This window comes from Vibrio anguillarum (genome assembly GCF_003390515.1).
Taxonomy (GTDB): domain Bacteria; phylum Pseudomonadota; class Gammaproteobacteria; order Enterobacterales; family Vibrionaceae; genus Vibrio; species Vibrio anguillarum.
Map to the genome: position 1 here is coordinate 1,219,970 of NZ_CP031479.1, position 57,671 is coordinate 1,277,640.

51 protein-coding genes (1 of these 51 cut by a window edge) are annotated in these 57,671 nt (G+C 44.4%); 29 read left to right on the forward strand and 22 right to left on the reverse strand.

Annotation, left to right across the window (positions count from 1 at the left end):
- The 14 genes from DD616_RS09755 to DD616_RS09820 form a co-directional block, all read right to left on the reverse strand.
- A protein-coding gene (locus DD616_RS09755; RefSeq protein WP_208872226.1) for a beta-ketoacyl-[acyl-carrier-protein] synthase family protein crosses the window boundary here: on the reverse strand, positions 1–560 show its start. 676 nt of this gene lie to the left of the window's left edge; only the first 560 of its 1,236 coding nucleotides appear in the window; the start codon lies at positions 558–560; the stop codon falls past the left edge of the window.
- A gap of 9 nt (positions 561–569) precedes the next feature.
- Positions 570–1,190, reverse strand: a complete 621-nt coding sequence (locus tag DD616_RS09760) for a DUF3261 domain-containing protein (protein WP_017045139.1) — start codon at positions 1,188–1,190, stop codon at positions 570–572.
- The gene (locus DD616_RS09765) at positions 1,187–3,535 is read right to left on the reverse strand and encodes an MMPL family transporter (RefSeq protein WP_208872227.1); all 2,349 of its coding nucleotides are present in this window, start codon (positions 3,533–3,535) and stop codon (positions 1,187–1,189) included. The genes DD616_RS09760 and DD616_RS09765 overlap by 4 nt, the downstream gene beginning before the upstream one ends.
- A complete protein-coding gene (locus DD616_RS09770; protein WP_208872229.1) occupies positions 3,507–4,118 on the reverse strand; it encodes a LolA family protein in 612 nt (203 codons plus the stop codon). The genes DD616_RS09765 and DD616_RS09770 overlap by 29 nt, the downstream gene beginning before the upstream one ends.
- Positions 4,115–4,555, reverse strand: a complete 441-nt coding sequence (locus tag DD616_RS09775; protein WP_017045142.1) for an acyl-CoA thioesterase — start codon at positions 4,553–4,555, stop codon at positions 4,115–4,117. Before DD616_RS09775 ends, DD616_RS09770 begins: the two co-directional genes overlap by 4 nt.
- Before the next feature lie 8 nt (positions 4,556–4,563).
- Positions 4,564–6,108: an HAL/PAL/TAL family ammonia-lyase gene (locus tag DD616_RS09780; RefSeq protein WP_208872231.1), complete on the reverse strand. Its 1,545-nt coding sequence runs from the start codon at positions 6,106–6,108 to the stop codon at positions 4,564–4,566.
- Positions 6,089–7,819: a glycosyltransferase family 2 protein gene (locus DD616_RS09785; RefSeq protein WP_208872232.1), complete on the reverse strand. Its 1,731-nt coding sequence runs from the start codon at positions 7,817–7,819 to the stop codon at positions 6,089–6,091. Before DD616_RS09785 ends, DD616_RS09780 begins: the two co-directional genes overlap by 20 nt.
- Positions 7,803–8,171, reverse strand: a complete 369-nt coding sequence (locus DD616_RS09790) for an ApeI family dehydratase (RefSeq protein WP_208872233.1) — start codon at positions 8,169–8,171, stop codon at positions 7,803–7,805. Before DD616_RS09790 ends, DD616_RS09785 begins: the two co-directional genes overlap by 17 nt.
- A gap of 22 nt (positions 8,172–8,193) precedes the next feature.
- Positions 8,194–9,579, reverse strand: a complete 1,386-nt coding sequence (locus DD616_RS09795) for an AMP-binding protein (protein ID WP_208872234.1) — start codon at positions 9,577–9,579, stop codon at positions 8,194–8,196.
- Positions 9,580–9,586: 7 nt separating this feature from the next.
- Complete coding sequence (locus tag DD616_RS09800; protein ID WP_017050412.1) at positions 9,587–10,144, reverse strand: COG4648 family protein; 558 nt, start codon at positions 10,142–10,144, stop codon at positions 9,587–9,589.
- Positions 10,144–10,401 carry an acyl carrier protein gene (locus tag DD616_RS09805; protein ID WP_013856486.1) on the reverse strand — a complete coding sequence of 86 codons (258 nt, stop codon included), beginning with the start codon at positions 10,399–10,401 and terminating at the stop codon, positions 10,144–10,146. Before DD616_RS09805 ends, DD616_RS09800 begins: the two co-directional genes overlap by 1 nt.
- Before the next feature lie 15 nt (positions 10,402–10,416).
- A complete protein-coding gene (locus DD616_RS09810) occupies positions 10,417–10,677 on the reverse strand; it encodes a phosphopantetheine-binding protein (protein ID WP_019282451.1) in 261 nt (86 codons plus the stop codon).
- A 190-nt stretch (positions 10,678–10,867) separates the two neighbouring features.
- A complete protein-coding gene (locus DD616_RS09815) occupies positions 10,868–11,641 on the reverse strand; it encodes a lysophospholipid acyltransferase family protein (RefSeq protein WP_064626136.1) in 774 nt (257 codons plus the stop codon).
- Entirely contained in the window at positions 11,635–12,372 is a 738-nt protein-coding gene (locus DD616_RS09820; protein WP_064625603.1) for a beta-ketoacyl synthase chain length factor, read from the reverse strand. Before DD616_RS09820 ends, DD616_RS09815 begins: the two co-directional genes overlap by 7 nt.
- Positions 12,373–12,523: 151 nt before the next feature.
- Between DD616_RS09820 and DD616_RS09825 the strand changes: the two genes are divergently transcribed.
- The 10 genes from DD616_RS09825 to DD616_RS09870 all read left to right on the forward strand — a co-directional run bounded on the left by DD616_RS09825 (position 12,524) and on the right by DD616_RS09870 (position 27,636).
- Positions 12,524–13,594, forward strand: coding sequence for a class I SAM-dependent methyltransferase (locus DD616_RS09825; protein WP_026028688.1), 1,071 nt, complete (start codon positions 12,524–12,526; stop codon positions 13,592–13,594).
- Positions 13,595–13,617: 23 nt separating this feature from the next.
- The gene (locus DD616_RS09830) at positions 13,618–14,862 is read left to right on the forward strand and encodes an NAD(P)/FAD-dependent oxidoreductase (protein ID WP_170895396.1); all 1,245 of its coding nucleotides are present in this window, start codon (positions 13,618–13,620) and stop codon (positions 14,860–14,862) included.
- A 179-nt stretch (positions 14,863–15,041) separates the two neighbouring features.
- Positions 15,042–18,635, forward strand: coding sequence for an ATP-binding protein (locus tag DD616_RS09835; RefSeq protein ID WP_231140413.1), 3,594 nt, complete (start codon positions 15,042–15,044; stop codon positions 18,633–18,635).
- Complete coding sequence (locus DD616_RS09840) at positions 18,632–20,410, forward strand: EAL domain-containing protein (protein WP_017048098.1); 1,779 nt, start codon at positions 18,632–18,634, stop codon at positions 20,408–20,410. The genes DD616_RS09835 and DD616_RS09840 overlap by 4 nt, the downstream gene beginning before the upstream one ends.
- Before the next feature lie 522 nt (positions 20,411–20,932).
- Entirely contained in the window at positions 20,933–22,564 is a 1,632-nt protein-coding gene (locus DD616_RS09845; protein WP_141138027.1) for an ABC transporter substrate-binding protein, read from the forward strand.
- 118 nt (positions 22,565–22,682) lie between these two features.
- Positions 22,683–23,603 (forward strand): oligopeptide ABC transporter permease OppB, encoded by a 921-nt coding sequence (gene oppB, locus DD616_RS09850; protein ID WP_013856495.1) that lies wholly within the window; start codon positions 22,683–22,685, stop codon positions 23,601–23,603.
- 15 nt (positions 23,604–23,618) lie between these two features.
- The gene (gene oppC / locus DD616_RS09855; RefSeq protein WP_026028150.1) at positions 23,619–24,521 is read left to right on the forward strand and encodes an oligopeptide ABC transporter permease OppC; all 903 of its coding nucleotides are present in this window, start codon (positions 23,619–23,621) and stop codon (positions 24,519–24,521) included.
- A 22-nt stretch (positions 24,522–24,543) separates the two neighbouring features.
- On the forward strand, positions 24,544–25,515 hold the full coding sequence (locus DD616_RS09860) for an ABC transporter ATP-binding protein (protein WP_010319733.1): 972 nt from the start codon (positions 24,544–24,546) through the stop codon (positions 25,513–25,515).
- The gene (oppF, locus tag DD616_RS09865; protein WP_010319732.1) at positions 25,512–26,504 is read left to right on the forward strand and encodes a murein tripeptide/oligopeptide ABC transporter ATP binding protein OppF; all 993 of its coding nucleotides are present in this window, start codon (positions 25,512–25,514) and stop codon (positions 26,502–26,504) included. Before DD616_RS09860 ends, oppF begins: the two co-directional genes overlap by 4 nt.
- A 181-nt stretch (positions 26,505–26,685) precedes the next feature.
- Entirely contained in the window at positions 26,686–27,636 is a 951-nt protein-coding gene (locus DD616_RS09870) for a glutathione S-transferase family protein (RefSeq protein WP_029388200.1), read from the forward strand.
- Between the two features lie 79 nt (positions 27,637–27,715).
- On the opposite strand, the gene pta is transcribed toward DD616_RS09870, so the two are convergent.
- Positions 27,716–29,860 (reverse strand): phosphate acetyltransferase, encoded by a 2,145-nt coding sequence (gene pta / locus DD616_RS09875; RefSeq protein WP_013856498.1) that lies wholly within the window; start codon positions 29,858–29,860, stop codon positions 27,716–27,718.
- A 172-nt stretch (positions 29,861–30,032) separates the two neighbouring features.
- Complete coding sequence (locus tag DD616_RS09880; RefSeq protein ID WP_013856499.1) at positions 30,033–31,229, reverse strand: acetate kinase; 1,197 nt, start codon at positions 31,227–31,229, stop codon at positions 30,033–30,035.
- 348 nt (positions 31,230–31,577) lie between these two features.
- Here DD616_RS09880 and yfbV point away from each other — a divergent pair, with 348 nt between their 5' ends.
- From yfbV to DD616_RS09900, 4 genes are all read left to right on the forward strand, one after another.
- Positions 31,578–32,030: a terminus macrodomain insulation protein YfbV gene (yfbV, locus tag DD616_RS09885; RefSeq protein ID WP_013856500.1), complete on the forward strand. Its 453-nt coding sequence runs from the start codon at positions 31,578–31,580 to the stop codon at positions 32,028–32,030.
- Between the two features lie 358 nt (positions 32,031–32,388).
- Positions 32,389–33,354, forward strand: coding sequence for an ABC transporter substrate-binding protein (locus DD616_RS09890; protein WP_017048094.1), 966 nt, complete (start codon positions 32,389–32,391; stop codon positions 33,352–33,354).
- Between the two features lie 59 nt (positions 33,355–33,413).
- Positions 33,414–34,358 carry an ABC transporter permease gene (locus DD616_RS09895; RefSeq protein ID WP_208872236.1) on the forward strand — a complete coding sequence of 315 codons (945 nt, stop codon included), beginning with the start codon at positions 33,414–33,416 and terminating at the stop codon, positions 34,356–34,358.
- On the forward strand, positions 34,355–35,149 hold the full coding sequence (locus tag DD616_RS09900) for an ABC transporter ATP-binding protein (protein WP_010319725.1): 795 nt from the start codon (positions 34,355–34,357) through the stop codon (positions 35,147–35,149). The genes DD616_RS09895 and DD616_RS09900 overlap by 4 nt, the downstream gene beginning before the upstream one ends.
- A 101-nt stretch (positions 35,150–35,250) precedes the next feature.
- On the opposite strand, the gene dusC is transcribed toward DD616_RS09900, so the two are convergent.
- Entirely contained in the window at positions 35,251–36,207 is a 957-nt protein-coding gene (gene dusC / locus DD616_RS09905) for a tRNA dihydrouridine(16) synthase DusC (protein WP_208872319.1), read from the reverse strand.
- 62 nt (positions 36,208–36,269) lie between these two features.
- Here dusC and DD616_RS09910 point away from each other — a divergent pair, with 62 nt between their 5' ends.
- The 4 genes from DD616_RS09910 to serS all read left to right on the forward strand — a co-directional run bounded on the left by DD616_RS09910 (position 36,270) and on the right by serS (position 40,509).
- Positions 36,270–36,926 (forward strand): YecA family protein, encoded by a 657-nt coding sequence (locus DD616_RS09910; protein ID WP_170895398.1) that lies wholly within the window; start codon positions 36,270–36,272, stop codon positions 36,924–36,926.
- Positions 36,927–37,116: 190 nt separating this feature from the next.
- Positions 37,117–37,719: an outer membrane lipoprotein periplasmic chaperone LolA gene (gene lolA / locus DD616_RS09915; protein ID WP_208872238.1), complete on the forward strand. Its 603-nt coding sequence runs from the start codon at positions 37,117–37,119 to the stop codon at positions 37,717–37,719.
- A gap of 30 nt (positions 37,720–37,749) precedes the next feature.
- Positions 37,750–39,099: a replication-associated recombination protein A gene (locus DD616_RS09920; RefSeq protein ID WP_026028684.1), complete on the forward strand. Its 1,350-nt coding sequence runs from the start codon at positions 37,750–37,752 to the stop codon at positions 39,097–39,099.
- Between the two features lie 102 nt (positions 39,100–39,201).
- Positions 39,202–40,509 (forward strand): serine--tRNA ligase, encoded by a 1,308-nt coding sequence (serS, locus tag DD616_RS09925; protein ID WP_013856507.1) that lies wholly within the window; start codon positions 39,202–39,204, stop codon positions 40,507–40,509.
- Positions 40,510–40,588: 79 nt separating this feature from the next.
- On the opposite strand, the gene bioA is transcribed toward serS, so the two are convergent.
- Positions 40,589–41,878 carry an adenosylmethionine--8-amino-7-oxononanoate transaminase gene (bioA, locus tag DD616_RS09930; protein WP_208872239.1) on the reverse strand — a complete coding sequence of 430 codons (1,290 nt, stop codon included), beginning with the start codon at positions 41,876–41,878 and terminating at the stop codon, positions 40,589–40,591.
- Between the two features lie 134 nt (positions 41,879–42,012).
- Between bioA and bioB the strand changes: the two genes are divergently transcribed.
- From bioB to bioD, 4 genes are read left to right on the forward strand one after another with little or no spacing between them, the layout of a single operon-like run.
- Positions 42,013–43,065, forward strand: coding sequence for a biotin synthase BioB (gene bioB, locus DD616_RS09935; protein ID WP_017048088.1), 1,053 nt, complete (start codon positions 42,013–42,015; stop codon positions 43,063–43,065).
- A complete protein-coding gene (gene bioF / locus DD616_RS09940; protein ID WP_208872240.1) occupies positions 43,037–44,200 on the forward strand; it encodes an 8-amino-7-oxononanoate synthase in 1,164 nt (387 codons plus the stop codon). The genes bioB and bioF overlap by 29 nt, the downstream gene beginning before the upstream one ends.
- A gap of 2 nt (positions 44,201–44,202) precedes the next feature.
- Entirely contained in the window at positions 44,203–45,006 is an 804-nt protein-coding gene (bioC, locus tag DD616_RS09945; protein ID WP_199871519.1) for a malonyl-ACP O-methyltransferase BioC, read from the forward strand.
- Complete coding sequence (bioD, locus tag DD616_RS09950) at positions 45,003–45,689, forward strand: dethiobiotin synthase (RefSeq protein WP_038148451.1); 687 nt, start codon at positions 45,003–45,005, stop codon at positions 45,687–45,689. The genes bioC and bioD overlap by 4 nt, the downstream gene beginning before the upstream one ends.
- A gap of 61 nt (positions 45,690–45,750) precedes the next feature.
- Here bioD and dsbB read toward each other — a convergent pair whose 3' ends face one another.
- A complete protein-coding gene (dsbB, locus tag DD616_RS09955) occupies positions 45,751–46,290 on the reverse strand; it encodes a disulfide bond formation protein DsbB (RefSeq protein ID WP_237292957.1) in 540 nt (179 codons plus the stop codon).
- A gap of 75 nt (positions 46,291–46,365) precedes the next feature.
- On the reverse strand, positions 46,366–47,955 hold the full coding sequence (gene nhaB, locus DD616_RS09960; protein ID WP_013856514.1) for a Na(+)/H(+) antiporter NhaB: 1,590 nt from the start codon (positions 47,953–47,955) through the stop codon (positions 46,366–46,368).
- A gap of 655 nt (positions 47,956–48,610) precedes the next feature.
- Between nhaB and fadR the strand changes: the two genes are divergently transcribed.
- Positions 48,611–49,450 (forward strand): fatty acid metabolism transcriptional regulator FadR, encoded by an 840-nt coding sequence (fadR, locus tag DD616_RS09965; RefSeq protein WP_010319711.1) that lies wholly within the window; start codon positions 48,611–48,613, stop codon positions 49,448–49,450.
- A 52-nt stretch (positions 49,451–49,502) separates the two neighbouring features.
- Here fadR and DD616_RS09970 read toward each other — a convergent pair whose 3' ends face one another.
- Positions 49,503–50,663 (reverse strand): DUF1887 family protein, encoded by a 1,161-nt coding sequence (locus tag DD616_RS09970; protein WP_013856516.1) that lies wholly within the window; start codon positions 50,661–50,663, stop codon positions 49,503–49,505.
- A 176-nt stretch (positions 50,664–50,839) separates the two neighbouring features.
- Positions 50,840–52,831 (reverse strand): methyl-accepting chemotaxis protein, encoded by a 1,992-nt coding sequence (locus tag DD616_RS09975; RefSeq protein ID WP_026027184.1) that lies wholly within the window; start codon positions 52,829–52,831, stop codon positions 50,840–50,842.
- A 357-nt stretch (positions 52,832–53,188) separates the two neighbouring features.
- Here DD616_RS09975 and hinT point away from each other — a divergent pair, with 357 nt between their 5' ends.
- The 6 genes from hinT to ycfP all read left to right on the forward strand — a co-directional run bounded on the left by hinT (position 53,189) and on the right by ycfP (position 57,528).
- A complete protein-coding gene (gene hinT / locus DD616_RS09980) occupies positions 53,189–53,539 on the forward strand; it encodes a purine nucleoside phosphoramidase (protein ID WP_026027183.1) in 351 nt (116 codons plus the stop codon).
- A 67-nt stretch (positions 53,540–53,606) separates the two neighbouring features.
- Positions 53,607–54,998, forward strand: coding sequence for a COG3014 family protein (locus DD616_RS09985; RefSeq protein ID WP_017042311.1), 1,392 nt, complete (start codon positions 53,607–53,609; stop codon positions 54,996–54,998).
- Positions 54,998–55,387 (forward strand): YcfL family putative periplasmic lipoprotein, encoded by a 390-nt coding sequence (locus DD616_RS09990; RefSeq protein ID WP_013856520.1) that lies wholly within the window; start codon positions 54,998–55,000, stop codon positions 55,385–55,387. The genes DD616_RS09985 and DD616_RS09990 overlap by 1 nt, the downstream gene beginning before the upstream one ends.
- 22 nt (positions 55,388–55,409) lie before the next feature.
- Positions 55,410–56,000, forward strand: coding sequence for a penicillin-binding protein activator LpoB (gene lpoB / locus DD616_RS09995; protein ID WP_013856521.1), 591 nt, complete (start codon positions 55,410–55,412; stop codon positions 55,998–56,000).
- Positions 56,001–56,034: 34 nt separating this feature from the next.
- A complete protein-coding gene (locus DD616_RS10000) occupies positions 56,035–56,886 on the forward strand; it encodes a phosphotransferase (protein ID WP_231140414.1) in 852 nt (283 codons plus the stop codon).
- Between the two features lie 99 nt (positions 56,887–56,985).
- A complete protein-coding gene (gene ycfP, locus DD616_RS10005; RefSeq protein WP_013856523.1) occupies positions 56,986–57,528 on the forward strand; it encodes an alpha/beta hydrolase YcfP in 543 nt (180 codons plus the stop codon).
- The last annotated feature ends 143 nt before the right edge of the window (positions 57,529–57,671 follow it).

Sequence of the window (57,671 nt, forward strand, 5' to 3'; positions counted from 1 at the left end):
CCAGCATTAAGCATTCTTTTGGCGGTGATAAAGATGCGGCCACTGGACGAACAGGCGGTCGAAATGGCGTAGCAGGGGCCGCTTATTGCAAAATAGCGAGCGATAAAATCACTGCAATTGCCTAATTCCTGTTTGTAGTAGTGGTAGTCGCTTGGGAATTCGCCCTGCTCTAACTTGTGGGCGAGTGCGATTTCGCCATCAGCAATGCCGGACGTGCTCGTGCCAACCACCACTGCGATGCGATCTGCACCATAGGTGGCAATCGCGTGGCGGACACTTGGTTCGATTTGTTGCAGTGCCGATAAAGCCAGTTGGTTGTTACGCGTATTGAACGCACTTAGATGTGCTGGGATTTCTGGTAGTGGCTCACTCACTCGGCCTACGATGGTTGCGGTGCCAGTATTGAGCGACGTGCCGTCAGCCACCATGTTGTCACAATAGCCCTGCGCTAAACTTTGGTGAATGTGCGACGAGTCACTCCCCATCGCGCAGTGAAAACCGCAGTCTTGGACATAAATAGGTGAGCGAGAATCAATAGGAGAAGTCGTGGATGAGTTCATGATAGCTATCTACGGTTGTGTGGGCGGCAAAGGGTGCTGGGCACTGAGCGTTGTAATCGTAATGGTGTAATTCAATAATTGATTGTGGAAGCGAATATCGCCCTTCATCGAGAAGGGATGTTGATAATCAATAACAATCACTGTTTCACCCAGTTCATTGATGAGTGTTCGTCTATTCTCATCATCAATGATTTGCCACTTTACCTTATTTAACGAGGCTTCCCAAGCATTTCGCGGCCAGAGCGTGATCATCAGGTTAAAGAGTATCTGTTCGGGCTTCGGCAAGGTGTTTTCCAAGCCATTGAGCACGCTGGTCTCAATAGTATCTTGCTGATAATTGAGCGATAAAATCCTCGTTCCCCAAGATGAAAACCCTGCCAGCACAATCTTGTCATCGGTCACCTGCAACTGGACCGGAAGCTGTTGGTTGTGCTGGCCGTTATCATCTTGCCAATGGGCGCTGATCAACTGACTTGCCGTGACTTGGTACCCAAGTTGCGCAGGTTTGGGCAGAGTAACGAATGTGTTGGGGCTAATTTCTACCTGTGTGGAGGCTTGGTTTGGCACTAAAGAGCAGCCAGACAACATCAGTAACAGCAAGGGCAGCGCACGGCGTATTCTCATCATCATAGTTTTTCCTCATGCGCTTTCATGGCGGCAGGTTGTGATTTGATCGCCATTGGTGAAAGCAACCAAGCAACGAAAATGCCGCTCAGTACCGTCAAACCAAAACTGTGGATGGCGTGAGTTTGGCTAAGAGCAAGCAGACCAAACGAGAGCAAAGTCGTTAGTGCCGAAAGGGTTATGGCAAGCAAGGTACTGTGACTGCGGGCTTGTTCGGCAAAAAAGAGCGTGTAATCAATACCGATACCTATCACTAATACCAGCGCTAATAGATTGAATAAATTGAGCGTAGAGCCTGTTGCGACGGTGACGGCTAACCCAGCGATGCAAGCAATCAGGGAAGGTAACATAATGCGAATGCTGTGTTTCACGCCGTAGCGCCAAATAGTGAGAGCGCTGATCAAGGTCAGAGCCAGCGCAATTAACTCCATCACTTTAAGGCGATACTGCCCAAACAGGGTCGAGATCTCTTCGGTTTTATTCAAATAGGCGTAGTCGCTATTTTGCGCCGCAAACTGCTTAATTACTGCTGCTTGGTGAACCTCTTTCAACAGCACTACCGCCGCCACTTTTTGCTCAACTTCACCTAAATAAAGAAAGCGCAGCGGCTGGGAAACATCATGGGCTAAATAATGCGCCAGTGTCATGGGTAAAAATGACGCTTCCAGTTTAGGAGCCGAAGATAGTTTCAGCGTGTGAGCCAGTACTGCGCCTTGGTTTGCGTACAGTGCTTCAACCAGTGCGTAGTTTTCTTGCTGACGCTTAAGCGAGCTGATGTTTTGGCTTAAACTTTGGTAGCCAGAAAGTACGCCTTGTTGTTGCCATTGTGAAAATTGCGTATCTAATTTTTCTAACTGCTGCATTAATGCTTCATCATCGTTGGCACTGACGACCAACATTTGCTGTGATGATTGAATACCAGTCAAGGCGCTGATTTGCAGCTCTTGCTGTTTCAAGTCGCTAGGCATGGCTTGCAATTGTCGAATGTCATCGTTGTAGTGCACTTGCGTCAGGGCAAGACTGCTGATGATCAATAACGCCGTGGGTAGGCCCCATTTAACCCATGGCTTTTGCCAAAGCGCAAACCATAAGGACCAATAAGTGATGCCGGGAAGCGTTCTCGATGGACTTGGTTTTTTGGCCAAAATCGGATACCAAGCCACGACCGTCGCGTAAGCGGCAACGAGACCTAAGGCGGAAAATAGCGCTAGCTGTTGTAAGCCGGGGAAAGGGGCGACCAGTAGACCGAGATAGCCAATTAAACTGGTGATTAACCCTAAGGTAATGGCCGTCAGAATATGCTTTAGTCCTTGCACGCTGTCCCATTGTTCATTTGCGGCAAGGCGATCGGTCAGGTAGTGAAAGGCGTAGTCGATTGAAACGCCAATCAGGCTGGCCCCAAACACTAAGCTAAACAGATGGAGCTGACCAAAAAACGCGGTGGTGATCACCATGGCAACCACTAACCCAACGGATACCGAGAGCAGTGCCAACAGTAAAGGCATGGCACTGCGAAAAACCAGCATCACCAACAGCACAATGCCGAGTAATGAGAAAAGGCCAATAGTGCTGATTTCTGACTTGGCACTTTGAGTACCAAAATCGGCGTAAAATAAAACACCAGTGTGATAAATGTCCGTACTAAATTGTTGCTTGATGCGTTGTTGCCATTGAGCAATATCGGGCACCACTTGTTGCGCTTTGAAACTGTATGGTGAGTCGTTGAGCTGCGCGGTGATCAGCACGTATTTTTGGCCTTGATACTCGCGGGTTAAGTATCCATCTTGCAAACGAAAATGAGACGATAGCTGGCTAAGTTGTGCTAAGTAGTCGCGAAATAGCAGAAAAGGGTCGTGACTGAGCTCTTGCCCTGTTACCCCAGAAAAAGGGTTATATAGGGCTTGCACCACCGCTTGCACTTGTTGTTCGGGATGTTGACTGAGCTGACTGCGTTGCTCGTTGGTGAGCAGTTGTGCTCGATGTTGAAAGTAGTAACTGGCCCAAGCGCTCTGTTGAATGGCATCGATTTTCCCAACCACATCCTTGAAATAGCCACTCTGCTTGAGCTCGCTTTCTAGCGCTGTAACGGATTTGAGCCGGTCAGCCTCATTGGGCGCAGTGACAATAAAGACCACCTTATCGCTCATACTGGCAGTGACTTTTTCAAACGCTTGCTCGGCGAGCACACTTTGCTGGTTGACCGGCAGTAGCTTAAGGATATCTGTCTCGATCGGTGAGGCTGCTGAAAAGACCCACTGCTTGAGTAGTAAGCCAAGACAAAGGGTCACAAAAGCCAACCAGAACAATGCCAGCCGGTTCGATTTAGAAGTTAAACTGTGCTTGCTCAGCATGGGTTAAACGCTCTGGCTGGTGGTTTTGGTTAGTAAACTGAATCTCGGTTTTGTCGCCTCGCACTTCTTGCAGGATCAAACCATCAATGTCATCTCGCCCCGTTAATGTTATCGAGGTAAACACCGAGCTCAGTGGCGCATTTCTCGGCGTTAAATTTAGCTGCCACTGGCCATCTTCGCTGTGCAGCGTCATCGTAAATTGTTCATTCAATTGCTGCGTGTCACCATAAAATACCGACAAAAAGAGATGGCTGAAATAAAACGCCATTGGGTTCTCTTTTTCGGTAATCACCTGTGGTGGTTGGTTAGCAAAAGTTTGGCGAAGCTTGTCTTGAGTTAGCACCAAATTAACTGGAAATGGTGAGTATTGTTGCCAAAGTAAGCCATTTTGTTTATCAAGCAAGAATTTCCCGGCTGACGACAGTGGTTGTTCGAACATCTCAATATGGCGGAGTTGAGTAAACTCTCCGCGTACGATCTGGTGTTTCGCCAACTGCGCTTGCAGTGAGGCAAGGTCGGTCACTTGTGCCCAGAGTAGGGGCGAGAATAGAGCTAAAGTTAGCCAGAGAAAACGGCGCATCATAATTTCCCATAGGTATGCCAGTGCTGCACTTTGTCGGTAAATAGCGTTGGGGAAGCGAAACACATCTCTTGCGTGTCGATGCGAACCGCTACTTGAGTGGTGTGCGCTTTACACATTCGTTGCCCGGTCTGGCTATCAAAAATCATGTAGTCAACACGCAAGCGATTTTCCCATTCTGTCAAGGTCGCTTTGATACGAATCGTATGGTTGAACGGGATCGCTTTCACGTACTTCACGTGGGTATCAATCACTGGCCATAGGTAGCCCGACTGAGTCATCGCGTGATAGCTATAATCAATTTTTTCCATCAGCACGCGGCGTGCTTCTTCAAAAAAACGAAAATAATTGCCGTGGTAGATAACGCCCATTGGGTCGGCATCTTGAAACGAGGTGACTAAAGTCACCTCACTTTCCAATGGATGAAGTACATCGCTCATCGCGCTTCCTAGTAAAGTGTCCAGTGGCGTTGTTGAATGCGGCTAATAAAGTGGCGCAAATCATGTTCTAGCGGACGATCTTCCACCACAAAGTCAAACTCTTGTAACACGGCTAAGCGCATCTGCTTGATATTGTGACTCATGTGTTGCTCATCCAGCTCATGATGACGTTTGCGCAATTCTATTGCTTGGGTCGCTGCCAACAGCGAGGCGGCCGCCACTTGTTCTGTCAGTTCAAGCACACGTAGACAATCACGCGCGGCAATGGTTCCCATGCTGACTTTGTCTTGATTGTGACACTCAGTCGAACGTGAAAAAACGCTGGCAGGCATGGTATGTTTCAAGGCTTCGGCCGTCCACGCTGAAATGCCAATCTGCACGGCTTTAAAGCCGTGGTTGATCGGTTTTCTTTCACCTTCTGCGCCAGTTAAGTTAAAAGGCAAACCGTTGTTGAATTTGTAATCCATCAATTGCGCCATTTGGCGATCGAGCAAATCGGCTAGGTTAGCAACCTGTGTTTTTAAGGTATCCATTGCCATGGCAATGTGGCCGCCGTAAAAATGACCGCCGTGCAGTACGCGTTCATTATCGCCATCGATGATGGGGTTGTCGTTGGCACTGTTGAGCTCATTTTCAATCAGTTGACGTAGCCACGGCAGTGCATCTTGTACGGTGCCAATCACATGGGGTGCGCAGCGCAATGAATAGCGATCTTGCAGGCGATCACTGTTGCGAGGTGGGCGCTCTGCTTGTAAGTCATCGCGTAGCCATGCTGCGATTTGTTGCTGACCAGGATGCGGCTTGACGGCAAATAGTGCGGCATCAAAATGGAAGTCGTTACCCTGAATACCGACAGACACCATGGCGGTAATTTTGGTGCAGAGTTGAGTTAAATACTCGGCGCGTTTATAGGCTAAACAGGCCAAAGCAGTCATGACTGATGTGCCGTTCATCAGCGCTAATCCCTCTTTTGGTTTTAGCTTGATCGGGCGAATACCTAGTTCGTTAAACACATCTTGAGTTGGGCGCATCTCACCTTTATAAAGCACGTCGCGCTCACCAATCAGTGTGGCCGCGAGGTAGGAGAGTGGCGTTAAATCGCCGCTTGCCCCGACCGAACCTTCTTGTGGAATACGAGGGGCGATATCGTGGTTGATCAAGGTGATGATTTGGTTAAGCAGTTCATGGCTCACACCAGAGACACCTTGCGCTAGTGAACACAAGCGTGTTGCTAATACTGCGCGAGATTGCTGATGGCTTAATACCTCGCCTAAGCCACAGCCGTGAAAGCGAGTCAAATGCAGTGGTAATTGGTCTACTAGATTCGGCGGAATGGCAACGGTACATGAATCACCATAGCCGGTGGTTACGCCGTAAATCACGCCTTCTTCTTTTAAAAGTCGTTCTAGAAAAGCGACGCCGCGATCAATTTTAGCGGTGAATTCCGCTGAAGAATTGAGGCTGGCCTGCGCGCCTTGCGAAATCGCGACAACATCTTCAATGGTGAGGCGATCGACGCCAAAAGTTATGCGGTTATCTGTCTGAATCATCATGCTGCTGTTTACTTAGAGTCCAAAAGTTGAAAAAGTTATACCACTGCAGTGGAGCTTGCAGTGTGTAATGTTCCAGCCGATCAGCGTAGCGTTGTACTACCTGCGCTAGCGCCGCTTGTCGCTCTTTTCTCGGTAAATCTATGTTGTCGCTAAAGTGCTCGAAATAGACGTTAAAATGTGGAGTTTTAGAACGTTCATCTCTTAAGCCAAACAAAAGGTAGACGGGAGCTTTCAACACCGAGGCCAACATAAAAGGGCCTTGTGGAAACGGTGCGGGTTGGCCTAAAAAATCGGCCCATACGGCTCGGGTCTCTTTGCTGGTGGACGTTCTATCTCCGACGATCACCACCCATTCTCCTTGCTCTATTTTCTGTTGAAGCAAAATAGCGGTATCAGGGCCCAAACGGCTCACTTGAATGAGGTTCAGTTCTGAGTTGGGATTGATCGCTTTCATTACCGCATTGAAGCGTTCGGCGTGCTCGGTGAAGACTAACGCATTGATCTTAATATGAGAATGCCGACGTCCCAGAGCGCGGCACAGTTCAATATTTCCAAGATGAGATCCTAAAAGAAGCACTCCTTGTTTACGTTCTACTAGGGCTTGGAACGATTCTTGACCATGGATGGTCAAGTTTTTTACCGAAAAATCGCCTTTCCATGCCGCCAATTTATCCAGCATAGTGTGGCCAAAAGAGAGCAGATGGTTATAGCTAGAGAGATGATTTGGCAGCGTGATTTGGCGACGGTTTGCGTAACTTTGTAAGTGCTGTAAATATTGTTCAGAGGCTTGGCGAGCTTGTTTTCCAGTAAGGTAGTAATAGCCCATTACAAGTTTCAGCATCAGGTTAAAAATTGGCCGCCCGAGTAGGCTATATACCGCCAGTAACGCTTTAATACCCAGAACCGTTCCTCGTTCTTGACGCTTTGACCAGTGCGGGTTTGGCTCTGCACCACTTTTGTTGTGCCTGCTTTGGTTGCGTTTCAGCAGTTGAGGGATACGCGGTAACATGCCAAAAAATAATTTGCTGTGCATCCAACTGATTTTGACGTTATCCCACAGAGCATCAAAATGAGAGACGCCTCCTTCAGGATAAATGACGCGAGTTTCCACAAAATCGATATCGACCCCGTGCCAATACATGCGAACTAAGATTTCGATATCGAAATCCATGCGCGTGCCGATCTTATGGTTATTGAGCACCTCAACGGTGAGGTCTACAGGATACGCGCGAAAACCACACATACTGTCTTTGATCGTAAAGGATAGCGTTTCAATCCAAACCCAAATATGCGTTGCGTAACGGCCATATAAACGCGCTTTGGGTACGCTGTCATCGTAAATCGGCTGACCAGAAATTAGGTGGTTTGGATGTTGCTTTGACGCGGCCAGTAATTTAGGCAGCGCTTGTAAATCATGTTGGCCATCGGCATCAATTTGGATGACGTGGCTAAACCCCAACTGCTGCGCTTGGCGAATGCCAGCCATTACCGCGCCACCTTTTCCTTGGTTTTGTTCTAGGGTAATGAGGTGAACATGTGTTTGCTGGACGACGTTGCTCAACGCCTGTTTTGTTTGCTGATTGCTGCCATCATCAACCAGTAAAATGGGAAGTTCAAATGCGCTGAGTGATGAGACAACTTCTGCTACTGTGCTGCCGTGGTTGTAGCACGGAATTAAAAAACAAGCTTGATAATCAGCCACAGATTTCACCCAACTTCATTTTTCCTGATGAGTGAATGATGTTTAAACCCTCACGCTGTGAACTATAACTAAACGCGAGTTTCTGTTTTTCCTCATCCCAACTTAATGCCAGTTGAACGGTCATGTCTGGCAAGATAGGTTCTTGGAATTTGATCACTTCCATACCTTGAAAGCTTGTGGGTACAGATAAGTATTCTCGTGCATAGCGCAGTGTCCAATCGATTTGGGTAACGCCTGGCAGCAATGGGAAATGCTCAAAGTGTCCTGAAAAATCAATAATGTCGGCGTCAACGCGCAGCGTCAAATTCACCGTGTGAGGCTGAGTTTCAGCACATAATAATGTGGGTGTTCTTTTGGCCATAATCTATTGGGCTTCGTTATTTTTATGGTTGGAATAGTGTTTCTAGTTCAGCAACAAGGCGCTTACCTTGGCTGTTGAGAGGGATCTCTTTTACCACTCTAAAGCGTCGAGGTACAGCAATAGGTTCTAACCATTGGCGCAGTTCAGAGCGCAGCAACAGCCAGAACTTCCCCTTTCCAAGCTGAGCTAATTTTTCAGTGCCGCTGGCTGACAGTACAATCGCTGAGATTAAGATCAAACGTTCACCGTCTTGTTGTGGTAACACGGCTGTTTCACTGATCCACGGCAGTTGTTCAATACGCTGTTCCACTTCAACCAGTGAGATCCGTTTTTCTTCGATTTTGATGATGCGATCGGTGCGACCTTTCAAGGTAAAGTGCCGTTGGTCGGAAAACTCACATTCATCGGCTGTTTGATACCAATGATTCGGATCAATGTGTGCAGAGCGCAAGGCTAAGCAGTTCTCGCTGTTAAGTCTTGCTTCAACGGAGGGGAAAAGCTGCCATTGCTGCGTTGCACTGTGCTGTTGCCGAAAAGCGATGCCGCCAGTTTCCGTACTGCCATACACTTCGATAGGTCGTTGCCCAAACAGGGTTTTTGCGTGACAAGAAGCAGAGTAGGGAAGCGGGCCACCGGAAGAAAACAGTGTGCGCAGTGGGCTTGGCTGGTGCTCTTGTGACAAGCGTTTCAATAGCGCAGGGCTACTGATCAGCACAGTGTCCGGATGCGCATGTGCGGTCACTTGTTCTGGAAATTCCAAGTTATGGCGGGCAAATGCTCGCCCTGCACACAGTGGCCATAACACACGAAATAGCAGCCCATAAATATGTTGATGAGAAACCGTACTTTCCACTTTTGCACCAATGAGCTGTTCGCCCCAAAGCTGCTCTAAAATGGCGATTTCAGCTTCAAGCTGCCGCAGTGTTTTGATGATAGCCTTAGGCTGACCGCTGGAGCCTGACGTAAACAGCGTCACGGTTTGTGTCTCTAATGAAAGTGGTGCAAAACAAACGGCTTCATCGCGCATGTCGTTGGGTAGCGCTAAATGGTTAAGAGAGAGAGTTGGCGTAGAATTGGGTATTGTTATTGCCTCATCACACAGCAACAACTCAAAGTTTTGGCTCAGTTCTGCCAGTACCGCAGGTTGATAATTACCGGGCAGAATTAATGATTTTTGCGTGTAGCAGACGGCGAAAAAACCGACTGAGAACCGATAGCTATCGCCAGCACACAGTGCAATATGATGTTCATTTCGCGATGCTAATTGCCGGCTTAGTTGGCTGACATCGGCGACAAAGTTTGCCCAGTTAATGGTGTTATTGAGGTCAAAAGCAACACAATGCGAATCGTTTCTTGGTGAGGAGAGTAACGTTGCAAGCGAGCAAAAATCGGGGTTGCCGAAAGTCATAGCGTACCTAGCCTTTGCGAATCCTTTGTCTTACTAGCCATTCCGTTACAAAGAGGCTGCCAGCAAGGAGATAACTGATCAATCCGTTATACAACGTCCAGATCTCGATAGATTGGAAGCAGGTATAAAGTGCGATGGCTCCATTCATGATGAAGTAGAGGCACCACACTTTAGTGACCGTGCGTGTGTACTCAATGCCACTTTGAGGAAGTTCAGGCTCTTGCAGTCTCGCCAGCCGTTCAATCACTGTTTGCGGTTGCGTTAGGCTCAAGGCAAAAAGAGCCAAAAGACATACATTAACCACAACAGGGTAAAACAGTAGCCAACCATGCTGCTGAAAGAGCATCCCCAAAGTCACCAAAGTGATACCAACGAACCCACTAATCCAAGCCAGTTGCTTCAGTTCTTGAAGTTTGGCTTGCCAACCAGAAAGAATTCTTAAAGCAAAAATAGCGGCTAAGAAACCCCCTATAGCTTGCAAACCAAACTGATTAATCCCGAAGTAGACCGCGAGTGGGTAGGTAAGCAGGACGATTGCAGACAAAATCGTCAGCAATCGTCGCATTAGCTTTCCTTAACAAGTTCAATAACCGATTCCACCACATCATTGACGGTGCGAACGGTTTTAAACTCTTCAGGCTTGATTTTTTTGCCAGTCACTTTTTGTAAGTGAACGACAAGATCTACAGCATCAATACTGTCGAGATCGAGATCTTGATAAAGGTGAGCATCTGGTTGAATATCGGCTTCATCAATTTCAAATAGTTCAACGAGAGCTTCTTTAACTTGATCAAATACTTGTTGTTGGTTTACTTCTGTCATAACGCTATCTATTTATTAGTGGCTAGTTTGAGATGAAATATAATTTGCTAAGTTTGCCACTGATGCAAAGTGTTGGCGAGTATTGGAGTCATCAGCGTCAATGACGATATTATACTTCTTTTTAATGGCCAAACCGAGCTCTAAAGCATCGATAGAATCTAAACCTAACCCATCACCAAAAAGTGGTGCGTCAGTTTCAATATCGTTAACTGAGATATCTTCAAGATTTAGTGCGTCGATAATGAGCTGTTTTATTTCTGTGTGTAGTATTTCCACTTCAACCTACTTATATAATGTTCTAGCCGTTTTGAACAAAACCTTGATATATACTTCCCCACTTAAAGTTGCAGCGGTGTTGGCTACGTTCGCTCACCCCAATCATATCGTTATCTATACGGATGGGGACTTACTCACTTTCCGCTTCGCTGCAACTTGACGTTATGGGTCGATAACTTCAATAGTTTTGTCATTTCTGGTTATTGTTTTGGGGGAAAATCACCTCTGCAAGGTGGCGATTTAAACGTCGTGCTGCAGTGGTGGGGTTATCAGCACCTTCAATAAAAGGTGTGACGACAACTTTACCCTTTATCTCCACATGGAAAAAGGGTTTGGTTTTAGGAACTTGGTACCACTTTTGCTCTTTTGTGAGAAAACTCGGAGAAACGGTAATATGTACGATGCGTAAGTCTCTTTGAGTTCGGATTGCGATTTGCGCCGCACCGCGCTGCAATTTGGGTTTAACACCGGGTGTGGTTCGCGTGCCTTCAGGGAAAATCAATAATACGTTTCCGCGGCTCATGCGTTCCTCGCACACATTTAACAAATCATCAGGTGTTTCATTGGGGATATAACCTGCGGCTTGAACAATCCGTTTCATAAAAGGATTGGCCCAGATAGCTGATTTAACCAAGCAATCGCACTGATGAAGTTGTGATGCAATGAGAACATAATCAATTAAGCTTGGATGATTGGCGACAATAAGGCAGCTTTTATCCTGTTTTAATAGTTCTGCGTTGGTTATTTTATAGTCGATGGCACCTGTTAATTTCATCAACTTACAAAATATATTGAATGAGTTTTGGATTGATTTTTGAACTTTATATTCTCGACGATCTGTTTGCGATGAAAATAATGCAATCAGTGGGATAATAATAAAACTCAGCGTTAATCCGCCTAAACCAAATATAAAAAAACAAAAACCTGTAGCAGCAATACGCCAGTAGCGGTTGAACTCTAACATTTTCGTTGCCATTTCCAAGCGCTTTGCGAGCCTTCAATGATCCATTCAGATTTTTCTGACAAATAGTGGTGAAGAAACGACAATGCTTGAGGCTGTTGTGGCTTGGTATCAGACATCTGCATAGAGAGCGTAAAATCTGAACCGTGAGACAGGGTTAACCCTAAGGCATAGCCTTGAAACTGCCACTCTTCGTATTGTTGGTAGTCGCTAGGTAATGGCTCATCAAAATCAACCAACAGCACTTTGTGACTAGGGTGCTCATTTAGATAGAGCCAAGCTTCTAATATGGCACTTTGAAATGTGTTTTGTGCTGCTGCAATCGAGGTTAACGGGATCGGTTGTTTTGAAGCGATGGTTGCTAGGCCTGCTGCTGTATTATGAACAGATTGTGAAAACGCCATTGGTGAGGCTTCTTCGCCAATCAATATCGACTTCACGATTTCAACGCTACGATGAAGCTCGCCATGACGACATGAAAATACCATGTAATCAATATGTTGTGATTCTATAGCAGTCAGTGCAGTCTGCACGGCTAATTTGCTCAAACTACTCATTCTGCGGCGCATCATAGGAGGAATATGGTCTGTGTTGAGCGTATTATCGTCAGGCCAAATCTCTTCTCTTGCCCAATTTTGCCAATCAGAAGGGTGAGATAAGCCTGCAGAATTTGCAACCCAAGTATCAATATTTAACGTGATTATTTGCTGTTGATTTGACATAAGATATTGCATTGTTTTTGATAGGGTTAAATACTATGGCACAAGATTATTCTTCGCAACTATAAACGTTTGTATCCTTGACTTAAATATTGATTTTTAAGAATTGAGTCGAACTTAGATTAAGTGTTTGGATATTGTTCACAAATTAAAGTTAGGTTTTAATGTGTTAAATCAAAAAATAGATCCTTATAACGCTTTAGAGGCAAAAACCGAAGCTCAAAAATTATCTTTTGCCCCCATCGTTTTTCATACGGCGCGCACATTACGTGACTTAGGCATATTGGCTGCATTAGATAATGCTGGCGAAAAAGGTTTAAATGCGGAACAAATTGCTCAAGAAACGAGCGTGTCAGAGTATGGCGTTAAAGTATTGCTCGATATGGCCATCAGTGCCCATATTGTTTTATGGGATAAACCGAATTATTCATTGGCTAATCTAGGCATTTTTTTGCTGCATGATGGGATGACGCAAGCCAATATGGATTTCACGGCAGACGTTTGTTATGCCGCCATGATGCACTTAACCGAATCGATCACCGAAGGCAAGCCTGCTGGTCTGAAAGAACTCGGCGATTGGGATACCATCTACCAAGGTTTATCGCGTTTGCCCCAGCAAGCTAAAGAGAGTTGGTTCAAATTCGATCACTTCTATTCCGATCGTTCTTTTCCTATTTTGCTGAAAGAAGTGTTTCGTAAAAAACCGAAACATTTGGTCGATATTGGTGGCAATACGGGTAAATGGGCACTGCAATGTTGTCACTATGATTCAGACGTTGAAGTGACGATTGTGGATCTGCCACAACAGTTGGAAATGGCGATGGCTAACGCGCAGCAACAAGGTTTTACGCAGCGTATTCATCCTTTTCCAGCCAACATGCTCGATAAAGAACAACCGTTACCAAAAAATGCGGACGTGTGGTGGATGAGCCAGTTTTTAGACTGTTTTTCGCCAATGGAAATTTTGAGTATTTTAAAACGCGTTCGCGCCAATCTTTCTGCATATTCGACGGTTTATATTTTGGAACTGTTCTGGGATTCACAGAAGTACGATGCGGCTTCTTATAGCCTCAATGCCACCTCTTTGTATTTTACCTGCCTTGCAAATGGTAATAGTCGCTTCTATCGCAGCGAAGATTTCTTAGAAATCGTTCAAGCAGCAGGATTACAGGTGATCAAACGGACCGACAATATTGGCCTTGGCCACACCTTGTTAGAGCTAAAAGCCCAAGCTTAATTAAAATCGATGCGAGTCAATTCATGAATAAAGAGATAACTCAAGTTGTTATCATTGGTGCGGGCCCTTCGGGTTCGACTGCCGCGGCATTACTCCATGCGCAAAACATACGCGTGTTGGTTATCGAAAAAGCACTTTTCCCACGCTTTTCTATTGGCGAAAGCTTATTACCTGCTTGTATGGAAGTGATAGAAGCGGCGGGAATGTTACCTGATGTTATGCGTGCGGGTTTTCAATATAAAAATGGTGCTGCCTTTCGAAAAAATGGTGTGTACGCTCAGTTTGATTTTACCGACAAATATTCGAATGGGCCGGGAACCACTTTTCAGGTACAGCGCAGTCAATTTGATAAAGTATTAGCGGATTCTGCTGTTAAGCAAGGGGTTGAAATTCGTTATCAACATCAACTGACGAATATCGAATTTGAAGAGAATAAATCACAATTATTGGTGACGGATCAACACGGTATAACGTATCAAATTGAAGCCGACTTCGTGCTGGATGCCAGTGGCTTTGGGCGAGTATTGCCTAAGTTACTCGACTTGGAAGAGCCATCGTGTTTACCTCCGAGAAAAGCCATCTTTACCCATATCATTGATCATATCTCCCCTGAACAACCAGACTACGACCGAAACAAGATACTGATCTCCGTCCATCCGCGTAATCCTGACGTATGGTACTGGCTCATTCCTTTTTCTAACGGCACATGTTCATTAGGTGTTGTCGGTGAACCGTCGTTTTTTGACGGCTATCCAAGTGATAAAATTGCGGCGATCCAGCAATTGGTGAATGAAATGCCTGAGCTGGCGGAACTGCTTTCGAAGTCCGAATACCCTAATCCTGCTGGTGAGCTAGGCGGCTATTCTGCAAATGTTAAGCAGTTGGCCACGGTAAATTATGCGTTATTAGGCAACGCTGGTGAATTTTTAGACCCGGTGTTTTCATCAGGTGTAACGATAGCCATGAAATCGGCTCAGTTAGCGGTGTCTTGTGTTGTACGCCAACTAAAAAACGAAAGTGTAGATTGGCAGCAAGAGTATTCTCAGCCATTAATGGTCGGAGTGGATACGTTCCGCACTTATGTGGAAGGTTGGTACAACGGTATGTTACAAGAGGTGATTTTTTACCAAACGCCCAACTCAAGAATAAAGCAGATGATTTGCTCTATTCTTGCAGGATATGCTTGGGATCGTAGTAATCCTTATGTCGCTGAGCATCAACGACGCTTATCAAGTTTAGCTGAAATTATTCGTACTTCATCTCATTAATAATATCCGCACCGAAATTATGTTTTGGTGCGGATATGCATCTCACATTTTAATTTTATGGGTTTATTCTCTTGTAAGATTATTCCTACACCGCATTAACGTGTTGATAAATATGTATTTTAACCAGTTTAGTTCTGATGCCCTATTCTTGGCAATGACGAGCAGGATCGTTAAACTAGTTGGATATTGGAATCAATATCACGAGAATGAATTTGTTACGTATCTACTTGCTGTTAATTTTAGCAATTAACTTACTTTTTAATACTGTTTATGCCGCCGATTATTTATCAGATTCGGAACGTACCTATTTAAAAGCAAAAAAAGTCATTGTAATGGGTGTATTGTCTGAACCTTGGCTACCTTATTGGGGCGGCATTGAGAATACAATCGGTATTCAACATGATTATGCGGTAGGGATAGGAAAAGAGCTTGATGTCAAAATTGAATATCGTAGCTATCAATCGATAACTGATCTTGTTGCTGCTGTGCATGATGGTGATGTGGATTTTGCTATTGGTTTTAGCAAAACAAAAGAGAGAGAAAAAAACATTTTATTCAGCTTGCCACTCTATAATAACCTACGAGTGATTTGGCTAAGGGACAAAAAATTAAATCAGCAAGATATGAATCATTTGAAATGGGTTTGCGTACAAGGTTCATCTTATTGTGAAACATTAGAGCAGAGCCATTACCCATACATATTACTAGCACAAAGTTTCTTAGAATCAGCAGAAATGATGAAGCAAGGTTTAGCCGATGCAACGATAACCAACTATATATCACTCAATCATTATATCAGCCCTAATTCTGGATATGACGGTGAGATTATTGCAGATGGTCGATTAGGTGTCGAAATAAATAGAATCATTTTGCCGATGGGAAATAATGAATTAAAAAACATTTTTGATAAACTCATTCTTGCTGAAGCAACAGGAAATACAGCTAATAAGATAGACTCGACTAATATTTATTTTTTGAATAATAAAGACAGCCTAAAACTATTAAGTCAAGAAAATAGCAATCAAATTGTCAGATACACCATAGAAGAAGATATATATCCACTCTCTTATTGTGATGAGGGTGATAATCAGGTGAAAGGATATGTCCATGATTTACTCAAGCTCATTGAGTCAAAAAGCTTCCTTAAATTTCAGTATGTACCGGCCAATGGCAGAGATATTAGACAGATGCTTATCGATAATGAAGTTGATTTATTGCCTTCATTAAATGTCGATGACATCGATAATCGTGATTTTATAGCGACCCCACCTTACACTAATTTGCAATTTGGTTATGTGGTCAATAAAAAGCCTTTTCAACAGAAAAAATTAGCGATATTAGATCGTACTGGTTACTTATATAGCCACTTAAAAATCTATGAAGATAATAAAAAAGTTAAAGTTTATAGAGATCTTAAAAAGGTTATTCTAGATTTAAAATCAGGTAAGATAACTCATGCCTTAATGAATCAAGATATTATAAATCAGCAAATGGCATACCTTGGTGATAAGTTTTTGATACTTCCAGCAATAGATAATGAAGGTTACTCTATTAATATCGGTATGGTCTTTCGAAAGGATGAGTCGATATTGTTTGAAATGCTCAGCCGATCTTTAACTATGGTAACTGAGTCTGAGATTAATGCACTAAAATCACTCCATAAGAAAGTGAATGTGAATTATGGTTATGATAAGCAGCAAGTTACAATCTATTCTTTGATTGCAATGTGTATTTTTTTGTTTTTATTATTATTTGGGATAATTATATTTTACAAGTTAAAAAGTTCCTTAAAATACAGTCAAATCAGTTCAAAACTTTCAGAAGTTCAAGTGCAATGGCTGACAGATTTGCTCGATAAAATACCCAGCATGATCTTCATTTCAGATGTGAATGGGAAAGTAGTGTTATCTAACCGTTCATATAAGCAATGTAGCAAGGCTTCTCTAATTAGTGATGATGTGAATTGCCTCATATGTACTGGCATCGGATCTGTCGATCTGTCGAATAAACACTATCAGATTGATGAGAAATATTATGTCATTAATCATGAATCGATTGCGCATCCCAAGAGTGGGGATACTCATTACTTGACCGTTTGCAGTGATATCACAGAACTCAAGCTATCAGAATTGGCATTACGTGATTCTAATAATAAGGCACTAGAAGCTGTAGATGCGAGGAATCATTTTTTAGCTGTAATGAGTCATGAGCTTAGAACGCCAATTGCGGCCATGCTAGGGTTGATGGAGATTTTATCAACTCGAATTAAAAACGATGAGAGCCGTTTGTTATTGACGAATGCAATTCGTTCTGCCGAGAGAATTAAGCACCATGTCCATGAGATTTTAGATTTTTCAAAAATGGAAGCTCAGCAATTACAATTAGATATACGCCAGCATAATATTTTAGAAGAGTTATGTCCCACCATTAGAAGCTTTGAAGCGAGTGCTAAGTTGAAAGGCGTTGAGTTCGTTGTTGATTGGGTGCCGACAGCTATTATTTACGCAAAGTTTGATGCATTACGCTTAAATCAGGTTCTTACCAATGTATTAGCCAATGCTGTTAAATTCACTACGGCAGGTACGGTTTCCATCCATGTTGAATTGACGGAAGAACAGATAGTCTTTGCCGTAAAAGATACGGGGTGCGGAATGAATGAAGCGCACTTGGATTCGTTATTTAAGCCATTCATGCAAGCGGATAAAACCATTACTCGCCAATATGGCGGTACTGGGCTTGGTATGTCAATAGTATCGAATTTAGTCAATCTAATGGATGGTCATATTACGGTTTCCAGTACGCTGAATGAGGGGACTCAAGTAACGATAGTGCTTCCCATTTGTGGTGAGCCTTTGTCTGAACCGTTGAGTCAACGTCACTACCGTTGCACTAACGAACGCATTATCGAGTGGCTGAAGTGTTGGCAGGTTTCGGTGAGTCAAGGTGGTGTATCCTTGGTCGATTTTGACGCGATAATGACCAAAAAACATCTCTATCCTGACCTGCTTATTGATAAGATAAAAGATAGTGAGCAAGTGCTGGTTCAACCGAAAAAAATGAAACTTTGCGGGCATGTTTTGGTGGTTGATGATGACGCTATTAACCGTTTGTTATTAAAAAAACAGCTGCATGAACTTGGTGTGCAAGCAACCATCGTTGGTGATGGAGAAGAGGCATGCCATCTTTTACAAAGCGAAGACAGCCAGTTTGATTTACTACTAACAGATTGCCATATGCCTAAAATGGATGGTTTCGCTTTAGCAAGATTTGTTAAAAATTATATTCCGCAAGAGAGATATAAGGTGGTTATCGGTTGTACGGCAGAAGATTCACGGTTGATCGCAGAGAAGGCTTACCAGTCTGGTATGGAACACGTGTTGTATAAACCCTACTCGTTGGCGTCGCTGTATACTATGTTGAGTGGTTATCTTTCTATGTATCCTTTAGTAAATGTTGACTCAAAAAGCTGGCTTGAGAGCTTTTTACCGAGTGAAAAAAGTGAAATTGCTTCTGTTGTGGCAGAATCTTTAGCGGCCGAGGTCGATAGACTCGAAAAGCATGATTCTGATTACAAAATGATAGCTCATCGTGTTAAAGGCTCTGCCGGAGCGCTTCAACTGGATTATCTCGCGAGTCTTGCGGTTAGCTTGGAGCGCGAATTAGAACCACAAGCTGTTGTATCTGCAAAACAACGACTGATAATGGAAATGAAAATCGTGATTACACAAGCACAAGAATGGTTAGATAAACAGCAACGAGTAGATGACGAATGAACATTTTGATTGTCGAAGATGATCGAATTCAAGCCACGAGTTTGAAACTGAAACTCAGACAACTTGGATTGAATAATGTCGATATTGCAGCAAATGGACACCAAGCGTTGGCTTTATGCTTGCGCAAAGAGATATCGCTGGTTTTTTGTGATATTCATATGCCGGAAATGGACGGAGTTACGCTTTTATCGATGCTTGGGGATAAACATCCTTCACTCGGAATTATTATATTGAGTGCTGTTGACGATGCCGTGTTAGACCTTACTTATAACATGTGCTGTTTAGCGAGCTTTAATTTTGTCGATGTTTTACGAAAACCCTATTCTATTGAGCAACTTGAAACCGTGATTCATGCGTTTCATGTGAAGTGTGAACAACAGGCCGCAAGCATTACGCCTATCTCATTAGGGTACAAAGAGATAGAAACAGCATTCAGTGAAGATTGGTTATTCAATTACTATCAACCTCAGTTTGATTTTAAAACGGGTGCCATGGTTGGAGTCGAGGCACTTGTCCGACTCGATCACCCAGTTCATGGTGTATTAAGCCCTGCGCATTTTCTGCCTCTTATTGAAGAGCTGAATTTGATGGATAAGCTGTTTTTAATTGTTTTGGATAAAGCATTATCGGCTTTAGGCAGTTTGTCAGCCGATCTTCAGTTATCAATCAATATCTCCCAGAGTAATTTACAACAGCTGATCTGTGACCCCATTCTTACTCTCTGTCACAAATACGCGTTTCCTACTGATAAACTCACGCTCGAGCTGACGGAAGATCATGTCTATAACGGTACGACAGCATCACTGGCTAATCTTGCGCGTTTAAGAATGCATGGTGTTGGTTTATCCATTGATGATTTTGGCACAGGCTACGCCTCTCTAAGTCAGCTCTCGAAATTACCCTTTACAGAACTTAAAGTAGATCAAAGCTTTGTCCGCGATCTCTCCACCAATTATAAAAACCAGCAACTCACCAACATGTGCTTATTGCTAGCGCAATCCTTAGGTCTGCATTGTGTTGTCGAAGGTGTGGAGGACGAAGATACTTGGCAATATTTACGTCATTTAGGCGTGGATACTTGTCAAGGTTATTATTCGGCGATGCCGATGCCGATTGGCGATCTCGCTGAACTGTATAGCAAAAATATCAGCAAGCAGTTAAGCCATCAAAGTATTGAAGATGGTGTGTATTGCTTATTAGTTGGAGAAAATTCGACTAGCGCTAATGCCCTAAGAAAAATGTTGATGAGAGAAAAACGCGTTACGCAGGTGGTCGTTGCCAGTGATCTCGCTTGCGCTGTAAAGAGATTGCGTGATTTACCTTTTAATTTAGTGGTTGTGGATAGCTACTGCAGTAAAGACGCTAGTTTGCAGTTGCATCAGCATATTGAATCGATGAATTTTAAGGGAAGACTTATTTTTCTCAATGAATATCATGAAGCAATATCTGCAGAACTTGCACATGCGCGCCACATTGTGAAATCAGCTGCATTGACTGACACCATTCAGAGCATAATGGGGGAGGTTGGGCGAACAGTTAATTTTCAACCTAGTTTTCGACTCAATGAAAGACTATCCAGCAGAGAGTTGAGTGTGGCAAATTTGTTGATTCAAGGTTTGACCAATAAGCAGATAGCTAATCAACTGGATATTAATCAGAAAACAGTCAGTACTTACAAAGCGAGAATTCAAAGTAAATTGGGCATTCGTTCGGCCATGGAGCTGATTCGTTACATTGAGCTCGATCATCTTAGTGCCAGTTTGAGCATCGCTTAAACTGAATGTCGATTTGCGTAAGCATTAGATTACACTTTTCGGTGAAAGTGTTTATTTATTATTACCAATCAACACGTTGTTAATTTATTGTTAATCGATTTTAGTGACACTCTTCACGGATTTTATTTTCAGATGGCAGGATTATCCCTTTAAGTTAGATCTAACGTAACTAAGATGTTAAAAAAAGGCTGATTTTCCAGTGAAACGTGCTGAAAATGTACTCAACACTAGATGATTTAGCACTATGGTCTGACCAGATGGCGCTTGGTAACTTTAATTCACTGAGTTTGAGTTAATTGTTGGGCTATTTATCTATTCCATTAGGTAAACCATGGAATTATGCATTTTTTTGCTACGATTTTATGGCAAATTACTTCAATGGTTGCTAATGTGTGCCGCTATCCTTAGGAGTTTTTAGATTTTTCTGCTTAGTTTTTGCGCTAAATAAATCTAAAGTTCTAGCGATGCTAGAGAGCTCTCAAGGAAGTCATGGATGCAAAAATAAAAACTTGGAGTTTATGCATGTATAAAAATAAAATCACCCAAGCCCTTCTTCTAGGGGCGGGTATGGCAGTGGCTGCCACTTCTACTTTTTCTATCGCGGCTGATGTTCCAGCCGGCACCAAATTGGCCAAAGTTCAGGAAATCGTTCGTGGTAACGGTACTGAAGTCGCCACACTCGATCCTCACAAATCCCAAGGTGTTCCTGAGTCGCACGTAATTCGTGACTTATTGGAAGGGCTTGTGAACCAAGACGCGGATGGTAAAACCATTCCTGGGGTTGCAGAAAGTTGGGAAACGGCAGACAACAAAACATTCATTTTCCATTTGCGCAAAAATGCAAAATGGTCAAATGGTGATCCTGTCACGGCTGGTGATTTTGTTTTCAGCTTTCAGCGCGCCGTCGACCCTGTAACGGCTTCTCCTTACTCTTGGTATATGGAATATACCAAGATGAAAAATGCAAAAGAGATTATCGCAGGAACGAAAGACAAAAGTGAACTTGGCGTTAAAGCTAAAGATGACCATACACTCGTTGTTGAGCTTGAAGATGCTGTGCCTTATTTCGTCATGATGATGGGCCATACAACCGTGAAACCCGTTCATAAAGCAACCGTAGAAAAGTTTGGTGACCAATGGACCAAGCCTGAGCATTTTGTTGGTAACGGTGCCTACGTTGTTGATCAATGGGTTGTCAATGAGCGTTTAGTACTAAAGCGTAACGAGCAATACTGGGACAATGACAAAACAGTCATTAACAAAGTTACCTTCCTGCCTATTGAAAACCAAGTATCAGAAATGAACCGTTTCTTATCAGGTGAAATCGATATCTCTTATGAATTACCCACCGAGCATTTTAAGCGTCTGAAGAAAGAGCATCCAGAATCAGTATCGATTCAGGGTAACTTGTGTACTTATTACTACCTGTTCAATACCAAAAAGGCACCATTTGACGACGTTCGTGTGCGTAAAGCGATTTCTTACGCTATCGACCGTAACATTGTGAGTGATGCGATTTTAGGTCAAGGCCAAAAACCAGCTTATTTCTTAACACCTGAAATTACGGCGGGCTTTAATCCTCAAATGCCAGCATATGGCAAGATGACGCAAAAAGAGCGCGATGCAGAAGCGGTAAAATTGTTGGCTGAAGCGGGCTTTAATAAAGACAACCCTCTGAAATTCAGCCTCCTCTACAATACATCGGAAAACCACAAGAAAATCGCTGTAGCACTGGGTTCTATGTGGAAAAAAACGCTCGGTATTAATGTCGTATTAGAGAACCAAGAGTGGAAAACCTATCTAGATTCTAAAGATCAAGGTAACTTTGAAGTGGCACGTGCTGGTTGGTGTGGTGACTATAATGAAGCGTCTTCATTCCTAACCTTAATGGTGAGCAATAACACCACGGGTGGTTTGCACTACCAAAGCGCTGAATACGATGCAATTATTGATAAAGCGTTAAAATCAACCTCAGAAGAAGAGCGCACTAAGCTATATCTGGATGCAGAAAAACTATTAACCAAAGATATGCCGATTGCCCCTATCTATCAGTATGTTAAATCTCGTTTATTATCTCCTAATGTAGGCGGCTTCCCGATGAATAACGCGGAAGAGAAGATCTACTCAAAAGATCTTTATATCACAGCAAAGTAAGTCCACTTACGCTGATAAAAATATAACGACTTAGACACTGCATGTAGCTATCTTCAGATAGTAATTTACATGCAGCGTCTTTCTAATTTTCATTGTCACAGACTGAAAGAGTGAGTTTATGCTTAAATTCATCGCAAAAAGGATATTAGAAGCGATACCAACCATGTTGGTGTTGATCACGGTATCTTTCTTTCTCATGCGTTTCGCTCCTGGTAACCCATTCTCAAGCGAACGTCCTTTACCACCGGAAGTGATGGCCAACATTGAAGCCAAATATGGCTTAGACAAACCCGTGTCTGAGCAATACTTCACCTACTTGACCAATATTTTGCAAGGTGATTTTGGCCCATCATTCAAATACCAAGATTATACGGTGAATGAATTGATCGCCGTTGCCTTGCCTGTCTCGGCAAAAGTCGGCTTTATCGCTTTTATTTTTACCGTTATCGCGGGTGTTTCCATTGGTACGATTGCCGCACTAAAACACAACACTTGGATTGACTACACCATCATGTCGACGGCAATGATTGGCGTGGTGATGCCGTCGTTTGTTCTCGCCCCAGCTTTAATTTATCTCTTCTCCTTGCATTGGAAAATATTCCCGGCTGGTGGTTGGTTAGATGGAAGTTTCCAATATTTAGTACTGCCAGTGCTGGGTATGTCGATGCTCTATATTGCCACCTTTGCCCGTATCACCCGTGGCTCAATGATAGAAACACTCAACAGTAACTTTATTCGCACGGCACGCGCGAAAGGGTTGAGTTATCCCTATATCGTTGTTAACCATGCTTTGAAGCCAGCTTTACTGCCTGTTGTGTCGTATATGGGGCCTGCGTTTGTCGGTATTATTACGGGGTCTGTGGTGATTGAAACGATTTTCGGTCTACCGGGTATCGGTAAGCTGTTTGTTAACGCTGCATTTAACCGCGATTACTCATTGGTGATGGGTGTAACCATTTTAATTGGTTTCCTATTTATTCTTTTCAACGCCATTGTTGATATTTTGCTTGCGGTCATTGACCCGAAAATTCGCTACTAACAGGGACGTATGGTTATGTTAACGAAAAGAGAAAACCTAGCCGCGGTTGAGAAGTTTTCTGAAAACTTAGAAATAGCTGGCCGCAGCTTATGGCAAGATGCGCGAATTCGCTTTATGCGTAACAGAGCGGCAATGGTCAGTTTGTGTATTTTGACGATGATGACCCTTGCGGTGATCGTACTACCGATGATGGCCCCGTATACCTATGACAATACGGACTGGTATTCAATGCACGTTGGGCCCAATGCGGATCATTGGTTCGGCACCGATAGCCTTGGGCGTGATTTGTATGTGCGTACCTTAGTGGGTGGGCGAATTTCGCTGATGGTTGGCGTAATGGGCGCGTTGGTTGCTGTTCTGATCGGCACACTTTATGGTGCGGCGTCGGGCTTCATTGGCGGTAAAGTAGACCGCATTATGATGCGTATTTTGGAGATTCTATACGCTGTTCCTTTCATGTTCCTTGTTATTGTGTTGGTCACGTTCTTTGGCCGCAATATCGTGCTTATCTTCGTCGCTATCGGTGCAATTGCATGGCTTGATATGGCGCGAATTGTGCGTGGCCAAACCTTGAGCCTACGCAGCAAAGAGTTTATTGAAGCGGCGCATGTGTGTGGCGTCAGCAACTGGAAAATTATTACACGTCATATTGTGCCAAACGTGTTGGGTATTGTAGCGGTCTATTCGACGCTGTTGATCCCAAGTATGATTTTGACAGAGTCATTTTTATCTTTCCTTGGTCTTGGTGTTCAAGAGCCGATGACAAGCTGGGGAGCACTTCTACAAGAAGGTTCACAAACAATGGAAGTCGCTATTTGGCAACTTGCTTTCCCAGCCGCGTTCATGGTGGTCACCCTGTTTTGCTTTAACTATGTCGGTGATGGTCTGCGCGATGCGCTTGATCCTAAAGACCGATAATTAAAAGATTAAGGAAGCAATAATGAGCTTATTAGATGTCAAAGATCTGCGGGTCGAATTTACCACTCAAGATGGTATTGTTACCGCTGTCAACGATTTAACTTTTTCACTGGAGCAAGGCGAAACCCTCGGTATCGTAGGGGAGTCTGGCTCTGGTAAATCGCAAACCGTGTTCGCTATTATGGGTCTACTTGCCAAAAATGGTATTATCACGGGTAGCGCAAAATTTGAAGGGAAAGAGATCCTCAATTTGCCAGAAAAAGCCTTGAACAAAGTGCGCGCTGAACAAATTGCGATGATCTTCCAAGATCCAATGACGTCACTGAATCCTTATATGAAGGTCAGCGAGCAGTTGATGGAAGTGCTGATGCTGCACAAAGGAATGAGTAAGTCGGCTGCGTTTGAAGAGTCGGTACGTATGCTCGAGGCGGTTAAAATCCCCGAAGCGCGTAAGCGAATTACCATGTATCCGCATGAGTTTTCTGGTGGTATGCGTCAACGCGTTATGATTGCAATGGCGTTGTTATGCCGGCCTAAGTTACTGATTGCCGATGAACCCACCACCGCATTGGACGTAACGGTGCAAGCCCAAATTATGGATTTGTTGAATGAACTCAAAAGCGAATTCAATACCGCTATTATCATGATCACCCATGATCTGGGTGTGGTTGCGGGTTCATGTGACAAAGTATTGGTAATGTATGCAGGGCGTACGATGGAATATGGCTCTGTGGATGAGATTTTCTACAACCCGAGTCACCCTTACGCTGAAGGTTTATTAAAAGCCATTCCTCGTTTGGATACGGAAGGTGAAATATTACCAACAATTCCTGGAAACCCACCTAACTTGCTACGATTGCCACCGGGTTGCCCTTATCAAGAGCGCTGCCACCGAGTGACAGAACGCTGTAAACGTGAAGCACCTATTTTATTGCCATTTGCCGATGGTCGCCAACGTGCCTGTTTTTCTGATTGGGAGGCTTGGGTTAAATGAGCGAACAAAAACCATTATTACTGGATGTAAAGAACCTCAAAGTTCACTTCAACATTGCCTCTAAATCCGCGTGGCCGTGGTCTAAACCATCCAACCTAAAAGCCGTAGATGGCGTTAATGTGCGCCTATATGAGGGTGAAACTCTCGGTGTAGTAGGCGAATCAGGTTGCGGAAAGTCTACTTTTGCGCGAGCGATCATTGGTTTAGTCGAAGCCACCGAGGGTGAAGTGGTGTGGCTAGGAAATGATTTGACGAAAATGCATGAGGTTGAGCGTCGCAAAACCCGTAAGCAAATTCAGATGATTTTCCAAGACCCACTGGCGTCATTGAACCCAAGAATGTCGGTTGGCGATATTATTGCAGAGCCACTTCAAACCTTTTATCCAGAACTTTCGAAGCAAGAAGTAAAGGATCGTGTAAAAGAGATGATGACAAAAGTCGGTTTATTGCCGAACGTCATTAACCGCTATCCCCATGAATTCTCTGGTGGTCAGTGTCAACGTATTGGTATTGCCCGTGCGCTCATTTTAAAACCGAAAATGATCATCTGTGATGAGCCAGTTTCTGCTTTGGATGTTTCAATCCAAGCGCAAGTGGTTAACCTGCTCAAAGAGCTGCAAAATGAGCTTGGTTTAAGTTTGGTTTTTATTGCCCATGATTTATCGGTAGTTAAACACATCTCTGATCGTGTACTCGTGATGTATTTAGGCAATGCGGTCGAGCTTGGCACCTCTGAGGCGTTGTTTGCGAATCCATCACACCCTTACACCAAAGCTTTGATGTCGGCTGTGCCAATTCCAGATCCAAAACTGGAGCGTGCTAAGAAAATTCAGATGCTAGAAGGGGATTTACCCTCGCCAATCAACCCGCCTTCTGGATGTGTTTTCCGTACCCGCTGTCCTCAAGCGACGGAAATTTGCGCACAGCAAAAACCGCAAATTAAAGGTAGTGATGAACATGCTGTGTCTTGTTTGCATGTCGAGCTCTAAATTTAGCCTGTGACAGGCTTAAGCGCGACGCATTTCTGGGTCGCGCTTTTTTTATCTGTGCGCTTAGCGGGGGTAAATCGCACTGTTCAAAATTTCTGAATAACAAGGACAACTTCCTCCGGTTTTACCATTTTCTATCCTACTTATAATAAAAAAGTCATCGGAATGAGGAGTGGAGATCATGGGAAAATTAGTTGAAGGCGTCTGGCACGATGTTTGGTATGACACCAAAAGCAGCGCTGGGCATTTTGTACGCGAAGACGCAGGATTCAGACACTGGGTCGACAGCCAGCCAGATGCACGATTTCAACCAGAATCGGGCCGTTATCATTTGTATGTCTCTTTGGCATGCCCTTGGGCTCACCGTACATTGATTTTTCGCCAACTCAAATCACTCACCGAACACATTGATGTTACGGTCGTTTGTCCTGACATGCTAAGTGAAGGCTGGTCTTTTGGCATTCCTGAACCTCTGTTCGGCTATACCAAGCTCCATCAAATCTACACCAAAGCAAAGGTAGATTATTCAGGGCGAGTAACTGTACCTGTGTTGTGGGATAAGAAGACCAATACCATTGTTAGCAATGAATCTTCTGAGATTATTCGCATGTTTAACAGTGCATTTAATGAGTTAACGGGTAACCAGCAAGACTACTATCCGCAAGCACTCAGCAAAGCTATCGATGAATGGAATGCGTATATCTACCCCAATATTAATAATGGCGTTTATCGATGTGGGTTTGCGACCACGCAAGAGGCCTATGACGATGCTTATGATGCACTCTTTACGGCATTAGATAAGGTCAACAATCATTTAGCGACGTATCGCTACTTGGTCGGTAACCAGATCACCGAGGCGGATTGGCGTTTATTCACTACACTTATCCGTTTTGATGCTGTTTACGTCGGGCATTTTAAATGCAATAAACAGCGTATTGCCGATTATGAGAACTTAAGCGGTTACTTAAAAGAGCTTTACCAAATCGACGGTATCAAACAAACGACCGATTTTTACCACATCAAACGCCACTATTATTTCAGCCATATCGGCATTAACCCAACGCAAGTGGTACCTAAGGGGCCGGATCTTGATCTTGATACGCCCCATGAGCGCGGCTTTATTGGGTTATAACGAGGGTGGAAGTGTGCTATAAAAAAGGCTCTTATGTGATACATAAGAGCCTTTTAATCAGCAAGTTAGGCTAAGAATTTTATTTTGTTTCTTGGCTTGCTTGAATCGCCGTCAACGCGATTGTGTAAACAATGTCGTCAACCAATGCACCGCGAGACAAATCGTTTACTGGTTTACGCATGCCTTGCAGCATTGGACCGATAGAAACAAGGTCTGCTGAGCGTTGTACAGCTTTGTAAGTTGTATTACCTGTGTTTAGGTCAGGGAAGACAAATACCGTTGCTTTACCAGCGACTGGAGAGTTTGGTGCTTTAGAAGCCGCCACGTTTTCCATGATTGCAGCATCGTATTGCAGAGGACCGTCGATAATAAGATCTGGACGTTTCTCTTGAGCAATGCGCGTCGCTTCACGCACTTTATCTACATCAGCACCTTTACCTGATTCACCCGTCGAGTAGGAAATCATCGCCACGCGCGGGTCAATGCCGAATGCTGCCGCAGAATCGGCCGATTGAATCGCAATTTCAGCAAGCTGTTCAGCATTTGGATCTGGGTTGATGGCGCAGTCGCCGTATACCAACACTTGATCAGGCAATAGCATGAAGAAGATAGAGGATACAATTGAGGCATTTGGCGCGGTCTTAATGATTTGGAATGGAGGAACAATGGTGTTGGCTGTGGTATGAACCGCACCAGAAACCAAACCGTCAACTTCATCCGCTTCAAGCATCATTGTGCCAAGGAATACTGAATCTTGCAGTTTTTCACGAGCCACAACTTCTGTCATGCCTTTTGAACCACGCAGTTCAACCAAGCGAGCAACGTAGTTTTCGCGCACTGAGTCAGCATCGATAATTTCAACGCCAGCACCTAACTCAACACCTTGCTGCGCAGCAACGCGGCGGATTTCGTCAGGGTTACCAAGTAAAACACAAGTCGCAATACCGCGCTCAGCACAAATAGATGCCGCTTTCACTGTGCGTGGTTCATCCCCTTCAGGAAGCACAATACGTTTACCTGCACGACGAGCATACTCAGTTAACTGGTAACGGAATGCTGGTGGGCTAAGGCGACGAATACCTTGCGTGCCCTCAGTAAGCGAATTAATCCAAGGGCCATCGATGTGGCTAGCAACATGATCGCTGATGAACTCGATACGTTCTTTATCGTCAGCTGGAACTTCTAGGCTAAAGCTTTGTAGGTTGAGTGACGTTTGCCAAGTGTTACCTTGCGCTTTAAAAATAGGCAAGCCGCTTTCAAAGGCTGGTTTACATAGGTTCACAATCTCTTGTGGCATGTCGTAACCGCCAGTCAGCAGCACCGCACCAATTTCAACGCCATTCATTGCGGCCAGAGAGGCGGCAACAATCACGTCAGGACGATCGGCCGATGTCACTAAGAGTGACCCTGGCTTAAAGTGCTCAATCATGTGTGGCAAAGAACGCGCACAGAAAGTGATGCTCTTAATACGGCGAGACTTAATTTCACCTTCATTAATGATTTCAGCTTTCAGGTGTTTGGCCATATCAATAGCACGAGTCGCGATAAGATCGATACTCCAAGGCACGCAACCTAACACACGAATTGGGCTGGTGTTGAAGATCTGCATCACTTCTAAATTGGCTTGTTTCGCGCTATCTGCATCATCAAAAATTTCTGATAAGTCAGGGCGAGTGCGGCCTGCTTCATCAACAGGGGCATTAAGCTTGTTGATAATCACACCTGAAATGTTTTTATTTTTTGTTCCACCAAAGTTTGAGCACGCAACTTCAATACGCTCTTTCAACTGAGTTGGGTTGTCCGTTCCCGGTGTCGCGACAAACACAATTTCTGCGCCCAGTGTTTTGGCAATTTCTGCGTTCACTTGGTTCGCGAATGGGTGTTTGCGTGTTGGCACAAGGCCTTCAATCAGCGTTACCTCAGAATCTTTATTGATGTGGTTGTAACGCTCAACGACGGTTTCAAGCAACACATCCATCTTTTCGCTACCGATCAACGTTTCTGCCGCTGACATCATCATCGGTTCTGCAATGCTGATGTCGCTGTTGCGACCGATAATCGTTGAAGTGAGATCAGGTTGATCGCCACCCGAGCGAGGTTGTGCAATAGGCTTATAAAAAGAAACGCTAACACCTTTACGCTCCATGGCGCGAAGGACACCCATGCTCACGCTGGTAAGACCAACACCAGCGCTGATAGGGATAAGCATAATAGTACGGGACATGAGTAGAGTACCTCAAACTATTGAAATCAATCTAACCGAAACTAGATTGAAAAAGGAACAAAGCCCAACATGACCTTCTTCGGAAATAAGCCTGCTGACCTAAATCGCTAGAAACTAAGGGTTGAGCCCCGGTAAAAAACTGGCTAACTCAGAGAGTTAGCCAGAAAGTCAATTAAAGACCTGCCAGACGAGCAGTATCTTCAGCAATCACTAGCTCTTCATTGGTCGAGATAACCATAGCTGGAATGCGGCTATTTGCCGTTGTGATCACACCTTCGCCGCCAAAACGTGCTTTTAGGTTTGCTGCGCTGTCGACTTCGATACCGAAGATAGCCAAACGGTTTAGTACCATTTCACGGATAGGGCCTGAGTTCTCACCGATACCACCAGTGAAGACGATAGCGTCTAGGCGACCGTCAAGGCTTGCTGTGTAGCCAGCCACGTATTTTGCTAGGCGGTGGCAGAACACGTCCATTGCACGAGTCGCTTCTTCTTTCTCACCGTAGTTATCTTCAACAAAACGGCAATCCGAAGTCACTTGAGTTAAGCCTTGTAGGCCAGACTCTTTGGTTAGCATAGTGTTGATTTGATCAACAGAGTAACCCAGTGCATCGTGCAGGTGGAAGATGATTGCAGGGTCGATGTCACCACAACGTGTGCCCATCACCAAACCTTCAAGCGGCGTTAGGCCCATTGAAGTATCAACTGATTGACCGTTTTTGATCGCACAAACAGAAGCACCATTGCCTAGGTGACAGTTGATGATGTTAACTTCTTCAACTGGCTTGTTGAGTAGGCCTGCAACTTCACGAGTGATGAATAAGTGTGAAGTACCATGCATGCCATAACGACGGATACCATGCTCTTTGTATAGATTGTACGGAAGAGCGTATAGGAAAGACTCTTCAGGCATAGTTTGATGGAACGCAGTATCAAACACAGCTACGTTTTGAAGCTCAGGGAAGTTTTTCTTAGCGGCTTCGATACCGATGATGTGTGCTGGGTTATGAAGCGGTGCAAAGGTTGCTGCGTCTTGGATACCTTTCAGTACATCATCAGAGATAAGTGCAGATTGAGTGAACTGCTCACCACCGTGTACGATACGGTGACCGATAGCGCCAAGGTTAGCTTTAAGCTCTGGCTTAGAAGCAAGAATAGTTTCAACCATAAACGCGAGTGCTTCTTCGTGCGCTGCACCTTCGCCTAGTTGCGCTTCGTGTTTACCGTCAAGTTTCCACTTGATACGTGCTTCAGGAAGGTGAAGACATTCAGCAAGACCTGATAGGTGCTCAGCACCTGTTTCTGCATCGACAACAGCAAATTTAAGAGAAGAACTACCGCAGTTTAAAACTAAAACTAGCTTAGACATGTGTGACTACCTGTAATAATCGGTTAGGATAAAAATCATTCACAAGAATAGTAGAACCGTTGTGGAGCGCTACTAATCTTGGTCAATAAAACTTGAATTTCCGTATAATAAGACGGGGCTTTTAACGTAAAGTCGTCGATGCATTCCTTGCAGATTTCATCTCGGAGTTGCCTAAATTGTAAATAACGGCAACAATGAGATTGAGGGCTCGCAAAGAATAGCGATAATGGGCCAATATAACAAAAAAAAATTGAAATAATATTAACTTCTATCAATTTTTTACTAGATTAGTTGAATCATTAAACTATTTTTTAGTTGAATGGGCAGCATCGAGAGTGAGGGCGCGCTATGAATAACAAAGTTGGAATCGTTCACAGCCTGAAAGATGGTCAGAAATATATGGATGTTTGGCCTGTGCGCAAAGAGCTAGGCCTCATTTTTCCTGAGCAACGGATCATTAAAGCCACGCGTTTTGGCGTGAAGGCTATGCCAGCTATCGCCGCAATCAGTGTACTGACACAGATGGTTTTTGAAAATACACAGGCGATGCCCCAAGCAGTGGTAGTGGCACTTTTTGCCATAAGCTTACCGCTACAAGGTATGTGGTGGCTGGGAAACCGCGCCAATACCCAACTTCCACCTTCGCTTGCTGGGTGGTACCGAGAGCTGTACCAGAAGATTGTCGATACTGGTTTTGCTTTAGAGCCAATCAAAGCGAAGCCGAGATACAAAGAGCTGGCTGCTATCCTCAACCGAGCATTCCGTCAGTTAGATGACGCCGCGTTAGAACGCTGGTTCTAGCCACCCAGGTAGCATGTGAATAAAAGGCAAAGAGGACTTCCGCAGTGAACTCCTCTTTGTTATTCAACTTTCGCCTTATTCTTATCTCTCTTTTTGTTACTTTACTGTTAAACCTCACTTCCCTTTAGCCTGAGTTACTGGTAATAATGTTGTCAGCGACGCTCAGTGCGCGTACATAAAAATATTAAAAACACAACATCCAACATGTATACCCAAACAATATGAAGTTGTAAGCAATCTGCAATGGGATGAATCCTAATGTGGCACAGGTTAACTGTGTTTAACGGGATGAGCGCATTTGCTAGCACTGCTACCGCTTTAAGTAGGAAGGGTATAATGCTTAAATCAAGGAGTTAAGATGAAAGCAGGCAAAGCCATTGTTACCGCCGTTTTTGCAGGAGCAGTATTACTCTCTTCCACAAGCATCATGGCCAAAACAGCGAAAGTCGCCGTATCGCAAATTGTTGAGCACCCAGCTTTAGACGCAACCAGACAAGGTTTACTTGATGGTTTAAAAGCAAAAGGTTATGAACAAGGCAAAAATCTCGATTTTGATTTTAAAACCGCGCAAGGCAACCCAGCCATTGCTGTTCAAATTGCGCGCCAATTTGTCGGGGAAAATCCTGATGTGTTAGTCGGCATCGCAACCCCCACGGCGCAAGCGCTCGTTTCTGCAACCAAAACTATTCCTGTCGTGTTCACGGCGGTGACCGATCCTGTCGGTGCTAAATTGGTAAAAAAACTTGAGCAACCGGGTAAGAACGTGACCGGGCTTTCTGATCTATCGCCAGTTGAACAGCACATTGAGCTGATCAAAGAGATCATGCCAAACGTGAAATCTATCGGCGTAGTGTATAACCCCGGTGAGGCCAATGCAGTGAGCTTGATGGAACTGCTTAAATCGAGCACTCAAAAACATGGCATTAAACTTATTGAAGCGACAGCCTTAAAAAGCGCAGACGTACAAACTGCGACACAGGCGATTGCCTCAAAATCAGACATTATCTATGCCTTGATTGATAATACCGTCGCCAGTGCGATTGAAGGGATGATTGTTTCGGCAAACCAAGCTAAGACCCCAGTATTTGGCGCAGCAACCTCTTATGTTGAACGCGGAGCGATTGCTAGCCTTGGCTTTGATTATTACCAAATTGGCGTACAAACCGCGGACTATGTTGTCGCTATCTTGGAAGGACAAGCACCGGGTAAATTGGATGTTAAAGTGGCCAAAGGGTCTGATTTAATGATCAACAAAACCGCAGCGGAAAAACTGGGCGTAACGATTCCTCAGTCAGTACTTGATCGTGCTACGAGCGTAAAATAAAGACCATTCAGAGCTAGAGCGAAGGCTTTAGCTCTGTTTAAGCAGAGAAAGGAGTTGTTATGTCTGCTTTTGCTTTTTTTGGCGCTCTAGAGATAGGGCTGCTGTACGGATTAGTGGCATTGGGTGTTTACCTCACTTTCCGTGTCCTTGATTTCCCCGATTTAAGCGTTGACGGCAGCTTCCCGATGGGCGCTGCGGTGGCCGCAACGGCGATTGTGGCAGGTATTAACCCTTGGGTAGCTACAGGAATGGCAATACTTGCGGGTGCCTTTACCGGTTGGGTGACTGCATTTCTTGCGGTTCGCTGCGGTATTTTGCATCTATTGGCGTCGATTCTCACCATGATTGCCGCCTTCTCCATCAATATTCGTATTATGGGACGCCCCAATATTGCTCTGCTTGGGGAGGAGACCATTCTTACGCCCTTTGAAGCCATGGGTGACTCGGTTTACATTCGCCCGCTGGTCGTGGGTGTATTGGTCTTGATTTCGGCCTGGTTTGTGGTGCGATTATTAAACAGTGACTTTGGACTTGGACTGCGTGCTACGGGCGTTAATGCCCGCATGGTGAGAGCACAAGGCGGAAGCACCTCGTTTTATACCTATTTTGCTCTTGCGTTATCGAATGGTTTTGTCGGTTTTGCTGGGGCACTGTTTGCGCAAACCAACAGTTTTGCTGATGTAACTTCGGGCGTAGGGACGATTGTCGTTGGCCTTGCCGCTGTGATCTTGGGGCAGACGTTGATCCCTGGGCGCCGGATCTGGGTTGCAGTGCTGGCGGTCATCGTCGGTTCAGTGCTGTACCGTTTAGCGGTCGCCTTTGCTTTGAGCTCGGGCATGTTCGGTTTGCAGGCGTCTGATCTTAACTTAGTTACTGCTGTGCTGGTGGCCATTGCACTGATTGCGCCAAAAATGAAAAGGAACTTCAAAGTAAAAAAGGGTAATTCTCCTGCTCAGAAGTCGGTTGTTGCTAAGCAGGATAAAGCGTCAGGAGAAACATTATGATTCGTTTAGAAGATATTCAAGTCACGTTTAACCCTGGCACAATTTTAGAAAATAGAGCGTTAAGAGGTGTTCACCTCGAAGTACCTGAACATCAATTTTTAACTGTGATTGGCTCAAATGGTGCAGGGAAATCGACCTTATTAGGCGCTGTAACGGGCGAAACGCCCATGATGGCAGGCAAAGTACTCATCGATGAAGTCGATGTCACGCGCCAGAGCGTGGATCAGCGTGCACGTTTATGCGCTCGCGTGTTCCAAGACCCACTTGCCGGTACATGTGGTGATTTAACCATTGAAGAGAATATGGCTTTAGCCTACATGCGCGGCAAGCGCCGAGGGTGGGGGCTGTCACTTTCTTCATCACGTCGCAAGTTGTTTCAAGAGCGAATCGCTATCCTTGGTTTGGGATTAGAAGATCGCTTAGGCGATAACATCGGCTTACTGTCTGGTGGGCAGCGTCAAGCGGTTAGCTTAGTGATGGCAACCTTATCTGACAGTAAATTGTTACTGCTTGATGAGCACACTGCGGCTCTGGACCCTAGAATGGCGGCCTTTATTATTGATTTGACCAAAACAATCGTCAAAGAATTTAACTTGACTGTGATGATGGTAACGCACTCGATGAAAGATGCCTTAGCGTGTGGTGATCGCACTGTGATGCTTCACCAAGGTGAAATTGTTCTTGATGTGTCTGGTGAGCAGCGTGCCAATATGAAAGTGCCTGATCTACTGGAAATGTTTTCGAAAGTTCGAGGCGAAGAGCTGGCAGATGATAGCCTTCTACTCAGTTAATGGTTTTATTTCGTTATCACAGAGGGTTAGTTAACACAGTGGTTGACTAAGCAGCAACAGGCTTTCTCGGCGTGAGGTTGAGAAAGCCTGAAGAAAACGCATTACAACGTGTTTTGTAACCGATCACGGTAACGCTGAATGTGCTCCACGATGGGTTCCGATTTGGTGAAGGTCCTGATTTCGCGAAATAGCTCGTTAGCTTGAGGATATTCTTGACGCAAGTAGGTAAACCATTGCTTGACTCGGTTGGGATAGTAAAAGCCTTTATCGCCTCTAATTTCAAATTGCGAATAGCGCAGGAGCAGATCAACCACTTCATGCCAAGGCATCACTTTATGGTTATGTTTCACCACATTGCCTAAATTGGGAACGTTGAATGCGCCTCGACAAACCATCAATGACTCTACGCCCGTCGCTTTAATACAGGCTTGACCATCGTCATAGTTCCAAATTTCGCCATTAGCGATCAGAGACAGAGACGTCTTCTGGCGTATCTGATTAATGTAATCCCACTTAATTTCACTGGCGCGATAACCGCCCGCTTTTGTTCGGGCATGAACTGTGAGCTCGTTTGCTCCAGCTTGTTCAATCGCATCGACAATTTCAAAGCAGTCGTTAGGGTCTTCCCAACCTAAGCGGATTTTAGCCGAAACAGGGATCGCTTTCGGTACCGCATCTCGGCATGATTTTACCACTTGATAAATCAATTCCGGATGTTGTAACAGCGCCGCACCGCCTTTGTGTTTGTTGACCGTTTTCGCTGGGCAACCAAAATTAAAGTCAATGCCGTGCGCGCCTAATTCAGCAACTCGTGCGGCATTTTCTGCCATCCAATGTGGCTCTTGGCCGAGCAGTTGAACGTGCACGGGAACACCTGCTTGTGTTTTTGAGCCTGTTTTCAGTTCAGGACAAAGGCGATAAAAAACGTGGTCAGGCAATAATTGGTCAACGACACGCACAAATTCAGTCACGCACAGATCGTAATCATTCATCTGGGTGAGCAGTTCACGCATCAAGTGGTCTAGCACACCCTCCATTGGGCCCAAAATTACACGCATCATCATTTCGCCTTAAAAATTCGAGGCGAGATTGTAGTGGTTACCGAATCAAAAGTCACTAAATGCAAGAGTTGGTATATAATCCCTGGTCAACCATTTTAACTGTACAGATTTTCATGACCTACTTATTGCTCTCTCTTCCTCAATCAGCTCCTCAATCCGCTCATTTTTTTGAAGGGGCTATTTTGGCATCCAATTTCGCCACTAAGCCGTTAGAACCCACAACTTGGTTAGAACCTTTAGTGGGGGAGCAAGTCAAAGCACTTGAACCAGCGGTGATGGCGCAAATTAATCTGCAATATAACTTGCTCAAACGTAGCGAATATTCGGCGTTAGCCTTGCTAGATAATGCGACTCAGTGGGCTGATTTTGCTGAAGGGTTTATGAGCGTCTGGCCAGTCGTTGAACCGCAATGGTTAGAGACTCCAATTGGTGATGGCAGCCTGCGCATGCTGCAAGCTTTGTTGACCACCTTCATGTTAGCCATCGATGAAACACAAACACAGCAGCAGATGAGCGAAGCGGGTTTTGCAACACCACCCAGTTTGAGTGATTTTGCTGAGCAGTTGGATGTCATGATCACTGAAGTGGCGTTAATGGCTGATGAATTAATGCTCGGCATGAAAACGCAGCGGGTTAACCCATTTAAAGAGATTGGACGCAATGATCCTTGTCCGTGCGCCAGTGGCAAAAAATTCAAACAGTGCTGTGGCCAGTAAAGTACGCCGCCTGAGGTTTAATCTCAACAAAACGCTGACAAACCCAAGCAAATAAGCCCTTATAAACGAGTTATTCTGATAAATAAGTTGTTCTGATAAGCGAACTCTTCTTAAGAGAAGAGGGCCTTATCAATAAACGTTATAGAAAACGTTATAGACAAAAAATTGTTATCCATGGAGTGTGGTAATCATGAAAAGAGTGTTAGCCCTGTTGCTGTGTAGTTTTTCTGTCGCTGTTTTGGCTGCGCCAAAAGAGGAGTTGAGCCAACGCCTCGCGCTGAACGCTGGTTTTAGCGCTACCTTTGCCCAGCAAGTGATCAGCCCTGAAGGTGATATTGTGATGGAAGGTCAGGGGAAAGTTGATATTGTTCGGCCAAGCCTTTTCCGTTGGCAAACGACCGCTCCTGATGAAAACTTACTGGTGTCTGATGGTAAAACCTTGTGGTATTACAGCCCATTTATCGAACAAGTGAGTATTTATAATCAAGAACAAGCGACGGAACAAACTCCTTTTGTGTTGCTGACTCGTAATCGCGCCAGTGATTGGGATCATTACAAGGTTGCACAAAACGGTGATGATTTCACCCTAACGCCAACCGCGGTAGATTCAAACCAAGGGCAGTTTCAGATAGCGATTGATGAGAAAGGGATCGTGAAAGGTTTTAACGTGATTGAACAAGATGGGCAGAAGAGTCTGTTTACGTTTAGCGATGTACAACTAACACTGGCCGCCAAAGCGCGTTTCACGTTCCAGATCCCGCAAGGTGTCGAGGTTGATGATCAACGTAATTGAAATAGGGACTAAGGCGTGAGTAACTATAGTGTGGGTAACTACAGCTTAGATTTTTCGGGTGATGAAGATTTCCGTCCGTTGGCCGCGAGAATGCGCCCTCAGACGGTTGAGCAGTATATTGGCCAGCAGCACATTTTAGGCGTGGGTAAACCCTTGCGGCGTGCATTAGAGGCCGGTCATATTCATTCGATGATCTTGTGGGGGCCGCCCGGTACGGGTAAAACGACCTTGGCTGAAGTGGCGGCGAATTACGCCAATGCAGAGGTTGAACGTGTTTCTGCGGTGACTTCTGGCGTTAAAGAGATCCGTGCTGCCATTGAAAAAGCACGCGAAAATAAAATGGCGGGTCGACGTACTATTTTGTTTGTAGACGAAGTGCATCGTTTTAATAAATCTCAACAAGATGCCTTTTTGCCACACATTGAAGATGGCACTGTGACTTTCATTGGTGCCACGACAGAGAATCCCTCTTTTGAGCTCAACAACGCTTTGCTATCTCGTGCTCGGGTGTACAAATTAACCTCGCTGGCTAGCGATGAAATTTTGCTGGCGCTCAATCAAGCAATCAACGATGCCGATCGCGGTTTAGGTAAAGTTGCAGCGCAGTTTATGGATAACGTGCTCGAACGTTTGGCTGAATTGGTCAATGGTGATGCGCGCATGTCACTCAATTATCTTGAGCTGCTGTACGACATGGCCGAAGAGAATGCGCAAGGTGAAAAGCTCATTACGCTCAAACTGTTGGCCGAAGTGGCAGGCGAAAAAGTGTCGCGCTTTGATAATAAAGGCGATATTTGGTACGACCTTATCTCTGCGGTGCATAAATCGATTCGAGGTTCCAACCCCGATGCGGCGCTGTATTGGTCGGCCAGAATGATCGCAGCAGGTTGCGATCCACTTTATATCGCTCGTCGTTTATTGGCGATAGCTTCGGAAGATGTTGGCAACGCCGACCCAAGAGGCATGCAGGTGGCGCTCGCTGCTTGGGACTGTTTTACCCGCGTTGGTCCTGCGGAAGGTGAACGTGCTATTGCACAAGCGATTGTCTATTTAGCGTGCGCGCCTAAAAGTAATGCCGTGTATAGCGCGTGGAAGCAAGCCTTAGCTGATGCGCATAATTTGCCAGAGTATGAGGTGCCGCCTCATTTGCGTAATGCACCAACCAGTTTGATGAAAGATCTTGGTTATGGAGCACAATATCGCTATGCCCACGATGAACCGGGAGCTTACGCGGCTGGCGAAAGTTATTTGCCGCCTGAAATGAGCGATACACGCTACTACCAGCCAACAAATCGAGGGTTAGAAACCAAAATTGGTGAAAAGTTAGATTACTTGGCCAGTTTAGATGCAAAAAGCCCACAAAAGCGCTATGAAAAATAGTCTCTTTTCGTTATCTTTGTCGGGTTCAATTTTCTCTACGCGTCGCTCTTATTAGAAAGGGATGTAGGCGCGTTTTTCATAACTAAAAGCATAGGATTAGCAATGCTGGATTCTAAATTACTTCGCACTGAGCTGGATGAAACAGCTGCAAAATTAGCGCGTCGCGGTTTCAAACTCGACGTTGAGACAATTCGTCAACTTGAAGAACAACGTAAGTCCATTCAAGTAGAAGTTGAAAATTTACAATCCTCGCGCAACTCCATCTCCAAAGAAATTGGCCAAAAAATGGCCGCCGGCGACAAAGCGGGCGCAGAAGCAGTCAAGCTACAAATCGGCTCTCTAGGCAGTGACTTAGACGCGAAAAAAGCGCAGTTGAATGACATCCAAGCACAATTGGATGCGATTACTATGTCTGTACCCAACGTACCAGATGAATCGGTTCCTGACGGTAAAGATGAAAATGACAACGTAGAAGTTTCTCGTTGGGGCGAACCTAAAACTTACGATTTTGAGCTCAGAGATCACGTTGATCTTGGCGAAATGGCCGGTGGTTTAGATTTTGCTAGTGCGACTAAAATTACTGGCGCTCGCTTTATCGTGATGAAAGGCCAATTTGCTCGCCTACACCGTGCGATTGCTCAGTTCATGCTGGACTTGCACACACAAGAACATGGTTATACAGAAATGTATGTCCCTTATCTTGTCAACGCTGACAGCCTGTTTGGTACTGGTCAGCTACCTAAATTTGGTCAAGACCTATTCCATACTGAGCCACTAACTGAAAAAGTGAATGATGAAGAGCCACGTAAACTGTCTCTTATCCCAACGGCTGAAGTACCGGTAACGAACTTGGTGCGTGACACCATTTCTGACGAAGCCGATCTGCCACTTAAAATGACGGCTCATACACCTTGTTTCCGTTCTGAGGCGGGATCGTATGGTCGCGATACACGTGGTCTTATCCGTATGCACCAATTTGATAAAGTCGAATTGGTTCAGATTACGCGCCCAGAAGATTCAATGGCGGCGCTGGAAGAGTTAACTGGTCATGCGGAAAAAGTGCTGAAATTGCTTGAACTGCCGTACCGTAAAGTGGTGTTGTGTGCAGGTGACATGGGCTTTGGCTCTCGCAAAACTTACGATCTAGAAGTGTGGGTTCCTGCGCAAGGCACATACCGTGAGATCTCCTCTTGCTCAAACATGTGGGATTTCCAAGCGCGTCGTATGCAAGCCCGTTTCCGTCGCAAAGGCGGCAATAAACCTGAGCTTGTACACACGCTGAACGGTTCAGGCCTTGCTGTGGGTCGTACTATGGTAGCCATTTTGGAAAACAACCAACAAGCCGATGGCCGTATTGCCGTTCCTAGCGTACTGCAACCATACATGGGTGGCGCAACGCATATCGGTTAATCATGATGCGTTAAACACAGTAAAAAAACCGACTTGCGAGTCGGTTTTTTTATGCATCAATATTCTATGTCGGTTCTATTTAAGCCCCATCGATTTGAAAGCATTGCGAATTTTGCAATGCCACCGCTACAGCGTTGATCAGTTTTTCAATGTCATCTACTTGGCTAATAAACGGTGGCATCACATAGATTAAACAGCCAAAAGGACGGATCCAGACCCCTTGCTCAACAAATAGCGCTTGAATGACTTCCATATTGACAGGGCGATGCGTTTCAATCACGCCGATAGCGCCCAGCCAGCGCGTCTCTTTTACCATCTCAAAACGGTTAAGCATGGGCAGTAAATGAGCAAATTGCGCTTCAATACGCTGGGTTTGCTGTTGCCAATCGCCCTGTTCGATGAGCTCTAAGCTAGCGCAGGCGACGGCGCACGCCAATGGATTAGCCATAAAGGTTGGCCCATGCATAAAGCAGCCCGCTTCGCCAGCACAAACCGTATCGGCGACTTGCTTGGTCGTCAGTGTGGCCGAAAGCGTCATATAGCCACCCGTTAAGGCCTTACCGACACATAAAATATCAGGCGCGATATTAGCGTGCTCGCAGGCGAAGAGCTTTCCAGTACGGCCAAATCCAGTTGCAATCTCATCGGCAATCAGTAGCAAACCATATTGATCGCAAAGTGCGCGCACGCCTTTTAAAAACTGAGGATGACTGATACGCATACCGCCAGCACCTTGCACAATTGGTTCTAAAATCACCGCCGCAAGCTCTTGATGAGAGTGCATTATTTTATCTCGAAAATCATCGAGATCGCGTTCATCCCACTCATCCCAAAAACCGCAAGTTGGCGAATCGGCAAAAATATGCTGCGGCAAAAAACCTTTGTAGAGCGAATGCATTGAATTATCTGGATCAGTGACTGACATCGCGGCAAACGTATCGCCGTGATAGCCATGGCGTAAGGTGAGAAATTTCGCTCGCGGTTGACCTTTTGCATGCCAGTATTGCAGCGCCATTTTTAAACTGACCTCCACGGCGACAGAGCCAGAATCGGCTAAAAATACGTGCTCAAGATTGCTTGGCGCTAATGCCAGTAATTTTTTACAAAGCGTAATGGCGGGTTGATGTGTGATACCGCCAAACATCACGTGTGACATTTTATCAATTTGCTGATGCGCAGCGTAATTAAGGTGAGGATGGTTATAACCATGAATAGTTGCCCACCAAGAGGACATTCCATCAATCAAGCGTCGCCCATCTTCCAAATAAAGATGGACACCTTGAGCGTGAGTGACGGGATAACAAGTCAATGGCGTCAGCGTTGAAGTGTAGGGATGCCAGATATGTTGGCGGTCGAAGAGTAAATCCATGATCAGTCCATATTGCCGGGTTTGTTTAAAAATCAATCAAACGTAAACTTATGTTTTCTTTGCTTGTTGACAGTTTATCGCTTGTCAGTAGACTAGCCAAGCAACAAAATAATAAAACTGAATAAGGAAGAGATGTGGAAGTTCGTCATAACTGGACCGTTGCTGAGGTGAACGCACTGGTCGAAAAGCCGTTTATGGATCTACTGTTTGAAGCGCAGCAAGTACATCGTCAATACCATCCCAAAAATTATGTTCAAGTCAGCACGTTACTTTCTATTAAGACGGGGGCGTGTCCTGAAGATTGTAAATATTGCCCGCAGAGTGCGCATTATCGGACTGATGTTGATAAAGAACGGTTGATGGAAGTCGAGCGGGTGTTAGACGCAGCGCAAAAAGCGAAGCGCTCTGGGTCGACCCGCTTTTGCATGGGAGCGGCGTGGAAAAACCCGAAAGCGCGTGATATGCCTCTCTTGAAAGAGATGATCAGTGGCGTGAAAGAGATGGGCTTGGAAACGTGTATGACGTTGGGCATGCTAACGCCTGATCAAGCAAGCGAGTTGGCCAGTGCAGGGCTTGATTATTACAACCACAACCTAGATACCTCACCTGAATACTATGGCAACATTATCACCACCCGAACCTATCAAGATCGCCTTGATACCTTATCGCACGTGCGCGATGCAGGAATGAAGATCTGCTCTGGGGGAATTATCGGTATGGGAGAGAGCGCTAATGACCGCGCTGGCCTGTTGGTGGAATTAGCGAACTTACCAACCCATCCTGAAAGTGTACCGATTAATATGCTGGTCAAAGTGAAAGGCACACCGTTAGAGCAAGCCGAAGATGTCGAAGCGTTTGATTTTATTCGTCTGATTGCCGTTGCTCGGATCATGATGCCACAATCGGCGGTGCGTTTATCGGCTGGACGTGAAAATATGAATGAGCAGATGCAAGCGCTGTGCTTTATGGCAGGTGCAAACTCCATTTTCTACGGTTGCAAGTTGCTAACGACTCCTAATCCTGATGAAGATAGCGATATGCAGTTATTTAAGAAACTGGGTATCAATAGCCAACAAGTGAGCCAAAAACCGGATGAAATTGCAGAAAGTGAGTTGCTTGAACGTGTCGTAAAACGGGTGGCAGCTCGTCCTACTAAAGATGATCTTTTCTACGATGCCAGCGTTTAATTCACGTATTTCAGCGGCGCTCAGTGCTCGTCGCGATCTTGGGCTTTCTCGCTCTCTTATCGAGCTTGAGGGGGGCAACCAGGTTCGATTGTGCAAAGATGGCCGCCAGTATCTTAACTTTTCCAGTAACGATTACCTTGGCCTTGCGCACGACTCAGAATTGATTGCCGCTTGGCAGCAAGGGCTGAGTATGTATGGTTGCGGTAGTGGTGCCTCTCCTTTGGTCACAGGCTTTAGCTCAGCCCATCGCAACCTTGAAGCTAACTTGTGTGAGTGGCTAGGTTATGAGCGAGCCATTTTGTTTGGATCGGGGTTTAGTGCCAATCAGGCACTGCTGTTTAGCCTGCTCAATAAAGACGATTTGCTACTGCAAGATAAACTTAACCACGCCTCTTTGATGGAAGCAGGAATGCTTTGCGCAGCCAGTATGAAGCGTTTTCGGCACAACGATGTCACTCATCTTAAGCAACAGTTTAACCGCGATAGTCATACGTTAGTGGTGACTGAAGGGGTCTTTAGCATGGATGGTGATTGTGCACCGCTGTGCGAAATCACGGATGCACTGCAAGGTGAAGCGTGGTTGGCAGTCGATGATGCACACGGCATCGGTGTGTTGGGCGAGGGTGGGGCAGGCAGTTGCAGTGCGGCAGGAATAAAACCACAGCTCTTAGTGGTGACCTTTGGCAAAGCCTTGGGGTTATCGGGTGCAGCTATCTTATGCAATCAAGAGGTGGGTGACTTTCTTACGCAGTTTGCTCGTCACCACGTCTATTCTACAGCCATGCCGCCAGCGCAAGCTTATGCAGTAACTCATGCTATTTCAATGGTTACTCAGCAGCCGTGGCGCAGAGAAAAACTGACTGAGCTGCAAGCTTATTACGCTGAATCCATGCAAGGTTTTGATGGCTATGTTGAAACGCTAACGCCAATCAAACCCTACCTTGTTGGTGAGGCGCAAACAGCATTGAATATCGCCGAACAATTGCGACATCACGGGTGTTGGTTGACCGCGATTCGCCCACCAACGGTGGCTCAAGGCAGTGCCCGATTGCGTATCACTCTAACCGCCAACCACACTATTGCTGACATAGAGCAACTAACCACACAACTGCAACGTGCGCTAGAGGAGAGCTGAATATGTCACAAACTCATGCCATAGAGATAAATACGCTGCATGACAAAGCCGCCATTGCCCACTCTTTTAGCCGCGCGGCAAAGCATTATGATGTACATGCCGCTTTTCAACGTGACGTAGGACACCGTTTATTGGACAAAATGCCGCGCAATCTAGTAGGGAAAAGAGTGCTCGATCTTGGTTGTGGTACGGGCTATTTTTCAGAGCAACTGCGGCGTAGAGGGGCGTATGTGGTATGTGTTGACCTCTCCAGTGAGATGCTAGTACAAGCTAAAATACGTTGTGGTGATGTTGGCGTCACCTATTATCAAGCCGATGCTGAGGCGCTTCCTTTCGCCAACGCCTCTTTTGATTACGTTTTTTCTAGCTTAGCGCTGCAGTGGTGTGATGACCTTGTTCTACCACTGCGACAAATTCACCGCGTATTGAAACCACAAGGGACGGCTTATTTTTCGACATTATTGGACGGTTCGCTGTTTGAACTGAAACAAGCGTGGACAAAAATTGATACACATCAACACGTCAATGATTTCATCACACTCAATCAGGTAAAAATTGCGTTAGCGCAATCTCACTGTTACCACCATCAACTAGACTTGGCTTCGATCACAGTTTGGTATGACAAAGCCTTTTCCTTGATGAGAGATCTTAAAGGAATTGGTGCAAATCACGTAAGTGGACGCTCACAAGGGTTAACAAGCCGCAAGGCTCTACTGCAAGTTGAGCAGGCATACCAAACATTTCAAAACCATCAAGGTCTTCTACCTGCAACTTATCAGGTTTGTTTAGGGGTTATACATCGATGATTGATGCATTTTTTATTGCGGGTACGGACACCGACGTTGGAAAAACGGTCGCTTCAAAAGCGATTCTACAAGCATTAGCCGCCAAGGATTTGGTGACTATTGGCTACAAACCCGTTGCCGCTGGTAGCGAAAAAACGGAATTTGGCTTACGCAACTCAGATGCATTACATCTGATGAAAGCGGCAACCAAAGAGATGCCCTATGGTGATGTGAATCCATATTCTTTAGCGCTCCCTACATCACCACATATCGCCGCAAAACATGAACACGTCGAGATTGATTATGGCGTGCTCAGTAGCAAATTAGCTAAGCATAAAGCGAATGCTGACATTGTGTTGATCGAAGGTGCTGGTGGTTGGCGCGTTCCGATCTCCGATACGGACTGCTTGTCTACTTGGGTTAAACAAGAACAACTACCAGTGGTATTAGTGGTAGGGATTAAACTAGGTTGCTTAAGCCATGCAATTTTAACAGCGGAAAGTATTATTGCCGACGGGTTGAAGATTGTTGGCTGGGTAGCCAACCGAGTGAACCCAGGAACTGAGCATTACGCTGAAATTATTGCAATGTTGGAATCGCGCATTCCAGCACCTAAGCTTGGTGAAATACCCTATGTGCCAACGGTAAAACGGCAACAAATTGGTAAGTATATTAATGTTGATCCGCTGCTTGCGTCAGAGTAAGCGATGTGAATCGGCCAAAGGGCATCTCTTAGCGAGATGCCTTTTTTGATCAAGCAGGTTATTACCGCAGCTTATTGACGGGGGTTTTCGCGAACTGAGCTAAAACAACAAAAGCGAGCACCAGCAAGTTAGCAGCATAGATGACCACTAGCCACTGTGGCATGGAAAGCGTTAAAAATTGCCATACCACTTTCGAACAGTCACCGTAAGCTTCGAACATCCAAGGTGCCCATTGATTGAGTGGTGCCCAGCTGGGGAAAGAGACAAATAAATCACAAGTGGCAAAAGGAGAAGGGTTGAATTGGTAATCCACATGTTGCATAGATAAGGTCAAACCTTTATAAGCACTGGCTCCCCAAGTAACGAGTCCAATCCAACGAACAATCGGATGATTGGGTGCGATTAAGCCAAGCAGAGCTGCTCCGCCAATTCCTAGCATCGCCACACGTTCATAAATGCACATCACACACGGTGCGAGCATCATGATGTGCTGAAAAAAAAGCGCACAAGCCTCAAAAAAAACCACAAAAAGAAGTAATAAAAACCAAGATTTTCTCGATTGAGAGAACAGTTTCAGAGTAGAAAAAAAAGTCACATTCAATACCTGTAAAGAATAAAAAGCCCTGATAGTTCAGAGCTTTTTAACTTAGATAAGTTTCATTATCAACCGAATATTTTAATGCCCAGCAGAGATGGCTTGAACTGCTTTGGCTGAATGGTGCGTAATCCACCCTAAGTCATAAAAATGCGCAGTCATGGGTTCAACTAAGAAGACAATGCCAAACAGGCCAACTAATGCCAATACAATCGTGTAGGGCAGAGCCATGATGACCATTTTGCCATAAGAAAGGCGGATCAATGGTGCAAGTGCTGATGTTAATAAGAATAAGAAAGCGGCTTGACCGTTTGGTGTTGCTACTGACGGTAAGTTCGTACCTGTGTTAATCGCGACAGCCAATAAATCGAATTGGTCACGTGTGATAACACCTTCTAGTAGCGCTGTTTTGACTTCATTAATATAGACAGTGCCAACGAAAACGTTATCCGAAACCATCGACAAAAGCCCGTTAGCCACATAGAAGAGAGCAAGCTGAGCCCCTTTATCTTCAACATTCAACACAGCATCGATAACTGGCTTAAAGAGTTGTTGATCGATAATTACGGCTACGATGGAGAAGAATACCGCCAGCAGCGCCGTAAAGGGTAGGGCTTCTTCAAATGCTTTGCCTAGCGAATGTTCTTCTATCACACCAGTAAATGCTGTCGCCAAAATAATAACTGAAAGACCAATCAATCCAACTGCCGCTAAGTGCAGTGCCAATCCAACAATCAGCCAGACAGCAATAGCGCCTTGGATCCAAAGTTTTGCGACGTCTTGATTGGTTCGATTTTTGCGCTCAGCCGTGTCAAAATCGACCAGAATTTGACGAACGTTAGCGGGTAATTCTGCGCCGTAACCAAATAGCTTCAGCTTTTCAACCAATACACAGGTCAAAATACCACAGAGAAAAACAGGTACGGTTACCGGAGACATACGGATGATAAACTCGCCAAAAAACCAACCTGCTTGATCGGCGATGATCAGGTTTTGTGGTTCACCAACCATGGTCATCACCCCGCCTAAAGCGGTACCTACGCCAGCATGCATCAGTAGTGAGCGCAAAAACGCACGATAGTTTTCTAGGTCATCACGTGTTAGTTCTGAGATATGCTCATCTTGAGTATGGTCATGAGCGGAGCTTGTTCCTTGTCCCGATGCCACTTTGTGATAAATCGAGTAAAACCCAACGGCGACACTGATGACCACGGCAATAACTGTTAAGGCATCCAAAAATGCAGACAGGAAAGCAGCTGTAATGCAAAAGGCGACCGAAAGCATCGCTTTTGAACGAATACCAAGTAGTATTTTGGTGAAGATGAACAGCAATAGCTGTTTCATGAAATAGATACCAGCCACCATAAACACCAGTAGCAGCAGAACTTCGATGTTATTCACAAGCTCATGTTTTACTTGCTCTGCACTGGTCATCCCAATGGCGATAGCTTCGATAGCCAGTAAGCCACCAGGTTGTAGGGGATAGCATTTAAGCGCCATCGCTAGGGTGAAAATGAATTCAACCACAAGTAGCCAACCAGCAATAAATGGGTCGACCAAAAAGAAAACAATCGGGTTGATAATGAGAAAAGCAATAATGGCAACTTTGTACCAGTCAGGGGCTTTACCAAGAAAGTTCTTGAGAAAAGCGCTTCCGAGGGACATCGGCATGGGTAGTTCTCTTACTGTTGAGATGATAGACGCTGTCAGCTTATCTTTAATTCATTATGTGAAGTGGCCAAATAGAACGTGTTAAACACGAAAACAGTATCTATCGGCAATGTTCTAGCGAAACAACAAACCGTTTAGGGATTATGGTTTTACCAAGACACTCCTTGAGTGAGACAAGCAATCCTTACTTCGACCGTCACTCTACTCCGCAAGCTTTTTTAGTCAATAATAATCAGGTTATTGATAAAACACTTACCGATATTTTGGTCAAAAACGCGATCAAAGTTGGGTAAGCATAGCATAAGAGTTGTGAAAAATTCACGCCGAGCCGTATTTTGAAGTGGAGTTAAGGTAATAGGCATCTAAATGACTAAAAAGAGCGAATTTTGCAAGCTTAAATTGATTATTTTAAGTTTATTAATGTGAGTTATATCTCTTTATTTTTTCTACTCTTATGTGTTCTTCCTTTTGAAGAACTGCTAAAAAATACTATTTCATTGACTCGGTATTGTTCATAAACGAGATGAATAAATTAGAGTTTAAGCTCTATTTTGTTTGTGATAACTTCGCGGATGGTTTGTTTCCGATAACGTTCAACTAGTGGTATGATGAGTCCCATTCGACCCAAATAAATAGAAAACTGGATAAGTACTTAATGGTCATTAAGGCAAAAAGCCCAGCAGGTTTTGCTGAAAAATACATAATTGAGAGCATTTGGAATGGTCGCTTTGCACCGGGTTCTATCTTACCTGCAGAGCGCGAACTTTCAGAATTAATTGGTGTAACACGTACAACGCTTCGAGAAGTATTACAACGCTTAGCCCGTGATGGTTGGTTGACTATACAGCATGGTAAGCCAACAAAAGTAAACCAATTTATGGAAACTTCCGGTTTACACATATTAGATACATTAATGACGCTCGATGCTGAAAATGCCACCAGTATTGTGGAAGACTTACTTGCGGCTCGGACAAATATTAGCCCCATATTTATGCGTTATGCATTTAAAGTGAACAAAGAGCCTGCCGAGCGCACTATTACTAATGTTATCGAAAGCTGTGAAGCACTATTAAGTGCCAAATCTTGGGATTCTTTTATGGAGTTATCTCCTTATGCACAGAAAATCCAGCAGCATATTAAAGATGATGGTGAAAAAGACGAATATAAACGTCAGCAAATATTGATTGCGAAAACCTTTAACTTTTACGATTACATGTTATTTCAGCGTTTAGCGTTTCACTCAGGAAATCAAATTTATGGTTTGATTTTTAATGGGCTAAAGAAATTATATGACCGAGTCGGCAGCTATTATTTCTCTAATCCAGAAGCACGCGAGTTAGCCTTGCAGTTTTACCGTGAATTATTAGCAGTGTGTGAAAGTGGCAATCGTGAGCAGTTGCCGATTGTGATCCGTCATTACGGTATTGACAGCGCTCACATATGGAATCAAATGAAAACAACGTTACCGACAAATTTTACAGAAGATGATCATTAGAAAATTCGTTTTACTGTAAAAAAAGCCCGTATGAAACGGGCTTTTTTGTAGGTTAGATATCTTCGTTACCACCTGCTTCTTTAAACCAAGCGGCTAAATGTAATTTTAAATCTTTCAGTTCATCAGGGCCGATTAAGGCCAACCCTAAATCTTCTGCACGAGTAATGTCATTATGGCGAAGTGGGCGAAAGCTCACGAGCATAGCGCGAGCTTGTAGCCCACCAAGCAAATCACGTAATGATTCTAGCTTATAAAGCGTATCATCGCCGTCATCACGCATACCTTTCGTTTTACATTCAATAATATGCAGTTTGTTATTCACCACTGTAGCGACATCGAGTTCATTTCTGACTTCTCGCTCACCTAATTGACGGTAGACTTGAACATTCAAAGAGCGATCTTGAATGGTTGGCATATCATCTTGGATCTGCCTTATTGTACTGTGCACTAATGTTTCTAACCATTCTCCATTGGAAAATCGGCGCGCATCTTCGTTGGCGAAGGTTAAAATGCCATTTTGATAGGTGGCGATTTGTGCTTCGACCAGATCGGTCAACAGAATATGAAGTTCACGATACCCTTGTTGTTTTTCTGAAAGTGCAACATCTAGCCGCTGCTCTTTGCGGCATGTCGTCGCTAAATAGTTTAATGTGGCTAAACCAGGACCAAGTTCTAATGCATTACTTGCCCAGCGCTCGCCGAGTTCGTAAAGTTTTTGGTCAAGTTGTGGCGGAATATGATGCTCACTAAATTCACCCCGTGCACCAAAAATGGTTAAGTAATCTGAAATGGTAATGTGGTCTTGCACTTGGGTATTATTTTGACCATCGGGATAAAGCCAACACAGCTGATCACTGTTCGGTTCGACGACAAAAATAGGCCATTGATAGCTACGGAACACCTCATAAACGGATAATAAACGATGTCTCAAACCACAACTTGCGTTCAGCTTGACTTCATCGTATCTGGTTTTCAAATCTTCCGCTAAAAACTGGATAGCTTGTTTGATTGCTGAGGTATTGGAACCTGATGGGATTTCAAAAAACTCAGAAGTGATGTCGCGCTGACTCAATACCGAGTGTAAACGTAAATACATTGATTTTTGGTCTTGATCACCGATGAAGACAATGTGCGAACTTACCGTTCGATTATCAAGCAGGGGAGTAACCAAGCGAATAGGGTCTTGGTCGATAATGCCAACATGAACAGCCATAGATCATCCTCATGTTTGGCTTGCAAAGAGTAGGAGGTAGATAATAATGCGCAAGCCGATAGTTATCATATAACGATGTGGCATCAAAAAAACAAGGGCGACTTTAGATTAAAAGCCGCCCTTGAGACATAATTTACATGTAACTTACAAATGAGGTTGAGTTTGTTAACGGTCACTCATAATGTAAAACGATGGACTAATTCATTCTGCTGATTAGCAAGCTGAGTTAGGTTGGCGCTTGCCTGTGCAATTTGAGACATGGCTTGATAGCTACCATCAGCGATTAAATTAATATCCTCGATACTGCGTGCAATGTCACCGGTTGTTTCACTTTGCTCGGCGGCCGCCTGTGTAATATGAGTACTCATCTGACTGATTTCTAGAATTAACGCTTGGATCTCTTCCATTGCGCTATTCGCCGTTGATGCTTGCTCGACAGAAAGTTCCATATCAGTCATGCAGCTTTCAATAACAGTACTGGCAGAAGATGAGCTGGATTGCAAGTTGCTGATCATACTTTCAATTTCAGACGTCGAATCCGTTGTGCGTTTTGCCAAAACACGAACTTCGTCAGCTACGACTGCAAACCCGCGCCCTTGCTCTCCAGCACGAGCAGCTTCAATCGCGGCATTGAGCGCCAATAAGTTGGTTTGTTCTGCAATGTTACGAATCACATCCAAGATAGAACCAATTTGGCTGCTCATTTTTTGCAGTTCACCGACAGCATCAACCGATTGATTTAAGCGAGTCTCCAATTGATTAATAGTAGTGATATTGTCACTCATAATTTTACGGCCCGATTCAGAAGCCGATTCAACTTTCTGCACCATCTCTAGCGAACTTTGAGCACTTTGCGCTACTTCTTGTACTGAATGAGCCATTTCCGTCATTGCGGTTGCCACGCTCGCGGTTTGCTCACGTTGGGTGCTGAGTTGTGACTGTGCTTTTGAAGAGGTGGTTTGGTTGTGGTTAGCTGTGTTGGTTAAATTTTCAGAAGCATCATTCAACTGCACCAAAATATGGTGCAAATTATCTGCTAGCGAATTGATGTGGCCACTTAAGCGACTAAACTCGTTGTTGTAACGAATTTCAATGCGTTGTGTCATATCTCCTTTTGTCAGCCCTTCTAGCGTTTTGAGTATACGATTTAACGGCTCACGAACACTTTGCGCAATGTGGTAACCAATACCCGTAGCCACTAGCACAACCGCAATACCAATCACGATCGCTTTAATAACTCCTTGCTTATAGACTTCCCCGGCTTCTCGCAGAGAGGCATTTAAACCGTCGGTCGCAGTATCGTTAAAAGAGTCTAAAATCGTCATTGCTTTATCGACCTCGATAGCCAAATTCGCAATGTTTTCATAAAGGGCTGTTTTCGCTAGTAAGTAACTATTGTGTTGATCAAGCACACCACCCTTTTGCCCAATATCTTGAGAGAATTTTTGGACAAGATCGTCAAAGGTTTTTTTCAGTTCAGGTAATTGGGTCGATAAGCCTCGGTAAGCGTAGTTGAGGTGCGTGACCGCTTTTTTATTCATGGTGACGGCCTTGTCAACAAAGGCGACATCCGAACTGGCCAAAGCGTCTGAAGTGATTAATTCCGCATCTTTCAATTTAATGAAATAACTTTTCGCCATGACTTTAACTGAAATACTATTTTGCCCATCGACAAAATCTTTCATTCCGGTGCTTAAATCGGCATGAAGTCTTTGAAATTCACGAGTTGATTTTTGCACTTGAGCTTGCGCCTCAAACATCGCCTGATAATTATTCATGGCTTGTTCTGCTTCTGAAAAGTAGCGGAGTTCCATCTGTTTAAGTTGGCTTATCCGCTCTTCAAGAGAGGGGTTCATTGCACTTGCTTGTTGGAGCTGGTTTAGCACGTCAGCAAAATCTTGTTTTGCTTTAGCAAATTCTGAACGCATCACATTCATGCGATCTTGGTTTTGTGTCGTCAAAAAGTCCTTAAAAGATTTATCGGCAGAAAGCAGTTGAACACTTGTTTTGTTTGACAAAGAAACGAGCGGTAAGGCGGTGGTTGATACACTTTCGAAATTAGAATGAATTTGATTCATTCCTCCCATCATAATGGCGGTCGTTACTGCAAACATGATGATGATCAGTGTGAAACCAGCGTACATTCGCCTAATCACTGAACCCTTCATAATCCTCTCCCTAGAAAAATAGTGTTTTGTTTTAAAAAATAACAAAATAATGAGTATTGTATTGAATGTGAGACGTACATTTTATGACGGGCCTGGCAAAACGCATTTTTTATATTAGTGTTCTGTCATTTATGCTACGCGTACGGTGTTTTTTATTGAGCTTTTGACAGGGTTCACGCATACTCAAATCCAACTACACACCTATTATATTCAGTAGCATTAAGGTCAAATTAGTGTCGGTTCTATCGGTTGTCGATATGTTGTCGTGACCCACTTAGGTATTAGCCTTGAACCACTTATCTCGATCTAATGTACTTTGATGTGACTGCGTAATCCTATTTATTAGTGGAGTATTTCATGGCTGAAGAAACCATTTTTAGCAAAATTATCCGTAAAGAAATTCCTGCAGATATCCTCTATCAAGATGATTTAGTGACCGCCTTTCGGGACATTAACCCTAGAGCGCCTAGCCATATTCTTATCATTCCCAATGCGTTTATTCCGACGACCAACGATGTTGAACCTGAGCATGAAGCGGCTATGGGACGTATGTTTACAGTGGCAAAAAAAATCGCTCAACAAGAAGGTATTGCACAAGATGGCTATCGCTTGATAGTGAATTGTAACGCTCATGGTGGTCAAGAGGTTTACCACATTCATATGCACTTGGTTGGCGGTCGCCCGTTGGGTCCGCTTTTGATGAGCTAATGCATGGGTCGCCCAGCCACTATTGGGCGCTCGATTGATACGATTAGAGTTAAATATGGAGTATTGAGTGAAGCGTTACGTGCGACATATTACGGTTTTTTTATCGCCTTTTTTTCTCAATGCCTGTGCTAATTTTTCTGCGGGGAACTTGTTTAGTCATTACAGCGCTCAAAATGGCGCTGTCTATCAGTCAGTTAAATCTGGGCAGTATCAAGATGCGGAGAATGAACTTGCGGAATTTGTCGCGGGTGACATTCTAGACAATCTGGAAAAAGGGCGAGTCCATTTTCTTAACCAGAATTATGTAGACAGTAAGCGTAGTTTCGAATTGAGTGATTCTGCGGTTAAAATTCAACAAGATAAGGCATTGATTTCACTAAGTGATACGGCGACAAGTGTCGGTGCGTTGGCTGTGAATGATAACTTGATGGAATACGTTCCTGCGGATTATGAACTCGGTTTTTTACATCTTTATCTCGGTTTAAATTATTTACAACAGAATGATTTGGATGGCGCTCTGGTTGAGGTTCGGCGAGCGAATCAGGTACAAGAGCAAGCAAGGCAGGCTAGAGAAGCGGAACTTGAAAAGGCGCAAAAAGAGCTAAAATCACAAGGTGTGACACCAAACTTAGGCAGCGTACTAGCAAACTACCCTGATGCAGGAAAAGCTTTGCAGGCGGTGCAGAATGGTTACCTTTTTTACCTTTCTGCTTTGCTTTATGAAGCCTCTGGTGATGTTAACAGTGCCTATGTCGACTATCGACGCGCTTTGGCAGTCACTCCCGATAATATTGAGGTTATAGAGGGGACATTACGTGTTGCGAAACGATTGGGGATGAGAGAAGACCTAATCCAATTAGAGAAACGCTACGGGAAATCTCATTCACTGACTGCTTCTCAAGGTCGTGTGCTTATAATAGAAGAGCAGAGTGTGGTGAAAGCCTTAGATAGCTGGCGTCAATCTTTACCCTTGTATGACAGCAGAGGAAATGGCGCATTGTATTCTCTCGCCTTACCTTATTATCCGAATACACCCGTTGAATCATTTTCATCACTGACGATGAATGACAAAGTACTCACTTCTCATTTTCTGACGGATGTGAATTTAATGGCAAGTCGAAACTTGTCTGAGAAAATGCCCTCTATAGTAATAAGGCAAGTGTTGAGAGTGCTGGCGAAAGATCAATTGCGCAAAGAAGCGGCCAAAGATGACAATGTTGGTAATTTAGTCTTCAACGTTTGGAATCTGCTGACAGAGCAGCCCGATACGCGCAGTTGGCTAACGCTGCCAGGGTTGGTGCAAACGGCCAGTCTGCAAGTCAATGCAGGCGAGCAACGAATAAAGGTGGGAGAGCAAGAATATCAGTTTTCTGTACCGGAAAAAGGCACCACTTTGGTGTGGGTTTCTCGTCAGGGACGTCATTCAACCATCTGGCATAAACAACTAGGAAGATTGTAATGAAAAAGTGGATATTGGGACTGTTAGTCACATTCTCATTGATTGGATGTGCTGAAAATACCGCAGGATTAAGAGTTGATGGCGCTTCGCAAAAAGTGCTATTTGGCGACAATGTATTAGGTAATCGCTTGGTTGTTGAAGACATTGCAACTAACCAAGTGGATGGTCATACGAGGGGACTTGTGCGTTTAGTGAGTCATTACCAAGGTGACCAAATTATCGAGTACCGTTTTTCTTGGTATGACGATGATGGGCTTGAAGTCAATAACAGACAAAGTCCTTGGAAACAAAAGATAATCAGTGGGATGGAGACGGTGTCGTTGTCGGAGATTTCTGTCAATCCAAATGGAAAACAGTTTCGCGTACAGATCCGTGGGTCAAATAATTAAATTGGGAAAGTAAGGAACCAATATGAACAAAAGTATTATCGCATTGCTAGGGCTCGCTGTCATTTTGGGCGGCTGTTCAAATAAAGTCAGCTACGGAGATGCACAATCCGTTGAAACGACGACAGTTGATTTTGGTTCAACAGATTTACAAAAAATCGCGGGGGAAATGGTTGATAGCATGATGATGTCAGGTTCGGTAGCAGCGATTACCCGTGATTCTCGTCCTATCGTGTTTGTCGAGCGAATCAAAAATAAGACCAGTGAGCACATTGATACTGAATCTATCACTGACACCATCAGTACTAAGATGTTGAATTCAGGTAAGTTCCGCTTCGTCGACATGGATCGTGTTGAAGCCGTGCGCGAACAGCTCAATTTCCAAAATAATGATGAGTTGGTCAACCAAAGTACCGCTATTCAGTTTGGCAAAATGGTTGGCGCACAATATATGCTGTATGGCAACTTGTCGAGTATTGTGAAAAACGCAAGCAGTGATAAAGATGTATATTACAAAATGACGATGCGTTTAATGGATCTTCAAAGCGGCCTTATTGAATGGGCAGATGAAACCGAAATTCGTAAACAGCAGTCAAAAAGTTTACTCGGTTTTTAATCACAAAATTGAGTAATTGAGAGAAGAGGTCCTTATGGCGAGAATGTCTTGGCGTGAAGCTTGTCAGCTTGATCGTACCTTAACGTCGCTAGAAGGATTCTTCTCTACTCCCCCTGACTACGCACAAACGCTGACAGGGGGGTTAACAAACCGATGTTGGAAAATTGTCACGGAGGAACGCAGCTTTGTTTGGCGGCCTAATACGCCGATCACTCAAGCCTTTTCCATTTCGCGTTTTCAAGAATATCAAATTCTCTCTGCTATCGAATCTTCTAACTTAGGCCCCAAGCCACTTTCCATTAATGATCAAGGATTATTGGTTGAATGGATTGATGGCCAATCCCTTACTGGTGGTTTACCTTTCGATTCTCTATTAAAAACACAGATAAAGATCCATAATCTCAGTACAGCACGCATCCCAGTTGCCCTTTTCAGTTTTATCGCTCGGGTTGATCATTATTGGCTACAGCTCAAAGCTGAGTATAAAAGTGAGGACTTGTCGGCTTTATATCAACGTTGGCGCACCGCACCTAACCTTGCTGATGTTGGTCAGACTTTGTGTCACTTTGATTTAGCTGGCTACAATATGGTTAAAACCGATGAAGGTAACCGCGTGATTGATTGGGAATACGCCTCAATTGCCGACCCCCGGCTCGACCTGGCTTTAAGCATTGATGTTGCAGAAGAAAAACCATTAGAGGCGGTCTACCGTTATTGTCAATTGCGTGAGATTGTGGGGGTCGATGATTGGGTCGAAGGTGTGGTGGCTTGGCATCCAAGAGCAACAATGATGGCCATGTTATGGTATTTGTTAGCACATCAATTATGGGGTGATGACTATTATCGTCAACAAGCCGAACATCTAAAACGCACATTATGTAGCTAGGATCACTGTTTCGTCGTTTTGTTGCAGTAAATTAAGGTTAAAGTCTTTGAAACCACAATCTTCGTGGTAGATTAAAACCTCAAGGAGTGGGGAGTTATTATGATTATTTATCTGCACGGTTTTGATTCAACAAGCCCAGGAAACCATGAAAAAGTACTGCAATTGCAATTTATTGACAGCGATGTCCGTTTTATTAACTACAGTACACAGCATCCCAAACACGATATGCAGCATCTTCTAAAAGAAGTGCATAAAGTGATTGAGTTGTCTGATGACCCACATCCGATTATTTGTGGCGTAGGCCTCGGCGGCTTCTGGTCTGAGCGGATTGGATTCTTATGCGGAATTAAGCAAGTGGTGTTTAATCCTAACTTGCATCCGGAAACAAACATGACTGGACGCATCGATCGCCCTGAAGAGTATGAAGATATTGCGACTAAGTGTGTTGAGCAATACAGGGTAAAAAATAAAGGACGCTGTTTAGTGATTTTATCTAAAGAAGATGAAATTCATGACAACAGCAAAACAGCAGCAGAGCTCGAAAACTACTACGATATCATTTGGGATGAAACCCAGAACCATAAGTTCAAGAAAATCTCACAGCATTTGCAAGCGATGAAGGCATTTAAAGAATCAAATTAAGCATCCGTGCATCATAGTTTCGACTGAACGACTCACAATTGTGAGTCGTTTTTTTATGGCCCAACCCCCCTATGTCTCGTAGTGAAATAGAGGAATTCTTTGGTTGCACCATGAGTTTTGCTCTATATAATGATTAAATTATA

Excerpts from the sequence above, each read along its gene's own strand:
- nhaB (WP_013856514.1), bottom strand. The coding sequence starts at position 47,955 with ATGCCGATGTCCCTCGGAAGCGCTTTTCTCAAGAACTTTCTTGGTAAA.
- oppB (WP_013856495.1), top strand. The coding sequence starts at position 22,683 with ATGCTTAAATTCATCGCAAAAAGGATATTAGAAGCGATACCAACCATG.
- pta (WP_013856498.1), bottom strand. The coding sequence starts at position 29,860 with ATGTCCCGTACTATTATGCTTATCCCTATCAGCGCTGGTGTTGGTCTT.
- DD616_RS09890 (WP_017048094.1), top strand. The coding sequence starts at position 32,389 with ATGAAAGCAGGCAAAGCCATTGTTACCGCCGTTTTTGCAGGAGCAGTA.
- DD616_RS09860 (WP_010319733.1), top strand. The coding sequence starts at position 24,544 with ATGAGCTTATTAGATGTCAAAGATCTGCGGGTCGAATTTACCACTCAA.
- DD616_RS09780 (WP_208872231.1), bottom strand. The coding sequence starts at position 6,108 with ATGATGATTCAGACAGATAACCGCATAACTTTTGGCGTCGATCGCCTC.
- DD616_RS09765 (WP_208872227.1), bottom strand. The coding sequence starts at position 3,535 with ATGCTGAGCAAGCACAGTTTAACTTCTAAATCGAACCGGCTGGCATTG.
- serS (WP_013856507.1), top strand. The coding sequence starts at position 39,202 with ATGCTGGATTCTAAATTACTTCGCACTGAGCTGGATGAAACAGCTGCA.
- oppC (WP_026028150.1), top strand. The coding sequence starts at position 23,619 with ATGTTAACGAAAAGAGAAAACCTAGCCGCGGTTGAGAAGTTTTCTGAA.
- DD616_RS09990 (WP_013856520.1), top strand. The coding sequence starts at position 54,998 with ATGAAAAAGTGGATATTGGGACTGTTAGTCACATTCTCATTGATTGGA.
- DD616_RS09840 (WP_017048098.1), top strand. The coding sequence starts at position 18,632 with ATGAACATTTTGATTGTCGAAGATGATCGAATTCAAGCCACGAGTTTG.
- fadR (WP_010319711.1), top strand. The coding sequence starts at position 48,611 with ATGGTCATTAAGGCAAAAAGCCCAGCAGGTTTTGCTGAAAAATACATA.
- oppF (WP_010319732.1), top strand. The coding sequence starts at position 25,512 with ATGAGCGAACAAAAACCATTATTACTGGATGTAAAGAACCTCAAAGTT.
- yfbV (WP_013856500.1), top strand. The coding sequence starts at position 31,578 with ATGAATAACAAAGTTGGAATCGTTCACAGCCTGAAAGATGGTCAGAAA.
- lolA (WP_208872238.1), top strand. The coding sequence starts at position 37,117 with ATGAAAAGAGTGTTAGCCCTGTTGCTGTGTAGTTTTTCTGTCGCTGTT.
- DD616_RS09775 (WP_017045142.1), bottom strand. The coding sequence starts at position 4,555 with ATGAGCGATGTACTTCATCCATTGGAAAGTGAGGTGACTTTAGTCACC.
- bioC (WP_199871519.1), top strand. The coding sequence starts at position 44,203 with ATGTCACAAACTCATGCCATAGAGATAAATACGCTGCATGACAAAGCC.
- DD616_RS09870 (WP_029388200.1), top strand. The coding sequence starts at position 26,686 with ATGGGAAAATTAGTTGAAGGCGTCTGGCACGATGTTTGGTATGACACC.
- DD616_RS09795 (WP_208872234.1), bottom strand. The coding sequence starts at position 9,579 with ATGACTTTCGGCAACCCCGATTTTTGCTCGCTTGCAACGTTACTCTCC.
- DD616_RS09830 (WP_170895396.1), top strand. The coding sequence starts at position 13,618 with ATGAATAAAGAGATAACTCAAGTTGTTATCATTGGTGCGGGCCCTTCG.
- DD616_RS09790 (WP_208872233.1), bottom strand. The coding sequence starts at position 8,171 with ATGGCCAAAAGAACACCCACATTATTATGTGCTGAAACTCAGCCTCAC.
- DD616_RS09800 (WP_017050412.1), bottom strand. The coding sequence starts at position 10,144 with ATGCGACGATTGCTGACGATTTTGTCTGCAATCGTCCTGCTTACCTAC.
- DD616_RS10000 (WP_231140414.1), top strand. The coding sequence starts at position 56,035 with ATGGCGAGAATGTCTTGGCGTGAAGCTTGTCAGCTTGATCGTACCTTA.
- DD616_RS09975 (WP_026027184.1), bottom strand. The coding sequence starts at position 52,831 with ATGAAGGGTTCAGTGATTAGGCGAATGTACGCTGGTTTCACACTGATC.
- hinT (WP_026027183.1), top strand. The coding sequence starts at position 53,189 with ATGGCTGAAGAAACCATTTTTAGCAAAATTATCCGTAAAGAAATTCCT.
- DD616_RS09845 (WP_141138027.1), top strand. The coding sequence starts at position 20,933 with ATGTATAAAAATAAAATCACCCAAGCCCTTCTTCTAGGGGCGGGTATG.
- DD616_RS09820 (WP_064625603.1), bottom strand. The coding sequence starts at position 12,372 with ATGCAATATCTTATGTCAAATCAACAGCAAATAATCACGTTAAATATT.
- DD616_RS09970 (WP_013856516.1), bottom strand. The coding sequence starts at position 50,663 with ATGGCTGTTCATGTTGGCATTATCGACCAAGACCCTATTCGCTTGGTT.
- dusC (WP_208872319.1), bottom strand. The coding sequence starts at position 36,207 with ATGCGTGTAATTTTGGGCCCAATGGAGGGTGTGCTAGACCACTTGATG.
- DD616_RS09770 (WP_208872229.1), bottom strand. The coding sequence starts at position 4,118 with ATGATGCGCCGTTTTCTCTGGCTAACTTTAGCTCTATTCTCGCCCCTA.
- DD616_RS09880 (WP_013856499.1), bottom strand. The coding sequence starts at position 31,229 with ATGTCTAAGCTAGTTTTAGTTTTAAACTGCGGTAGTTCTTCTCTTAAA.
- DD616_RS09760 (WP_017045139.1), bottom strand. The coding sequence starts at position 1,190 with ATGATGATGAGAATACGCCGTGCGCTGCCCTTGCTGTTACTGATGTTG.
- DD616_RS09910 (WP_170895398.1), top strand. The coding sequence starts at position 36,270 with ATGCAAGAGTTGGTATATAATCCCTGGTCAACCATTTTAACTGTACAG.
- lpoB (WP_013856521.1), top strand. The coding sequence starts at position 55,410 with ATGAACAAAAGTATTATCGCATTGCTAGGGCTCGCTGTCATTTTGGGC.
- bioF (WP_208872240.1), top strand. The coding sequence starts at position 43,037 with ATGATCTTTTCTACGATGCCAGCGTTTAATTCACGTATTTCAGCGGCG.
- DD616_RS09895 (WP_208872236.1), top strand. The coding sequence starts at position 33,414 with ATGTCTGCTTTTGCTTTTTTTGGCGCTCTAGAGATAGGGCTGCTGTAC.
- bioD (WP_038148451.1), top strand. The coding sequence starts at position 45,003 with ATGATTGATGCATTTTTTATTGCGGGTACGGACACCGACGTTGGAAAA.
- ycfP (WP_013856523.1), top strand. The coding sequence starts at position 56,986 with ATGATTATTTATCTGCACGGTTTTGATTCAACAAGCCCAGGAAACCAT.
- DD616_RS09900 (WP_010319725.1), top strand. The coding sequence starts at position 34,355 with ATGATTCGTTTAGAAGATATTCAAGTCACGTTTAACCCTGGCACAATT.
- DD616_RS09815 (WP_064626136.1), bottom strand. The coding sequence starts at position 11,641 with ATGTTAGAGTTCAACCGCTACTGGCGTATTGCTGCTACAGGTTTTTGT.
- DD616_RS09805 (WP_013856486.1), bottom strand. The coding sequence starts at position 10,401 with ATGACAGAAGTAAACCAACAACAAGTATTTGATCAAGTTAAAGAAGCT.
- bioA (WP_208872239.1), bottom strand. The coding sequence starts at position 41,878 with ATGGATTTACTCTTCGACCGCCAACATATCTGGCATCCCTACACTTCA.